The organism is Natronobacterium texcoconense (assembly GCF_900104065.1).
Lineage (GTDB): Archaea > Halobacteriota > Halobacteria > Halobacteriales > Natrialbaceae > Natronobacterium > Natronobacterium texcoconense.
Genome location: NZ_FNLC01000002.1, coordinates 331841 through 387056 on the forward strand (window position 1 = coordinate 331841; position 55216 = coordinate 387056).

Genomic DNA, 55216 nt, shown 5'->3' on the forward strand with positions numbered 1-55216 from the left:
CCGATCGATTCGCTATCGCTGGGGGAGGCCGGGAGTCCCTCGGGCTGGCTGCTCTCGAAGGCGAACGTCCCGGAGCCCTCGAGGTCGGTCACGTCGACCCGCTCGAACTGGACGCCATCGTCGCTTCCGTTCGTCGGCTGGAGGCGAACGACGTCGTCCGCCGAAGCGTCGTCGACGGTAGCGGTGATGCCGTCGCCGGTTCGGTCGTAGGTCACCGAGGGATCGTCGCAGGTGCCGGTCCGGATCGTCACCGGTTCGGAGAGCGAGGTGAGTTCCGAGCGGTCGGGGTTGTTCGCGTCACCCGAGAGGACGTGCCACTCCTCGATCTCGCCGCCGTCGTACCAGTCGGGGTCGTAGAGGTCGTCGTTCTCGTAGTACTCGGCGTCCTCGTTGAACGCCGGGTGGACGGTAACCGCGAACGGATCGTTGAGGCCGCCCTGGATCGCGCCGCCGCCAGTGCGACTCTCGATCCAGATCCAGTCGGCGCTGGCCCAGCCGTCGCCGCGGTCGAACTCGTCCATGTTTGTCGGCCCGTCGTAGTCGTCGTTCTTGACCTCCCAGTCGGCCTCGTGGGGGAGTCCGACGACATCGAAGGTCGCGACGCCGCCGGTCGTGTTCCCGTCGACCCGGTCGTGGACCATCACGAGGCTAACGCCGTCCGTCCCCTCGTGGAGGAAGAGAAGACTCGCGTTGTTCTCCTGGAGGTGGTCGGTTCCGTAAGAGCTGTACATCCGATCGACTCCCTCGGGATGGGTCTCGTGGTTTCGGTAGTCGTAGAACGAGTCGACGGACTCGGACGTCGACAGCGGTTCGATCTGCTGGCAGGCGTCGCCCTGCTCGACCACGTAGGAGTGGACCGACGTATTGTCCTCGTCGGACTGGGCGACCGCGCCGCCGGCAATGCCGCCGACGCTCCCGAGGACGACGAGCACGACGACTGCGACGACCATCAGTCCCCGCTTGCGCCCGGTCATGATTCACCCCTCGCGGCCGACAGATCGCTCCGTAGTGGCCTGGTCGTCGCGGGTTCGGCACTGTCGTCAACGGTTCGTTCTCGAGTCGTCTCTCGGGTTCGCCCGTCCGCGTCTTCGACTTCGGCGGACTGCAGGTCGTCCGACTCGAGCGTCTCGCAGAATCCCTGCGGTGAGCCGATCCAGGCCCCCATCTCCGCTGCTCGCTCGACGAGCCAGCGGTAGAGTCGTCGGTAGCCGGGGAACTCCCGCTCGCTGAAGAAGCGTGGATGCCACAGGGCCGTCATCACGGCGTCGTTCTCGGCGGCCTCAGTCAGCAGTCGCTCGCAGGCTCTTCTGGCGGCCTCGAACTCCTCGTCCGGATCCGGCAGTGCCTGATCCATGATCGTCAGCGGGAAGACCAGGAAGTCGTCTCCGAACGGCCGTCGTGGGCGGTAGCCGTGGTAGAACCCACACGCCGTCGTCGAACCGAGACTCGCGTCGTACTCGAGGCCGATCTCCCGATAATGGCGCCACGTCTCGGGGACCGACAGCCGGAGGTGGTGCTGTCGGCCGCCCGAAATCGAGTCGCCGACGACGCGCTCGAGTACGTCCTTCTCTTCGCGGAGCCGCGTTCGGTCGTCGCGGGTGTGATAGGAGCCGTGCAGACCGATTTCCCAGCCGCCGCCCTCGAGCCGTTCGACGACGTCGACGAGGTCGTCCTCGGTGAGGTCGTACCGCCCGAGGTGTTGAACCCAGTGTGCCGGCGAGAGCCAGTCCCGGACCGGCCGGTCCCTGAACAGGTGCTGTTCGTTCAGGAAGTAAAACGCCGATCGAACGCCCAGGTCGTCCTCGAGGGCCATGATCTCCTCGAACTGCCAGTAGGGGTTGTCGTCGCCGAGGACTGTCCGGAGGTGGTAGGCCGGACGCTCCTGGGTCGCATAGTACAGCCCACGAAGCCCCTTGTACGGACGGTCGACGTCGTGAGTGAGGCAGAGCGCGAACTCGGCGTCTTCTGGGAGGGCGTCTGCCTCGAGCGCGCGATCGAATTCGGTCATGATCGTCCTCCGGGGGTTGCAGGAGTTCGCCGTCGGTGAGTCAGCCGCTCGCGGTCGCGTTTCGAGGTCGGACGCGTCGCTCTCGTCGGGGGCCGATCGGGGGCGGGCGTGCCGACCGACACCGTCACCATCGAGCGAAAACAGTTCTGAATCGGTTCGGTCATCTCGTCCGTACACTCATCCTGATCGACAGGATAGTAAATGAGGCCGTACTCGCTCTCTCACACGTTCCTCCCGTTTTCGGTCGGGTTACGGGCCACCTACCGGCGATTCCACGGGTGACTGGCCGCGCGAGCGCGACGAACGACTAACGTACTCGAGTCCCTACCACACGCCGATGGCCGAAACCCACTCCGTTCCGGTGATCGACGACGAATCGGTCGTCGCCACTCGACACTACGCCCCCTCGAGTAGCCACGATCCCTGGTTCGTCTGCTGTCACGGCTTTCTCAGCGACAGGTCGGGAAGCTACGAACGCCGGTGTCGGCGGGCCACGGCCGAGGGATACGACGCCGTCCGGTTCGACTTCCGCGGCTGTGGCGACGCCGACGGCTCGTTCGCCGACGCGACACTCGGCAGTCGTCTCGCCGACCTCGAGGCCGTCCTCGACTACTTCGATCCACCGTCGGTCGTCCTCTTCGGCTCGAGTTTCGGTGGCAAGGTCGCGTTCCACGCTGCCGTCGACGACGACCGAGTCGAGGCGATCATCGCGAGAGCACCGGTGACGTACAATCGAGCGTTCGACGACTACCGCGCGGTCGTCGACCGTGAGGGCGAGTGCCGGTTCGACGACGGGAGATACGTCGACGACCGCTTCTTCGAAGATTTCGACGCCTACAGCTTCGACGACGTGGTCGACGCCCTGACGGTCCCGACCACGATCGTTCACGGACGCGAGGACGCGTCGGTTCCCGTCGACGACAGTTTCGAGGCCGCTCGACGTCTCGAGACCGACGTCGTCCTCCGGGCGATACCCGACGAGGGCCATCGGTTCTCGTCGACTGCCGAGGAGAAACTGCTCGACTCGACGTTCGACCGGCTCGAGCGACTCGAGGATGGGTAACCCCGCTGGATAGCACGGAACCCCCAGAAGACTTTTGATATCTGCATTATGATTGTATTCCGATGAATTCGCGACTCCTTCTTCTCTTTGCTCTCCTCGTCGCCGTTCTTCTGCCACTGAGTCTCTTCACGGTTCCCGGCCTCTACCTCGAACCGACGAACACACAGCGGTACGCGGTCGCTCACGAATCGACGGTCGCGTTCGATTCGACCGTCGTCCAGACCGACCTCGAGGCCAGCGATACAACGCCGATAACCGAACTCTCGCCGTCGACACAGCAGGCGTTCGCCGACGCAAAAGCGTCGGGAGACGCCCGGTCGGGGTGGGCGGCAGTGGAGATCACCGTCTGTCACGAACTGGCGGTCGTCTGTAACGGCTACGACGAAGCACCCGCGTTCCCGGAAGACGCCACCGGGAACGCCGACGAATGGCCGGCCGACACCTACGGGATCGTCGACGACGACGGCGATCGATACGTGGTCGAAACTCACCGAAGCGGTAGCCTCGGATTCGGCTTCCTGGTCGTCTATCCACTCGTCCTGGTTTCGTTCACGCTGTACGGACTCTACCTCGCGGTCGTTGCGCTCAGGTACCGCAACGCGAACCCGCTGAAAGTCCTGGGAAGTGCCGGCGACGGGCTTATTTTCCTCGTTTGGCCGTCGATCGTCGCAGCCGTCGGCGTCGCTGACCCGCTTCTGTTCGTCGTCCTTCCGTTGACGCTGTTGCCGATCGCCGCGATCGTCGTCTCGATTGGTATCACTATATTGAAAAAGTGGGTGTGAGATTCGAAACTATACGTCTTTGGCTCCAAAAGTGCGAAATACAGCACGAACTGCCGGCCGAACCGAGCGTTTTCTCGGTCAGAAAAACCGGACCGTTTTTGATACTGATGCCGGAACGATCGGGTACCAGTGAGTGAGGAGACGGATCTGTCGACGGTACTTGCCGTCCTCGACGACGAGTACGCCCGGGAGATCCTCACCCATACGAGCGTCGAACCCATGTCTGCCAGTACCCTGAGCGAACGGTGTGACGCGTCCCTGCCGACGATCTATCGCCGTCTCGATCGTCTCGAGGAGTGTCGCCTCGTCACCGAAGAAACGGAACTCGCCCCCGACGGAAACCACTACAGCGTCTACAGCGCGAACCTCGAGCGACTCGAGTTGACGCTCGAGGATGGCACGTTCGACCTCGAACTCTCGTACCGGGAGGAAGACGTCGCGGACAGGTTCACTCGTATGTGGGAGGGGATACGATGAGCGACGTCGTCAGGATCGGCGATGCGTCGCCGTTCGAACTTCTGACGATCGTGAGTCTCTTCCTCGTCGCACTGATCGGGACGGTCATCGCATACCAGGCCTATCGCGGCTACCGGCGCAACGACGCACCGTCGATGTTCTATCTCGCCGTTGGACTGCTCTTTCTCACGCTCTGTCCGTTTCTCGTGAACGTAACGATCAATACGCTCCTCGACACGGAACAGATCGTGATCGTTTTCGTCGAGAACGTCAGCCGTCTCTTCGGACTCGTCGCGATTACGTACTCGCTGTACGGACAGCACTGACGAGCAACGTCAGGCGGTACTGGGTGCAGACGACGCTTGGCAGCACTGACTGCAGGAGTCGAAATGCGTACCGACCGCAACAGGGCCGAAGCAACGCGGACCAGCAGGGGGAAATCGGACAGATGGGGGCGAACGGTCGAGCGACGTGACGCGATGCCACGGGGCAAAGTGGCGGTCTCGCGCCGGTAGTGTCGCTCGACCGGCGGTCGGGAAGCGGGGGGATCACTCAGGCGTGGAAGATCCGGCCTGTGACCGCCCCATCACCGGTTTCGATCGCCCCCATATTAGTGGTCCAAGTGCGTTTTCTGGGTCGGAAAATACCGTCTGACAGTCGTCAACGTGGAACTGACTCGAGCCGGGCGATCATTCCGAACGAGATGCACGATAGCCGGCGACGGACTCCGTGACGAGATACGCGATCGACGTGACGACGATCACGACGAGGCCGATCGTTCGGAGTTCGATCGTCCCAACGCTTCTCTCCCCACCATAGAAGACTGCAGTTCCACCTGCAAGAAGAACGGCGAGTACCGCCAGATAGCGCCATCGGGCCGCAACTGGCACCATACCGTCCTCGCCGCGGAGAGCGAGGTAGAGGTGAGAGCCACCGAGAACGAGTCCGTAGAACAGCAGGAACGTCACGACCGATGCGGGTCCGGTTTCCGGACCCGCATCGAACGGCGTGAGCAAGGCCAGGGCCAGAAATCCCAGGAGGACGGCACGGACGTGAATCACCGTTTCGCGAGAGACCATAGGAGACGTTGAGAGCCTGATAGCAAAACGTTTGTGTAGGGTCCCACCGATCGGATTTTTAGAAGTCAATGGAAGAAACGCTTCCCGACGAACGATCCCCAGAACCGATCACGGTCGATTCGATAACGCGTGACCTCCGCGCGCTCGGCCTCGAGAGCGGTGAGACGGTGCTCGTCCACGGCTCGCTCTCCTCGCTCGGCTGGGTCTGTGGCGGCGCTCCCGCGGTCGTCGACGCTCTCCAGCGCGTCATCGGCGAGGACGGAACGATCGTGATGCCCACGCACTCGCCCGGAAACAGGGATCCCACGAATATGGGCAAGCCGCCCGTTCCCGACTCGTGGTACGACACCATCCGCGAACGGATGCCGCCGTACCGACCAGCCGTGACGCCCACTCATGGAATGGGAGCGATCGCCGAATGCTTTCGCTCCTATCCCGGCGTCCGCCGGAGCCGTCACCCCCAGCACTCGTTTGCCGCGTGGGGTTCCGACGCCGAGTTCGTCACCGAGGACCACTCCTACGACTACTCACTCGGCGAGGAGTCACCGCTGGCCCGGGTCTACGACCTCGCGGGCGACGTACTGTTCCTGGGGACGACCCACGCGACGAACACCTCCCTCCACCTCGCCGAGTATCGCGCCGACCTCGATCTCGAGGTGACCGACCACGCCAGCGCGGTGCTCGTCGACGGCGACCGAGAGTGGCTCGAGTGGGAGGACCTCGCGGTCGACGACGAAGACTTCCCGGATTGTGGGGCTGCGTTCGAGCGAGAACGTCCCGAAGCGGTCGACACCGGCTCCGTCGGCGTCGGCGAGGCGAAACTCCTCGCCCAGCGACCGCTCGTGGACTTCGCAGTCGAGTGGTTCGAATCGAACCGCGACTAAGTATCAATCGTCGCTCGCCACTGCATCGGGTCGGTAACCACGACTGATCGCCTTCCAGCGACCGGTCCAGAACCGGTAGTAGTTGATCACCGCGGGAACGGCTGTCTCGGCGAGGAAGGCCAGGTAGAGTCCGAGCAGGCCGATCGGTGCGATCGAGACGCCGGGAACGGTCACGCCCAGCAGGGGAACGGTCGTCGACGGGATCGTGAAGCCGATAGCACCCAGGTAGGTAAGCGGAATCGCGAGTCCGAACATCCCGAGCAGTTGGCTGTAGAAGGGCCATCGCGTGTCGCCGCTTGCCTTCAACGCGCCGTCGGCACCCGTCGCAACGCCTTTCAGGAGGATGGCGAAACAGGCGACCTGGACGAGCGCCACCGTCGTCCCGACCGCGAGTTCGGCCGGATCGTCGGTAAACAGGAGAACGATCGGCTCCGCGAACGCGAAGACGATCACGGCACCGACGGCGTAGACGGCGGTGGCGAACAGGACGATTTCCATCCCGAACCGCTCGGCACGTCGTTCGTCGCCAGTGCCGAGTTCCTGACCGACGAGACTCGAGGCGGCGAGCCCGAAGCCCCAGCCGGGCGTGTTCATCAGCCCCCAGATCCGGCGGGCGATGACGTAGGCCGAGACGGTGTCCTGCCCGAAGACGTCGACGATGGCGAGCAGCGGGAACTCCGCGACGGTCCAGACCAGTTTCGATCCGAGCACGGGGAGTCCGATCGTCGTCAGATCACGGATCGTCGACGCGTGGAGGTAGCTCCCGACGGGATCGACGCTGACGGGGAACTGGCCGGCACCCGGTAATCGGCCCGCGACCAACCCGATTGCGAACGTCGCAGACACCACGACGTTGGCGAGGACCGTCCCGATCGCTGCGCCGGCGACGCCCATGCCGAGTCCGAAGATCAACAGGGCGTTGATGACGATGTTGGCGACTGCACCGCCGGCCCGGACGACCATCGGCGTCCAGGCGTCGTCCATCCCGACGAACGTCCGACTGCCGATCAGGTTCAGCCCCGCGAACGGAATCCCGAGCCCGACGATCTTGAGGTACTCCGCACCCAGTTCGATCGCTTCGGGGTCGGAGCTGAGCAGCGAGATTAGTTCCGCCGGGAAGTACCAGAACGTGGCGGTGATCGGCAGCGTGACGATCACGACCAGCAGGGCACTCGAGCGGACGGCCTGTCCCAGTTGACCGAACGCGTCGGCACCGTACCGCTGTGAGACAAGCGCGATCGTGCCGCCCGCGACGCCGCCGCCGAACGCGAAGGCCAGCCCCCAGAACGGAGAAGCGAATCCGACGCCGGCGATGGCCGCCGATCCGACGCCGATACCGACCATCGCGACGTCGACCGCGTTCTTCGACATCCGGGCCAGTCCCGTGACGATCCGCGGCCAGGCGAGGTCCGTGGTACGGCGCGCACGCTCGGCTTCGATCAGGCCGAGTTTCGCCAGCGCGAGCCCGATCCAGAGGATAGCGAGCCGGATCGGGTTCGGAAAGCGCCGTCCCACGGGAATCGGATCGGCGTTATCACCTTCAATTAAAAGGCCTTCTCGAGGCGGCAGACGGAACCGGTTTCGAATCGATACACAGTACCACGATCGTCACTCGACGACGAGGACGGGCTTCGACGCTGATTCGGCGACCTGGTTCGAGACGCTCTTGCTCAAGAACCGCTCGAGGCCGCGATTCCGGCCCATGACGATCAGGTCGACGTTCTGCTCGTCGGCGTACTCGAGGATCGCCCGGTGGCGGAGTCCGTGCTGTACCTGCGCTTGCACGTCCGAGACGCCCGCCTCCCTTGCCTGATCAGCGACGTACGCGACCGCTTCCTCACCGATCGGCTCGAGATCGTCGAAGTCGATTCCGGGCGCGATTTCGGCGGAGTTGATGACGTACAGGGCGTGTAAGGTCGCGTCGTGGGCGACCGCGAGCCCGACGGCTTCCTCGATCGCTCGCTCGGTGTTTTCTCGACCGTCGGTCGGAACCAGAATGGCGTCGTACATCGTGTCGAGGTTCGACCACGACCCTAAAGACGGTTTCCCGCGTTGGTAGGATCAGTAGTTGAAAACACGACGGCTCAGTACTTCCCCAGGTTCCCGTTAGCGTTAGTTCGCAACCTGTCGATGAGGGATTTCGAGGCGATACCTATCGTCGTCCTCGGCGCAACCAGTCGCGCCCGGCGCCCGGTAGTCGGTGTCCAGTGATTGTACCTTCGAATAGCCGAGTTTATTGACGAAGATCAGTACTCTCAGTCGTTCGAGGTCGTATATCCTCGATCGTGTTGTCTAGAGCAGTAAGAATGTCGCTGTCAGACGGTTCAGACTCCAAGCGATACTGGGCGGTAAGAGCAGCCGCAGGAGTAGGCCAAGTGATCACTAGCCGTGAGTCGGGGAGACGTTCCCCAACCATATCCGGGTGCTCAAACGTCTCTTCGTACGCATCAGTTTCAACCCACGATAACCACGTACTCCAGGCTTCCCCGCCAAGTAGCGCGATTACCCGCTTCTGTTTGAGCCACTCGATTGCCTGAGGTGCTGCGATGTCGGGAGTATCTGGTATCACGATGAGGTTAGCGTCCTTCGGCGCGTCTACAATCTGCATCGTATCCGGGATTGAGAGCTCAACGTTTGGATCGATGTAGACTGGATGTTCCTGGAGGTTTTCGTACTCTTTACTGCTGAGTTCCGAACACCCAGCTAACGTTCCTGTGAGTGCAGTTCCCAAGGCAGTAAGAACATGGCGACGAGTCAAACTTTCCGAACTATTACGGGCTTGATTAACAGTCTGTAATTGGGGACAGTCGTACGTGGAGGGCATAGTCGATCAGTCCTGTCTAAAAGTCGTCTTCAGCTCGATTCTAGTAATAAGGTGATACATTCATTATGATAGACATTGTGATTTAATGTCTGGTCGGCTGGTCGACAGAGATATCCTGAAGATGGTGGGATTATTGGAGGTTTTGCAGGTGGTCGAGGCGAATGTCCCGACAATTGACCCCGGAATCAAGACCGACCTCGATCACATCTTCTTTCGTGAGATTGATACTGAGCCGATGACGGCGACTCGCGGAGCGCGTGCCGACGACGCTCGAGTGATTATTCCGGGAACGGCTCCGGGAGGTCGTAGCGGTCGCGAACGTCGGCTACGCAGTTCTCGAGGTCGGGATTGGAGACCGACCAGTCACCGTTGCCGGGAATCCTCGGTGTCCCTTCCTCGAACCCTTCGACCTCACTGACGATGGGGCCGTAGGCGAACTCGCCGAACGCCTCGGAGGCGGAGACCACTCGCCGACCGTCGACGCCGCCGATCGGTTCCGAGATCGTGCCGATGGTCCGCGATTCGTCCCACCAGAACGCGGAGAGGATTACGTCCGCGGGCGTGCCTTCGATTCGAATCGTCTCGCAGTCTAAGAAGTCGACGCTGACCGCGTCTGCCATACCGTCCCGTTCGACGATCGGACGGATGAATCATTTTTCGCGGGCTCGTGACTGTCACGGGACTGGACGGTGGTTTCGCAGGTGTTACTCGGGAAGTTCACCCGCGCTCTGGAGTCCTCGAACGATATCGTCCGCCAGTTCTTCGGGACTCTCGTACGGGAAGTGGTTCAGCGGGTTCACGTCCGATGCCTGCTGGATCTCCATCATCGTCATCGAGAACTCACCAGATTCGAAGGTCGTCGCTGGACCGTCCGGGAGCGTCGGCAACAGCGCCATCGCACCGTGTATCGGATAGTCCGCCTCGCTGAACGCGTCGACGAGTTTCTCCCGGATCTCCTCGGGATCGGGTTCGGCCATACCGGACGTTCGAACGACGGCTGGATAATAGTTCGGCCGCCAGTTCCGGATTGACGCCGTGCGGAACGTCTATATCGGTCCGGAAACACGAATCGACCATGAGAGACGCAGTCATCGTCGACGCCGTTCGGACGCCCTTCGGCGACCGAGGCGGCTCGTTTCGCGACATCCACCCGCAGGATCTCGCGGCGAAACCGCTCGAGGCGCTCGAGCAGCGCAATGGCTTCGATCCCGCGATCGTCGAGGACGTGATCTACGGCTGTGTGACGCCGATCGACGAACAGGGACTGAACATCGGCCGGATCGCGCCGATGGTCGCTGGCTGGGGTGACAGCGTGCCGGGCGTTCAACTCAACCGGATGTGCGGCTCCGGCCAGCAGGCGATCAACTTCGCCGCGACGAACGTCATGGCAGGCCAGCACGACGTCCTCGTCGCCGGCGGCGTCGAACACATGACCCGCGTTCCAATGGGGTCGGACGGTGCCGACGGCCTCGACGGAAACGATACTGTCACCGACACCTACTTCGAACACTTCGACGAGCTGACGAGTCAGGGCGAAGGTGCCGAGCGAATCGCCGACGAGTACGACCTCTCCCGGCGGGACGTCGACGAACTCGCCGTCGACTCCCAGCAACGGTGGGCAGAGGCCTGGGAAGAGGGACGGTACGACGACCAGATCGTTCCCGTCGAGACCGAGTTAGATGGCGAGAAAGGCGAGGCGCCACGCGCCTCGGACAGTCGAACGGGGAGTGAAACGACCCGTGAGACGATTACCGTCGAGAAAGACGGCCATCCGCGGCCCGGAACCGACCTCGAGACGCTCTCCGACCTCCCGCTGGTCTTCCGCGAGGAAGGCGACGGCGTCCACCACCCCGGTAACTCCTCGGGAATCGTCGACGGCTCCGCGGCGGCGCTAATCGCAAGCGAAGAAGCCGCCGCCGAACACGGCTGGGAACCGATGGCCCGGATCGTCGACACCGCAGTCGTCGGCGTCGACCCCGTCACCATGCTCACCGGTCCGATTCCGGCAACCGAGAAAGTACTCGAGAAGAGCGATCTCACGGTCAGCGATATCGACCTCTTCGAGGTCAACGAGGCCTTCGCCTCCGTCGTCGCCGCCTGGCTCGAGGAGACCGGCGCGCCCTGGGAGCGAACGAACGTCAACGGCGGTGCGATCGCACACGGTCACCCGCTGGGCGCGACAGGGACAATGCTGGTAGGCAAACTGGCGCACGAACTCGAGCGCACCGGCGGCGAGATCGGTCTCTCGACGATGTGTATCGGGTTCGGGCAGGGAATCGCGACGATTATCGAACGAGTATAAGCCAGGACGAAATCGCTGGCTCGCTCTCCGAGGTGGAGGCGACTGTTCTCGAAACTGCGATCGGGAGGAGTCGAACTCGATTCAGAGCACGCAGTAATCGGACCGAGAGAGCACTCGGGAAAGCTGTTGACGACGAGAAGCTGGAATAATCGCGTGGCTGCTAGCGATTCTTTCGCTGCTCTACTTTGTTCAGGTCTCGGACTGACGTTACAGAGTTCGTCTACTTTTCCGGTTTCCAGTACAGCTACTCAGTCGTCGTCAGCTGTATACGCGCCTCCACGACGTTTGATTCGAGCAACGACCATTCGGTGCTCGTCTCGATGGAATGTGACCGAAAGACGGAATTCGCCGATACGTACCTTCCGGTGTGGACTGTTCTGAAGTGGTTCACGTAGTCTGGAGGGTCACGCCACGGAGAATCCACGATTTCGTCGAGTTTGTCGATGATGCGCTGCTGCTCAATCGAGTTGAGCGCATCGAGATCGTCCTGTGCTTTCGATGCGAGTTCCCACGTCCAGCCGTCCTCACTCATTCGCGTTGTCAGTGCCGAATTGTTCGCGTACCTCTTGAGAACTCATCGTCCGTTGTTCACGAACGTCCTCTTCGGCTTGGAGGAGTGCAACGAGTTCGTCGCGGTCGAACGTGGGATGTTCGACGGCATCACGCAAGGTATACCGAATAAATTCGCTCCGGCTGTTGAATCCTCGCCCCTGCCACGTGTCTTCGATTTCGTCGAGAAACGACCGTTTGACTTTGAAGTTCACCGTGACGATTTCGTCGTCGCCGTTGTTTGTGGCCGCTTCGGACATACGTCTGTATTACCTGCGTGTTACTGTATGTGTTTCGCCGTCCGAACGCTGAAGCTATTGACGAAAAGAAACAGTAGTAGAGACGCGAATTATATGCTGTGTGCTACCGGTTCTCTCGCTGCTCAACCTTGTTCAGGGAGATGAAATCCATGGTACGACTCACAGAAAACATGAGGCGTGGGTAATAGTGGGCAACATTTATCCAGCAGCGGAATATAGTTGAGAACATGACCAAAGTGGATGCGCGAGACCTCCAGACCAATGAGACCGACGACCGAGGACGAATCTATCTCGGAACGGAGTACGCGAACAAGCGCGTAACCGTCGCTGTCGTTGAGGTCGAATCCGACCATCCTGACGAGGACGAATTGGCCGCCGCCTACCGCGAGGCTTCTGGGAGTGCAGAAGAACTTGCGGAAGAGTGGGACGACACGTCGGATGAAGCGTGGGGCGGGCTGGATGAATGAGCGAGAATACAGAGGTTCGTCGCGGTGACGTTATTATCGTTCGACTCGATCCTGCAGAAGGCCACGAGATGAAGAAAACCCGTCCCGCAGTGGTTGTCCAGAACGACGTTGGGAACAAAAATGCCAGTACGACTATCGTTGCACCTGTGACGGGAACGTATCGAGGCTATCCGTTCGAGGTCCACGTCGAAGCGGCGGAGTCACCGCTCGAGAAAGATTCCTCGATCCGCCTCGACCAGATACGTGTCGTCTCCATCGAAAAACGGATTCACTCGGTGCTTGGAAGCCTCGACACAGAGACGATGGAGGTAGTGGACGAAGCGTTGAAATTGAGTCTTGGACTGGACTGACGTATCTGCTGTGATCAGTATATCTGAGGCGTTACCACTGCGGTCGAGCACAAGCGGTGCATCCGCAAGCGACCATCGGGAGCGAGCGGCCTTTTCCATCGAAGTTTTTGCGCGAGTGGTTCGCCGTAGGCGAACCCGACGCGGAAAAAGTTCGCACGTGTAGTGTCCGCTGGCTCCGGTGATCGGTCTACTGCTCAAACCATTCGATACGAATCAACTCAACAGCAACCGAAAAATCTCTGAGCGCTGTTTGGGTGGTACACGCGCTCAGAAACCTACTTAGTGCTATCTACTATCCCTTTGCTCGACCTTGTTCAGTTCGATCAACAGCCGGAAGATCGCCTTCACGAGGTTCGCATCGACGTCGAACCGTTCGGCGTTCTCGCCCGCACGATCCATCACCTGCTGTTCCTGTTCCTCGTCGGTCGTCGGCAGATCCTTCTCGTCTTTGACCTGGGCGATCGTGTCCGCGACGTAGGTTCGCTGGGCGATCAACTCGACAATTTCGCGATCGATCGATTGGATCTCCTCACGAAGTTCGTCGAGGGACATCTCGTCGGGCGTTCGTTGATCCGGTTCCTCGTCGGGAGTAGAATCTCGAGTCATAGTTATTGCGTGTGCGTTCCGTCCGTTCTCGTCTCCAGTAACCGTGTCGTTCCGTCGCGTTCGCCCCATCGGTTCCGTACGTCCTCGAGCGTTCGTTCGTCACCGACGGCGACGTAACTCGGTCCCGTCCCGGACAGCGAGACGCCGTCGACGTCGGGCATGGCGTCGATCATCGGTCCCGTCGAGAACTCGAGTGCGCCGGCGAACGCGAAGCCGTTGACGGTCATCGCTTCGCCGTAGCGACCCTCGAGTGCGAGTTCTTCGACTAGTTCGGCCATCGGCGCGATCCGTTCGCAGGCGGAGACGTCGGCGTCGGCGCTGAACGACTGTTCCGGCGGCGTGTAGACCAGTGCCGACCAGTCGAGTTCGTCGCGGGCGAGCAACTCGTCGTCGGTGTTGTCGGTGACGGTGACGCCACCGAGCATGCTCGCGCTGGCGTCGTCGAACGCGCCGGTGACCGTTACACCCGCGTCGCGGGCCGCCTGTACTCCGAGTCGGCAGGCCTCGATCCGTTCGACCGAGTCGGCGACGCCGAGCGCCTCGAGCGTCGCGAGTACCGTCGCGTTGGCCGCGGCGCTCGAGCTTTTGAGGCCGGAGGCCATCGGGACCTCGCTTTCGGTTCGGACGTGAGCGCCCACGTTCGCGGGTTCGAGACCGGCTTCGTCCGCGTACTCGTCGATCGCCATCGCTGCACAGCGTTCGACGAGCGTCGTATCGGCGTCGGGCTGGTCGGCGACCTCGCCGACGACGTCGCCGTCGTCGGTGAGTTCGACCGTGGCTGTCGTCTCGAGGTCGATCGCGAACGCGGAGCCGACTCCGGTCGCGAGCGCGTTGAGTACCGTCCCGGCTGCAGGAGCAACGGCGCGGCCGTCCATATTCGTACACTGGTGAACGGATACTTACGGCTGACGGTCGACGCAACGGAGGAGAACGCACCGCTTTTCCCCGATCCGGTCGAACGTCGGCGTATGGCTACTCGCAGTAACGTCGCCCCGAGTACGATCGGCGTCGACCTCGTCGACGGCGGCGTCGTCGTCCAGTATCTCGACGGGCGCGAGGTCTTCTACCACGGCCCGCCAGAACCCGTCGAGGGAGCGATCACCACGCCGCCCGGCAAAGACGTCCACGTGCTCGTCACCGAACCAGACGGCGTCGAGGGTGTGATGACCTACGTCAACGACCGCAACACCCACGACGAGATCCTCGAGACGACCGGCGTGGGTCGGGTCATGCTCGAAGAAAACGACGAAGAGGTCCTGTTTCCGGGTGTAACGGTCTCGACGGAGGCCTATTCGATCCGCATCGAGGCCGATCTCGAGACCGTCGACGGCCGGGTGTTCGTCTTTGCGGAGGACGAACTGAGCGAACACGCCTACGAACTGGTCGAGTCGGACGGGGAGTAGGATGCCGCTGCAGAAACCCTGGCGGGATCTCGACCGCGAGACCGTCGCGAGCGCACCCGATCGACCGGGCGTCTACGAACTCGGCGACGCGGACGGGACCGTCCTCTCTATCGATCACGGCGTGTTGCAGGACGAACTCAAGACGGCGCTGGCCTACGGCGATGGCGAACGGGTGCGCTGGACCGAGGCTCACACGCTGGATCAGGCCGAAGAACTCGCGAGCGAGCACCGCGAACGCCTCTGATCATTGAATGTAAGAGGGATCGGTGTCGTCACACCGTTTCTCGTGTTCGGCCGCGTCGGACTGCTCGTCGAAGAGCAACCCACAGTTTTCACACTCGTACCACGTGGCGTCGTCCCGCTCGGTCTGGACGACCATATCCACGGATGGTCGCGCGGACGCAAATGCGTTTCTCCGGCACGATTCGACCTCTTCGAGCGAAGCGACGTGACACTGCAGCCGAACGAGGACAACCCTCAAGACGGGTGGCCCAGAACTACCCGGTATGAGTGGATCGGACGCGGACTCGAGCGACGGCGTGTCGCTGACGGTCCAGGCCGCGGAGAAGCGAGACGCCGGACGTGGCGTCGCACGGATCCCCGAGATAGCACGCCGGCAACTCGGCGTCCTGAGCGGCGATACGGTCGTCATCGAGGGCGAAGAACGGACTGTCGCGAAGATGTGGCCGGCCGACCCGTCGGTCTCGGAAAACGTGGTCCAGATCGACGCCGACACCCGCGCCAACGCGGGCGTCCACGTCGGCGACACCGTCACCGTTCGGACGAAAGACAAGTCCGCGATCGGGGACGCCGACCGGGTGACGCTGCTTGCGCCGCCGTCGCTCTCCGACAGCGAACGCAAGGTCGCGAAACGGAAAGCGACCGAGAAACTCCGGAACCGACCGGTTCGAGCCGGTGAACAGATCCGAATCGAGGGCGTCGGTCAGGCACCGTTCAAGGTCGTCGATACGGATCCCGACGGCGACGTCGGTATCTCGAGCGGAACGACGATCCGGATCGTCAGCAGGGACGGCGGCTCGCTTTCGGCTTCGGGGTCGGGAAGGACCGAGGGCACTGGAGATGGGACGTCGACGTCCGCCAGCGGGCCCGAGGTCGAGGAAAGCGAGGGAGCGGGTTCCGGCGTCACCTACGAGGACATCGGTGGGTTAGACGAGGAACTCGAACTGGTCCGGGAGATGATCGAACTCCCGCTGTCGGAGCCCGAACTCTTCCAGCGGCTGGGCGTCGAACCTCCCTCGGGAGTGCTCCTCTACGGACCGCCCGGCACCGGGAAGACGCTGATCGCCCGCGCGGTTGCCAACGAGGTGGACGCTCACTTCGAGACGATTTCGGGCCCCGAGATCATGTCGAAGTACAAGGGCGAAAGCGAGGAGCGCCTGCGCGAGGTCTTCGAGGCGGCCGAGGCGAACTCCCCGACGATCATCTTCTTCGACGAGATCGACTCGATCGCCGGTCAGCGCGACGACGAGGGTGACGCCGAAAACCGGATCGTCGGCCAGCTACTGACGCTGATGGACGGTCTCGATGCCCGCGAGGAAGTGATCGTCATCGGCGCAACCAACCGTGTCGACACGATCGATCCGGCACTACGGCGAGGCGGACGATTCGACCGCGAGATCCAGATCGGCGTCCCGGACGAGAAAGGGCGCAAGGAAATTCTCGAGGTTCACACCCGCGGTATGCCGCTCGCAGACGACGTTAGCGTCGAGGGGATCGCTCGCCGGACCCACGGGTTCGTGGGCGCGGACCTCGATTCGGTCACGAGCGAGGCGGCGATGGCGGCGATCCGCGACCGGCCGACCGACACCGAGGACCGCGCGGAGTGGAACGGTGACCCGACCGTCGAGAAACGCCACTTCGACGAGGCGCTGGCGTCGGTCGAACCGTCCGCGATGCGGGAGTACGTCGCCGAATCGCCGGAGACCGACTTCACCGACGTCGGCGGCCTCGAGAACGCCAAATCGACCCTGCGGGAGTCCGTCGAGTGGCCGCTGACCTACGATCGGCTCTTCGAGGCAACCAACACTCAGCCGCCGTCGGGTGTCTTGCTGTACGGCCCACCAGGAACCGGGAAGACGTTGCTCGCTCGAGCCCTTGCCGGCGAGACGGACGTCAACTTCGTCCGGGTCGACGGCCCGGAGATAGTCGACCGCTACGTCGGGGAAAGCGAGAAGGCGATCCGAGAGGTATTCGAACGGGCTCGCCAGGCTGCACCGTCGATCGTCTTCTTCGACGAAATCGACGCTATCACGGCCGCTCGCGGCGAGGGACACGAGGTCACCGAACGCGTCGTCTCGCAACTGTTGACGGAACTGGACGGGATGCGCGAGAACCCGAACCTCGTCGTGCTGGCGGCGACGAACCGCAAGGACGCCATCGACCCCGCGCTGTTGCGTCCTGGTCGGCTCGATACCCACGTACTCGTCCCCGAACCGGACCGCGAGGCCCGCGAGAAGATCCTCGAGGTCCACGCTCGCGGCAAGCCGCTGGCCGAGGACGTCGACATCGCCGATCTCGCGGCGGAACTCGAGGGGTACACCGGTGCCGAACTCGAGGCGCTCGTCCGGAACGCCTCGATGAAGGCGATCCGCGAGGTGGCCGAGAAGTACGAACCGGACGAGGCGAACGAGAAAGCCAACGAGGTGGTCGTCGAACGCCGCCACCTCGAGGCGGCCCGCGATTCGGTCGACGTCTAGTTTTCGGCGTCTGTTTCGATCGGTTCGTCCTCGACGACCGGCGACTCGAGAACGACCGTCTCTCCTGCAGTCATCGAGTCGCCCTGTTCGACCGCGAGGTCGTCGATTTCGACAGACGGCGGGAAGAGAAGGTCGACGCGGCTACCGAAGGCGATGTGGCCGAGTCGGTCGCCCCGCTCGAGTTCGTCGCCGAGGTCGACGTAGGGGAAGATGCGGCGGGCGAACGCGCCGGCGATGAACGTGACCGTGGCGTCGCCGGTTGTGCCACCGTTGCCGTCGGCTCTGGTCTCGAGTTCGACGTCCGGCAGGTTCGGCGACTCCGCGTCCGTCTCGAGTTCGACGTGGACGCGTTCGTTCCGGTCGGACTCCTTCGAGAACGCGGGTCGATTAGCGCCGGAGACGTGTTCCAGATCGGTGACGGTGCCGGCGAACGGTGCACGGACGACGTGGACGTGCCAGACGTTCATGAAGACGCCGAGGCGGACGCGGTCGTCTTCCTCCCGGAGGACCGAGACCGTGCCGTCGGCGGGTGAGACGACGCCGGTCGGTGGCGGCGTCCGCTCGGGGTCGCGGAAAAACGCGAGTGTTCCGGCACCGAGCGCGAGCAACAGGAGGCTCGCGCCGACGCTGAACACGAAGGTAAACGGTGCAGCGAGCAGGGGGACGATGGCGTACTTCCAGCCCCCCGGCGCGACGTTCATACTCGAAGGGACGACGGCGAGTCGTATGGTCGTTACGGACGGGAAGAGAAGAGATCGGAGAGACGAGAGAGTCGGTCAGTTTACGGCCTCGATCGAGAGGCGAATGCGATTCGCGAAGACGTTCATGTCACCGGTCGCGTGATCGCTCTTGCTGACGAACGCGGTGACGCCCGCATCCTGGGCTTCTTCGACCAGCGGCTCGAGCGGGTTGCCGGTAAAGAGGACGAACGGGAGTTCGTCGGCGAGGTCCTGGAGGGAGGCTGCGAGTTCGATCCCACTTTCGTCGACGAGTTCGTAGCTCGCGATCACGCAGTCGAACGCGGTCGATTCGAACGCCGACCGAGCTTCCGCCGCTGTTGTCACCGTTTCGACATCGTATCCGTGTTCTGACTCTAACGTCTCACTGACGTGTTGGGTCATAAAATCGCTGTCGTCGACGAAAAGAACGGTATATGGTGACATTAGAAATACAACTCGCCCGGTTTCTTATAAATCGTTTGGCAACATGCATGTCAGCTTACGAACGGCCGTCGAACCGGCTGGTATCGCGGGTATCGGCACGGCCTAACTCGGTCAGTCCCAGAACGATTGCGTGCGCGCGTACTCGCGCTCCTTCGAGAGAATGTCCCGGTAGAACTCCGACTCGTCCTCCCGGAGTTTGTTGATAATCTGGGCCGCGTTGTGCGGACCGACACCGCGGGCTGCCATCGCGATCACAGCCTGCTTGCCGTGGCTCTGGACGAGACTTGCTGCCCGGTACGCCCGTTCGGTCATCTTCTCCTGGTCTTCGTCTTTCTCCTCGGCACGGACTGCCTGGACGACCTCGTCGGCCCACGGGTTCAACGATGCGATCCGGGTCGAGCCACACTCGGGGCACTCGGGCTGGTCACGAACTCGCTTGACTTTCGTCCTGACTTTCCAGTCCTTGCAGTGGGTACACAGCAGGATGACTCGGTCGTCCTTGATCCGTTCCCGGACCGTCTCGATGACGCTCGCATCCGCGTTCTCGGGAGCGAGCAGTTCCTTCCCCGACGAGGACCGACCGCCCTGCCCGACTGGCGTCCGCCCGCGGTGGGTCACGAGTTCGATCTCCCCCGACTGGATCCCCTCGAGAACCGCACTCGCGCGTTCGACGTCTAAGTCCTCGTGAAACACCTCACGGATCGACTCCTCGTACATCGGCGTGTCCTCGAGCGCAGCCAGCAGCCGCTCGTTCGAGATTCGGCCCGAACTCCCGCCCTGCCAGCGTTTGAGCGCGCCGAACTTCGCGGAAACCTGTGCGAGTCGGAACGCGAGGGCGTCGGAGTTTTTGAGTCCGAGTTCGACCATCGGCTCGACGTGGTCGGGGTCGGTCTCCTCTAACACCTCCAGGACGTCGCTGGTCGCGATCGAAGTCGGCACCTCGAGTTCGATCCGGTAGGGATCCGTCTCGAGGCCGACCGACGACCCGGCTCGCTGGCCAAGCAACGAGGAGAGCACCCGTCCCAGCGTCTCGTTCGCCGTATGGCCGTAGCAGGCGTTGACGACGATGGTCCGGCCCTGACGCTCGAGGACGATCCGGTCGGCCGTCGGCATCGGCGACTCGCTGTCGACGTGGCGCTCGAGTTGCTCGCAGGCCTCCGTGAGCGTGTACTCGTCGGCCGGGTAGCGACCTGCGAGTTCGCGGCCGACGGCGGTGGCGTCGGCACCTGTCTCTAACTGCGGCTGTGCCACGGCCCGAATATCGCCGACCTCCTGCGCTACTGCCGCAGGAACCGGAATCTCCTGACCGATCCAGGAGGGGACCTCCCCCGCGGGGTCCTCGATCGGGCTGACCTTCACCCGGGCTTCCTCGTCGTCGATCTCACTGATCCGCCACATCTCACCGCGCTGGACGAAGATCTCGCCGGGTTCGGCGAAGTTGACGACGAACCGTTCGTCCAGGGTCCCGATCTGGCCGCCGGAAGCGATGTCGTGGACCTCGTAGGTCTCCTCGTCGGGGATCATCGAGAGGTTCGAGTAGACGTACTGCCAGGTGCCGCCGCTGGTCTCGAGTCGATCCTCGCCCTCGTCGAGCCAGAGGATCCGATTTCGACTCAGTTCCGAGACGACCTCGCGGAACGTTTCCTCGGGAAGGTCGCGGAACGGATACGCCCGCGAGACAGTCTCGTAGGCCTCGCGAAGAGGGGTATCGCCGCGACTCTGGACGATCCCTGGGATCTGGTTCGCGACGACGTCTAAGCTCCCCTCGTGGATCGCTGCAGGTTCGACTTCGCCCGCGCGAGCGCGACGCGCGATGGCCAGCGCCTCGAAGGTGTCGTCGGGCCTGGTCGTCACGATGGTGCCGCTCGAGACCTCGTCCTGCCGGTGGCCCGCTCGTCCGATCCGCTGGAGGAGTCGCGTGACCTGGCGCGGACTCTGGTACTGGATCATGTGGTCGACGCTGCCGACGTCGATCCCGAGTTCCATAGAGGAGGTACAGAGCAGACCATCCAGCTCTCCCGCTTTGAACCGGTCCTCGACGTCGATCCGTGCCTCCTTCGAGAGCGATCCGTGGTGGACGCCGATCGGCAGGTCGAGTTCCTTGAACCGCGATCCCAGGGCTTCGGCGGTCTGGCGCGTATTGACGAAGATCAGCGTCGATTCGTGTGCCGCGACTATGTCGCGAATCAGCCGGACGTGACTCGCGGTGTCGGATTCGGTCATCAGCTTCCCCGCGAGTTGCTCGTCTTCTTCGGTGATCTCGGGTTCGCGAACCGTCACGTCGACGTTGCTCCCGACATCGATCTCGCGGATCTCGCAGGGGCGACCGCCGGTGAGAAAACCGCCGACCTCCTCGGGATCACCGACGGTCGCCGAGAGGCCGATCCGCTGGAACTCGCCCGCGAGGTCGCGCAGTCGCTCGAGGCCGATCGCGAGTTGCGCACCGCGTTTCGAGGCCGCGAGTTCGTGGACCTCGTCGATCACGACGTGGGAGACGTCCTGCAGGGCTTCGCGCAACCGTTCACCGGTCAACATCGCCTGCAGGGTTTCGGGCGTCGTCACGAGCACGTCCGGCGGGTTCTTCGCCTGCTTGCTGCGCTGGTAGTCGGTCGTGTCGCCGTGACGGACGTCGACCTCGAGGTCGAGATAGTCGCCCCACCACTCGAGGCGTTCGCGCATGTCGCGGTTGAGTGCCCGCAGCGGTGTGATGTAGAGTGCACTGAACCCCTCTGGTGGCCCTCCTTCTGCCACGAGGTCGTCGAAGACGGGCAACATCGCGGTCTCGGTCTTGCCACTCCCGGTGGGTGCTATCACGAGCGTGTTCTGCCCGGCGGCAAGCGGGGGGATCGCCAGTCGCTGTGGTGCAGTCGGCGTCGAGAAGCCGCGTTCGGAGAGCGCCCCACGAACCGTCGAACCGAGGTGCGTAAAGGCCGCGACGTCCCCGTCTGTCATCGATCCGGCCTAGGGGCGAGCGGCGCATAAGAGCCACGTTCCGCAACTCGCCAACGACGTCGTGTCCGAACCGATCACTCTCGTTCGTCTTCGTCTCCTTCGGCCTCAGTCTCGCCGTCGTCGACGAGTTCGTCGGCGACCTCATCGTCGACGGACATCTCGCCCGGTTCGGGAACGTCCTCGTTCGCTCGCTCCGCAATCTCTTCTGCCGACCGTTCTTCGTCCGTCATATCGACCGTCGTCTCCGCGTCATCGACGACGTCGGTGACGTCTTCAGTTTCCTCCTCGGTTTCAGTCTCCTCCCGGTCGCCGATCGGAATCGACTGGAACTCGCCCGAAACGGCGTCGGTCGTCCCCTCGCGCAGTTCCTCGGCCGTCGGTGTGCGGTCCTGAATCTCCTCGAGCGATGGAATAGAACGGTCGGTCACGTACCGCGAGACGAGGTACGCGACCGCGAGGACACCGAGCGCGAGAACGAACAGTTTTCGAGCGATTCCCGTCCGCGAACTCGAGTCGACCGACCCACTCGAGCGGGGCTCTGACGACTCCGCCTCTCGACTGCGAGATCGAATGCGCATCGGGACCCGTACACCCTCGAGGGGGAAGTCGATTGGGGTGGCAAACGTAGCGGAGCGAAAACGACGGGGTATGCCGTCCCTACTCGAGGGTACGCGGCTCATATATAGGGGCTGGTGACAGGTGGTTCGATACATGACAGGTAACGAACGACGACTGTCACACTTTCCGAACGACCGAGACGGTGCGACAACGGTTCGAGGTGATGAGACGTGACGCAATCCCACGGCGGACAGCCGCTTTTTACGGCGTTGTTTCTCGTCGTCCTCGGTACTGCCTTCCTCGTCGGGATGGTCGCAGTCGGAGCGGTCGCGGGGTCGCCTGCGGGCGATTCCATGCCGACCGCAGTCACGGCAGGTGAGGACCGGTCCGAGTTCGCTCCCACGGCGACGTTACAAAGCGGCGTCAGCGAGGAGGAGTTCGTCGAACCGGTGCCCGAGGAAGGCGATCCGTACTTCGAGGCGGAAGCGGACGACGGGAGCTGGATCAGCTACGTCAACCCGCGCGACGCGTACCGCAGTCCGTACCTCGGCGAAGGCTCGGGCAAACTCTGTGTCACGCTGTTAAACGAGAACGGTGATCCCGTCGTCGGCGAGAGCGTTCCCGGCACGACCGTGACGGTCGAGACCGGCGAGGAACTCGAGTGGCACAGCGATGCCGACCCGTTCGTCGTCGAGTACCCGCTACCCGAGAACTACGACCGCCCGCTCGACGCCGACCAGTTCGGCACGACCGACGACCTCCCACAGGGAGACGGCTACCTCGACTCACACTGTCTCGAGTGGCACGGACTCCCCGAGGACGAGACGGTCAACTACGGTGAGGTCGAGGTCGAAGGCGAGAACGCCGACGACGTCGAGGTCGTCGGGTACGTCCAGCAAGCCCACGATAGCTGGGACAGCGACGTCGATCCGATCGAGGCCGCCGAACCGTACGAGGAGGCGGGCGGCTGGACCTACTACGAGGGCGGCTCGCACGGTCAGGCCGTCGTCGTTCTCCAGCTCGACGGTGACGGCGACGCAACCGGCGGTGAAACCGACGATAGCGACGGGTCGGACGACTCGAGTTCCGACGATAACGGTGGAACCGACAGTTCGAACCCCGACGACACTGGCGCTGACGAAACGCCCGGCTTCGGCGCAGTCGCCGTCCTCGTCGCACTGCTCTCGGTGCTTGCTCTCCGCTCCCGGCCGGAGTAACGGTCCCTCCGTGGACGGGACTCACCGCAATGCCGCCGGAACCAATTAGGTTTTGACCGTCGCCTCGAGACATCCCATAAATGCCACCCAGTAATCCAGACGGGGACGAACCGCGCGTTCCGGTCGTCTGCCCCGACTGCGAGACGACCTCGCGGGTTCCGCTCTCCGATCTCGCCGACTCGATCGAGCGACACAACGACCAGCTACACGACGGCGAGGACGTCGCCGAAGTCGACCCAGACGTCGCCGACAGCCTCGCCGACCTTGTCGCAACCGACCTCGGCCTGCTCGAGGAAGAGTAGCCTACGGTTTCAGCAGCGAACGAATTCTCGAGACGAGCGACCGATCCGCGTCGTGATCGTCGGTCCGCCTGTCTCCGCTTCCGTCACGACGGGTGACGACGCCGTCCTCGTCCGGCTTGTCGTCGAGTCGAACGTCAGGTCGTTTGGAGTCCATACCAGTCGTTGCTCGTGGAGTACAGACAAGCACGTGCTTGCGAGTGAGCGGTCGCCGGCGCGAATCGTTTCCGTCGGCGCATTCTTTATCGCTTCTCGGCGAGACGCATCCCCTATGGCACGAGCAACGCACGACTGCGTCTGCGGTGCCGTCCTCCGATTCAAACAGGACATGGAGAAAGAACCGGGTACCGTCTCGCCGACCTGGCGCTGCAAGGACTGCGGGACGCAGATTCCGGGAACGGTCGCCGAGATGATCAGCCACCAGGACCCCTCCTGATCGCTTCCAGCGGTCGCGATCCCGTTCCTTCTTGACCGGGCGTCGATTAGACGAACGTATGACTTCGGACGATTCCGACCCAGAGGAGGAGACGACCCAGCGAGCGTCTCCGATGGGCTTCGAGAGCTTCGAACCCGGCCCCGACTGGTTCGAGGCCGACGACGAGGCGGTACTCGAGGTACTGCGGGAGAACCACAACTTCGCGCCGAGCCACGTCGACGAAGCGGGCGTCTGTCGCGGCCGAGACGCCGCCCACCGCTGTCGCGTCCTCGCGGATCACGGACTTCTGAAGAAAGTCGCGACCGGCATGTACGATATCACCGACCTCGGCGAGCAGTTGCTCGACGGCGAGATCGAACCAATGGATCTGCCGGACGCCGAAGAGGACGACTCCTGAGCCAGCCGTCACTCCCGAACGGCCCGTATCCGTTCCAGGGACTCCTCCGAGAAGTTGCGTTCCATCAGCGGAACGTCGTACTCGTAACACCAGTACGTCACGAGCGACGGATGGACGCCGGTGAGTAGGCCGATCCACCACAGCGTCCGCTCTCGCTCCCAGAACAGTTCCTCGAGTCGGTCGCGGTCCGGACGCCGGTCGACGAGCGAACGGTATTCGCCATCCGCCTCGTCATCACCTGGTGTGATGATCCCTTCTTTCTCCAGTAGATACGCGGTGACGAACGGTTCTCCGAGACTGGGGACGGTCCGGTCGACGTCCTCGGCGTACAGCGCGTCGTGGATCGTTTTCACCGCTTCGTACGGGTCGGCATCGTACACTTCGTCCTGCAGTCGCTCGACGTGCGTCGTGACTTCGTCGGCTGGAGGACCGGTCGCTTCTTCGACGGTTTCCCACTGAACTGGGTCGAATTTACCCATCTCTCCACAAAGTATAGCCTATCACATAAATATTGTCTGCTCAACACTTCTCACCGATCAGGACACCGACGCCGGCGGCCGTCGTTTCTCGGATTCATCCGTTGCAGTCGTCGCCTCCTCCTCGAGCGTCTCCTCACCCAGCAACGCGTCGATCACGTCCGTCGCCGCTGGCCCGTACAGCGGTCGATTGTCGTTTCCACAGCGGTCGTCCATCAGACAGGCGGGACAGCCCTCGTCGCGACCGCAGTCGCAGTCGACGATCAGTTCTCGAGCACGTCGGGCGACCGCCTCGTACTCCTCGTAGATCCGCCGCGAGAAGCCGACGCCGCCCTCGACGCCGTCGTAGATGAACCACCCGCTCGTATCGGGCGTCTCGGGGAGGCGGTTGGTCGCCAGTCCGCCGAGATCGTTCGCGTCGACGGTCAACTCGAGCGGCGTGACGCCGATCATGGCGTGTTCGATGGCGTGGATGCCACCGAGGTAGCCGTGCAGTCGCGGCGGCAGGTCCTCACACTCCTCGTTGTGGTACTCCGAATGGGCCTCCGTTACGGCCCGCTCGACGTCGGTGGGAACCTCCGCCCAGCATAGTTGGGTTCGCATCTCGAGCGGCCCCAGTCCCGTCTCGAGGCCGATAGCGCGAACGTCGCCGGTGTCGATCTCGCGTCTGGTGTACGTGGGATAGCGGACCGTCACCGTGCCATAGCCCCAGTTGAGCCGGAAGCCGCTCTCGAGTTCCCGCGACTCGTGAACCTCGGTGTCGTAGATCGCAACCTGGCGCTGTGACTGGGTGTAGTAGTCGACGTCGACCGGCTCGAGTTTGACGTACGGCTGTGGCCTGTCCTCCCTGAACTCCCGGACCTCGTACTGGTCGCCCTGGTAGAGCACCGTCGCTCCCACGTGGTAGTCCCGATAGGCCCGTGCCTTCCCGATGGGCTCGTGATCGATCGTCTCGTCGCCGGCCACCCTGACCTCGACGGAGTTCCCGCCGGAGGCGTAGATGTCCACCTCGTTCTGCGGACGGTCGCGTCGAGCGTAGGTCACGCCGCCCTCGATCGATCCCTCGAGGTCGCCAGTCCGATGGCCGTACTCGACGGCTCGCTCGAGTCGCTCCAGGCCGCCGAGGAGGTCGGCGTCGTCGCGGGTGACGGGCAACTCCTGGGCGGCACAGCGGAGGTGCTCGAGGAAAACCGGGTTGTTCGCGAGGTCGACGACGGCGTCCTCGGGGTCGCCCTCGAGGAGGTACTCCGGGTGGTTGCAGACGTACTGGTCGAGGGTCGCGTGATCCGGGACGAAGACGGAGAGGGCGTCGCGGCGGCCACGCCCCGAGCGACCGATCCGCTGCCAGAAGGAGCTCCGGGAGCCAGGATACCCCATCAGGACGGTGCCGTCGATACCGCCGACGTCGATTCCGACCTCGAGGGCGCTGGTGGTCGCGACGCCGTCGAGTTGCCCGGATTTGAGTCGGCGTTCGGTCTCGCGGCGTGATTCCTTGCCGTGGCCGGCGTTGTACGGCTCGAGATCGACCCCTCCGTGGTAGGGAAGCGTCGGATTCGCCACGTAGTCGGTCGCCCGGTCGACGGCCAGTTCCGTCTGTTTGCGCGAGTCACAGAACAGCAACGACGGGACGCCGTGATAACAGCAGTGCGCCCACAGCTCCGGTCCCTCGACGGTGGCGGGACGTTTGCTCGGTAGGGCGTCGTCGCCGTCCTCGTTTCCGTCGCCACTACTCCCGTCGTCGGACGGCGGCTCCCAGAATACGAGGTGTCTGCGGCCGTTCGGCGAGCCGTCCTCGTCGACCACCGTCGCCGGTTCGCCCGTCAGCGCCTGCGCGTGGTCGCCCGGATTTCCGATGGTCGCACTCGTCAGCACGTACTGAGGGTCGCCGCCGTACCAGTCGATCACGCGCTGAGCCCTACGGAGAATCCAGGCTGCGTGCATGCCGCTGATCCCCGTCCACGAGTGGGCTTCGTCGACGACGATCAGGTCACAGTTCGCGTGAAAGCGGGCCCAGCGGTGGTGTCCCTCGAGGTACTGGTTCAACCCCGCGACGTTCGTGATGACGACGTTTGCCTCCTCGCGGATTCGAGACTTGTCCTCCGCGCTCGTATCGCCGTCGTAGACCCCGACGGTGACGTCAAGCGCCAGTTCGTCGAACAGGTCCTCGAGTTCCCGTTCCTGGTCGCGGCTGAGTGCCTTCGTCGGGTAGACGATCAGCGCACGCACCTCTGGGTTCTCGAGTGCGCGGCGAGCGATCTCGAGCCCGTAGACGTAGGTCTTCCCGGAGGACGTAGAGGTCGCGACACAGACGTTCTCACCGTCGGCGAGCGCCTCGAGCGCCTCGGCCTGGTGGCTCCAGGGGTCGACTGCGAGCCGGGCCGCCAGCTCCGCCGGGAGGACGGTTTCGGCGGGGACGTGGTTGGCCGACTGCGAAGGAAGCGTGATTCGTTCCTCGAGCTGTCCGCTGTAGCGCTCACGCGGGTAGCTCTCCCGGAGTTCGTCGCCGGTGAGCGCGAGGTCGTCGGTAGCGTCGTGATCGGTATCCATGCTAGAAGTCGGTCAGGCCGGTCTGGGTGGTTCCGTGGTCGTCTGTCGATTCCGTTCGAGCGGGCTCCGGATCGGCTTCCTCGATGGCCTCGTGGACGGCGGCCAGTTCGCGAATGTCGGCCTCACAGTAGCGGCGGGCGCGGTTCCAGTCGACGTCCTCGTCGTCGCTCGAGGACTCGAGCAGCCGCCGAATCCGTTTGCCGAGCGTCCGGCCGTCGATCGGTTCCGCGTCGCGTTCCTCGACGCGGCCGAGTGCCGTGGCGACGTCCTCGAGGCGGTTCGTTCGACCGGGGAGGACGGCGTTGTCCCGCCGGACGGCCCAGTCGTAGAGGTCGTACTCGAACACGTCCTCGCGCCAGAACTCGTGGAAGGCGGGCGCGTACTCGGCGACGAACCGCTCGAGGTGCTCGAAGTCGAACTCGTGGCCGTTCCAGGCGACCAGCGCGGGCCGGTCGTATTCGGCGGCCAGCCAGTCGACGAACTCCCGGGTTGCACGGCCAGGGTCGTCTTTCGACGGGGAGGTGTCGACGAAGTCGACGTACGCATCGCGAGCAGGGTCGTAGACGCCGATCAACCAGACGACAGTGGGATGCAGACCGTCCGTCTCGATGTCGACGAAAATCGGCGTTCGATCGGCGGGCGGGACGGGGTCCTCGGTCCGACGGACGACACGCCCGTCCACGAGCGCCCGCGCACTCTCGCGGATCGTCCGCGCCGTCGTGGTCCCAATCCCGCGTACCGACTCGAGGTCGTCGACCGACGCCTCGGCGACCGCCGCTCGACGGTCGTATCCCTGCTCTCGGAGTCGATCGGCCGTCGAGGGGCCGACGCCCTCGAGCGCCGTCAACCCGAACCGATCCGCAGGAACCGACGAGACGGCAACCGAACCGTCCTCTCCGCAGGTGAGACAGGCGAGTTCGGCCGAACCCGCGCGTCGAATCGGCCCGAGACCGCGAACCGGGAGGCGAACGCGCTCGCCGTCGACGATGGCGGTCCAGACGTGATCGTAGTTCGCCTCGAGCGCGCCGGTGAGAAACGTCGTCTCGGCCGATCGGATTCGAGCCTGATACCGGCCGATCGCGTCCCGTCCCTCGAGACCGACCTCGAGCGAGATACGATCCGTCTCGACCGTCAGGTCATCACAGACGACGTAGTCCGCGCCGGCCGGGGCCCGGTCCTCGAGTGCTGTCGTCGCGGTCGCGAAGACGACGGTCTGTCCCGCGACCGTCTCCGTTCGGAGGTCCTCGGCACCAGCGGCGTGGACGACAGAACCGTCGAACGATCGGCGGAGACGACTCGCGACCCGCGGATCGAAGCCGTCACGGACCACGTAGACGAGGTCAGGTCCGAAGTACGTGAGGAGGTCCTCGAGCGCCCGGTCGCTTCGCTCGGCCAGCGTCTCACACTGGACGGAAAGCAGGGTTACACCGCTACCGGCCGTCATAGCAGGGTGGTTCGACCGGGCGATGGTAAATGTTCGTACCTGGGACGAGTCTCACGCGTCCTCGGCGACGGCCTCGGGTGCGTGATCCTCGATGAAGCTGACGACCGCGTCGCCGCCGAGGAACCCGTCGGCGACCTCCCCGACCGGTTCGCCATCCCGGAACAGGACGAGCATCGGGACGGACCGGACCTCGAACGCCTCGAGCAGTTCGGGGTCGTCGCCGGGATTCGCCAGCCCCACGGGGATATCCGTCGACCGGGCGACGTTCCCGAGTACTGGCTCCATCGACTGGCACTTCGGGCAACCGCTCGTGTAGAGTTCGACGAGCGCCACGTCGTGGTCCGTGACGAACCGCTCGAGGTCCTCGCTGTCCTCGAGTCGGACGGGCTTCGGGCTCATACCCGACGTACGCGTCCAGTTCAGATACGGCTGACGGATGCGAACGGAAAACCGTTATAAAAAGGGCATTTATCGCCTGGGCACCTAGGGGCGTCGATGAACCGATCGAAAGCACACGACGGGCGAACGGACCGTCGCAAGTCGACGCTGTTCTGCTGGGAGTGTGACCACGCCAGCCCGATCGACGGCGACTGGCTCCGGCAGTCGCAGGACGGACGCGTCGCCTGCATCTGTCCCGTCTGCGAGACGACGATCGTCGAGCAGCCCGGAGAAAGCGTTTCTTCCGGGAAAGTTCGGTCGGACGAACGACGAACGGTGTCTTCTCAGTAGGTTCGTTCGATCGTTGGTCAACCCCTTCTGACACCATTGGTGAATAGCTCTGGCGGTCGCGACCCGATACGAGATTTCTCGAATTTCGTCTTCAATTTTCGTGCGACGACAACCCCGCTCGCAGATATTGCGCCAACATTTTATAATCGTCCAGGTTTGAGATCATTCTCAGATATTCGCCCACAACAGTAGAGTTTTAGTGGTGGGAACTGTGGTCTTATCCGAACAAAAGATGGCAAACGGAAAGCTGACTTCGGCAGAACAGGACGTACTGGACGAAATCGAGGAAAACGACGTCGACTTCCTCAGGCTCCAGTTTACGGACATCCTGGGAACGGTCAAGAACGTCGCTGTTCCGGCCCGCCAGGCCGAGAAAGCCTTCACCGAGGGAATCTACTTCGACGGTTCCTCGATCGAGGGGTTCGTCCGCATTCAGGAGTCGGACATGCGTCTGGTTCCCGACCCGGACACGTTCGCGATCCTCCCGTGGAGACAGGACGAGGAGAGCGCCGCAGCCCGGATGATCTGTGACGTCTACGACACCTCGACGGACGAACCGTTCGAAGGTGACCCACGCTACGTCCTCAAACAGGCCATCGAGCGTGCAAAGGACATGGGCTACGAGGTCAACTTCGCACCCGAACCCGAGTTCTTCATGTTCGAGGAGGACGAGGACGGCCGCGCGACGACCGAAACCGCCGACCACGGCGGCTACTTCGACCTTGCGCCGAAAGACCTCGCGAGCGACGTCCGCCGGGACATCATCTACGGCCTCGAGGACATGGGCTTCGAAATCGAGGCCAGTCACCACGAGGTCGCACGCGGCCAGTACGAGATCAACTTCGAGTACGACGACGCACTCTCGACGGCGGACAACGTCGGGACGTTCCGGACCGTCGTCCGCGCAATCGCCGCCCAGCACGACCTGCACGCCACGTTCATGCCCAAGCCGATCCCGAAGATCAACGGCTCGGGGATGCACACACACATGTCGCTGATGACCGAAGACGGCGAGAACGCCTTCCACGACGAGGACGACGAGTTCGATCTCTCGGAGACGGCTCACTCCTACCTCGCCGGTATCCTCGAGCACGCGCCGGCGATCACCGCCGTGGCGAACCCGACCGTCAACAGCTACAAGCGCCTGGTCCCGGGCTACGAGGCACCGGTCTACGTCGCCTGGTCCGACCGCAACCGTTCGGCACTCGTGCGAAAGCCAGCCGCCCGCGTTCCGGCCGCCTCGCGCGTCGAACTGCGCTCGCCCGACCCGTCGTGTAACCCGTACCTCGCTTTCGCCGTCATGATCCACGCCGGTCTCGACGGCATCGAGAAGGACCTCGAGTGTCCGGACCCGATCCGCGAGAACATCTACGAATTCGACGAACAGAAACGCGAAGAGTACGGTATCGACACGCTCCCGTCGAACCTCGGGGAAGCGGTCGACGCCCTGGAAGAGGACGAAGTCATCTACGACGCGCTGGGCGAACACGTCGCACCGAAATTCGTCGAGGCCAAGAGCCAGGAGTTCGAGGAGTACCTCGTCGACGTCTCCGAGTGGGAGATCGATCGCTACCTCGAGACGTTCTGAGGCGACTCCACTCATTCCTGTCAGGCATTTCGGCCGGTGGCCGTACCCCCACTTTCCATTCGACACACCAACCGTTGACGAGTATAGTAACAACTGAAACTGCTTGCACACCGATCGCACCACTGTCGTGCGACTGGGTACGCACTGACTTTCAGTGGCTACTATAGCTACGCCGGGACTGCGTCGACAGGAGTCTTACGCGACGACGTACTCTTCGCCTCGCTTCGCGACGAAATCGCGACTCGAGAGCGAGTTCAGCACGCTCAGAATGTCGATTTTCTTCATTGCCAGTGCCTCTCCGAGGTCGTCGATGGTCGCTCCGTCCGCTGCCTCGAGATAGATGTAGACGAGTTTCGCCTGTGCGGATTCGAGGCTCTCGGGGACCGACGCAACCGCTTTCGCGGAACGGTGTTTCTGTGTTTGCATTGTCATCTGGTCGGACCACGTTCTGGTATATAAACCGTCCTCTGGTTGGAATTATATCTACCTGTAGATCCTAGTATGAGGCGTGTACCCAGCCGTCAGATGTCGTATTGCTGTTTTCTCGAGTCGTCGAAAGACGGCTTTACGGATCTCCCCGCTCGAGGTGAACACGAATGAGTGAGGGAGAGAAACCGACACCGCCAGCGGATCTCGAGGACGACCTCTCCGAGGCGCTCGAGGCGCTCTCGAAGCGCGATCCGGAGACGATCGACGCGGTCGCGACGTACGTCTCCGAGCTGGCGGCGTGGGCCGAGTCGACGTCCGAATCCAAGTATCCCGACGGTGTCCCCGAACGAGCGACCGTCTCGAAAACCGAAATCGCGGGGACGACCTACCGCTACTACCAGTGGCGCGACGGTGACGAGATCAGGTCGGAGACGGTCGCACTCGACTAAGCTTCCCCGTAGACCGGAACCGCCGCGCCGCTGGTCACTGCGGCGGCGTCGCTACAGAGGAATCCCATCACGTCCGCGATTTCGGCCGGTTCGACCCACGAGTCGTGATCCGCGTCGGACATCATCTCCCGGTTCATCGGCGTGTCGATCACGCTCGGCATCACGCAGTTCGCCCGGACCGTTCCACGGTTTTCCTCGGCGAGCGTCTCGGTCAGCAGCCGAATTCCGGCCTTCGAGATGCGGTAGGGGCCGTCTCCTTCGCCGCCCTCGAGCGAGGAGCGAGCACTGACGCTGACGATCGCTCCCTCCCGTTCCTGGAGGTGTGGGAGCGCGTGTTTCGAGGCGAGAAACGCCGTCTTCAGGTTGACGTCTAGCAGGAACTCGAACTCCTCTCCGTCGGTCTCTTCGATCGGATCGCCGCCGCGCCAGGTGCCAGCAATGTTCAGCAGGTAATCGATGCGGTCGTGATCGTTGACGACCCGGTCGACGAGGTCGGCGACATCGCTCTCGTCGGTCAGATCCGCCTCGTAGAAGTGAGTTCGATCGTCGGGCTCGAGCAGGCTGTCCTCGTCGTCCGGTCCGACGACGTCGACGGCACAGACGGTCGCTCCTGCGTCGCGAAAGCGATCGGCGACTGCGCTTCCGAGCGCACCGCTTGCACCAGTGACGACCGCGACGGTCCCATCGAAATCGAACTCGAAGTCGCTCGAGGTCATACGCCGACAACCACGGCCGAACGGATCAATACCGGGGGCTACCCTACGGCGAACTACTCGGTAGCATGGCCTGCCTGAACCAGAACTCCGCGATCGCCTCGACTATCGACGCGTAGTCGCTGGGATCGGTCGGTTTGGTCAGGTAAGCGTTGGCCGCGAGGTCGTAGCTCTCGAGGACGTCTTCCGTAGCCCTCGAGCGGGTTAGCACGAGCACCGGCAGACGTGCGAGAACGCCGTCGTTCCGGATCGTCTCGAGGAACTCGAATCCGTCCATCCCGGGAAGACCCAGGTCCAGAAGAACCAGGTCGGGAACCGTTTTGGCGGCATCGTCACACCGGTCCTCGAGGCGGTCGACGGCATCGGCACCGTCGGAGATCACGGTCAGCATCACGTCGATTGAGAGTTCACCGAACGCTTCCCGAAGGAGTCGAACGTCTTCGGGATCGTCTTCGACGAGTAGTATTTCGAGCGGATCTTCGGTATTCGTCATCGATAGTCCATCACAGTGGCCTCCACGACGGCAGTTGTCCAGCGCACATCGATCGATGTACGTGTCTCGGTATTCCGTCAGGATAAGGACACATCCTATAAGATTTGGAAAATGCGTGTCGGACGTAACATTAGCTACGGACGGGACGGCGCTACGAGTCGCATCGCACTGAAATCGGCGAGCAACGTAAGTCCGACGCTCCGGTACTAGCGACGAATGCGACTGATCGCCCATCGCGGGTTCGCGTCGACGGCACCCGAGAATACGATCCGCGCCGTCCAGTCGGCAGCCGACCGCGCAGACGCCGTCGAGTTCGACGTTCGACGCTGTGGCTCCGGCGAACTCGTCGTCGTCCACGACGAAACGATCGACCGCGTCACCGACGGAACCGGTACCGTCACCGAAACGAGCCTCGAGGACCTCGAGCGCTACACCGTCCTCGAGTCGGACGAACGAATTCCGACGCTGGCGGAGATGCTCGAGGCCGTCCCGTCGACCGTCGAGATCAACCTCGAGATGAAGGCACCCGGTATCGCGGCGGACGTCCTCGCCGCGCTCGAGGATGCTGACCTCGAAAACCGCGTCGTGACGACCTCCTTTCTCGAGTCCGAACTCCGGGCCATCCGCGAAATCGATCCCGAGCAGCCGACCGGATTGCTCGCCAGTCGCCACCAGGAGCGACCGGTGACCACGGCGGTCGAACTCGACTGCGACGTCATCGGCGCGAACTACTGGCGCTGCCTGTCGACGCGACTCGTGCCGCGAGCGAAGCAGGTCGGACTCGAGATCCACGCCTGGTCGCTCGAGCGGTCGCTCACGGCCAAGTTGCTCGGGTTACGTGGCGTCGACTGCGTGTCGGCGGACCGGCCGCTCCGAATCTGATCACCCGTTCCCGCCGACCGTCGTCACCGACACCGTCCGGGTTCGCGGCCCGTCACACTCGACGAGCAGGATCGACTGCCACGTCCCGAGCGCGAGTTGCCCGTCCTCGACCGGCACAGTCACGTCCGGACCAAGCAGCGTCGCCCGGAGGTGCGAGTCGGCGTTACCGTCCAGCTGGTCGTGAGCGTGGCCCTCGTCAGGGACGAGATCCGAAAGAAACGACTCGAGGTCCTCGCGCAGTCGCGGTTCGTTCTCTTGAACGACGAGTCCGGACGTGGTGTGGCGGACGAACGCGGTGCAAGTTCCCGACTCGAGGTCGTCGGGAACGGCCTCAGCGACGCGGTCGGTGACATCGACGGTCGTCAGTCGCGAATCGGTCTCGACTGGAAACTCCATACGGGACATACGCGTCCCATCATCCCGTTGTTTGCGGTCGATGGGATCCGCTGAAGCGTTCAATATATGTTAGGAGACCGTCCGCTGAATACAGAGCATGGAGCAACACAGCGATCTCGTTTGTTTCACGACGAAGTCAGTGAGCCAGCCTAGCTCGCCCTTTCACTTAGCCCATCACCATTTCCGGAGCAAATGCGAGGAGAACCATGAAACTGACGAGGATACTAACTGCAAGTATTCGCAATATTCCTGCTAAACGTCGTCGGTCCGTAGGTAGAGATTCAGCGAACCCAGAGAAGGCGAGTGCAACACCCAAGATGAGCAAATTATGGGGACCATCGAGTAGAACACCAAAATACACCCAACTCATAAGGCAAATGAATGACGTGGACAAGAAAATGAACCCTATCGTTCGCCCATTTGGTTCATTAAACACTACTCTTGGGTGTAGTATCATGATATATCTTCTATTTACGTCAACTAAAGTATTTGTATGACTGAATCTGATCAGTGGTATTTCTTTTGTCTGTACTGAACAGTACTATAACAGGATAGTCAGCTCTCTACTCACGCTACATTCGCTATTCAGAACAATTCGGTGGACCCCAGTGCGCTCCGACAAATGTCCGAACGTTCAGTTATCACCGGTAGTGGTCGCTCTACGAGAATAACCATCGACAGAATAGGACTTCGACAGCGTCAGCCGTTACGCGATCCGCTCGAGTGCCCACTTCGCACGTTCGCGGACTGACGACTCCGGGTCGTCGCTTGCGAGCGTCTCGAGTGGCTCGCGTGCGTCGGTCACGTCGCCGTGGCCGAGCGCCGCACACGCGTTCGCCCGGACGCGAGGGTGATCGTCTTCGAGCGCAGCGAGCAAGCGTTCCTGTGGCAGGTCGAGCGATTCCCCGTCGTCCGCGACGCGGGCGAGCGTGATGGCTGCGTCGGCACGCGCTGCTGGCTCGTCGCGCTCGAGGACAGCCGCGAGTGCGTCGACGTGTTCCGAGAGCGCAGCGGGTCGTTCGGTTGCGACGGCGGCGAGACAGCGGACCAGTTCCGGCGTTGCTTCGTGTGACTCGTGGTCGGCGACGAAGGCAGCGATCACGTCCGTCGACGGTGCCACGTCGGTCGGCGACGCTACCGCGAGTTCGGCGAGACAGTACGCGACCCGGTCGAGAAAGGGGAGATCCGGTTGTTCGAGTAACGCTCGAAGTTTCGGTACCGTCGGCAAGCACCGTTCGGGGCGATCGTCGAGCGTCTCCTGGATCTGCTCGAGGGCGTCTCGCTGTGCGTCCGGACTGTGTTCGTCGAGTCGCGCGAGTACCGCCGGAACGTCGAGTTTCGACCCGGATTTCTGGCTCCGGTACTGTCCGACGGCCTTTCCCCCGTCCCCATCCATATCATCCGCTCAATATTCGATCTGAAATAAAAGCCTTCCGGATTTTAGTCCGAACTTATATCAACGAAATGAATCCTATGCGAGCCAGTCCTCGGGCTTGGTGTCGTAGTCGACGTCGTCGGCCGACAGGTGTTCGACGTCCTCCCAGGGGACGGTCTCGGTCGTCACCTCATCGCCGTCGTACCGGATCAGTTTCCCGCGTTCTTCGGCCTCGGGTTCGCGGTTGCGGCGTTTCGCGACTTCGACGTCGTGTTCGTCGACTTCCTTGACGATCGTCAGCAGGTTCACGGGCCGCCCCCAGAGTTCGAAGATGCGCTTGAGGGTTTCGCGTGCCTGACCCAGATCCAGCATGACGCCGTTGTACTGGTGGCCAAGCAGGAGTTCGTTGGCGTTGTTGTAGTTGCCGTCGTAGACCGCGATCGTCGGCTTCCCGAAGTTCGTGAACTGCAAGAGGAGTTTCTTCTTGACGTCCTCCGCAGCGTCGCTTGCCACGTGGAACTGCCCCGTCGCCTTCGAGTGCTCGTAGGTGAAGTAGTTGTTCTCCGTGATGAACTCCTCCGTGAGGAACTCGTCCAGGAAGGTGACGTCGTTGTGACTCTCCCGCACGTCGAACATCCGGTCCCAGCCGGCCGAAAAGTCCACGTCCTCGAGTGCCTCCTCGACCGACGAGTAACGGGCGTCGTCGAACAGGTAGCGACCGATTCGCTCGAGTTCGTTCTGGTTCACCCGGCTCAGGAACCCGCGGTTCTGCCGTTTGACCAACGAGTAGTGGCGCCGGGCGAGCCCCTCGTAGGTGAGCACCTTCCAGGGATACGTTTCGACGTCTATCTCACCGTCGTGGGCCGCCTCTAGCGCCTCGCCGTCGACCCACTCGTCGGGTAGTTCCTCGAGGTCGTCGAGCGTCTCGGACGTAATTCTGTCGAGCGACTCGGGTGGCTCGAGCGTCTCGAGCACGTCGTCGAAGTCGACGACGTCGGTGAGATTGCGCCAGGAGATCCCTTCGACGCGAAGCAGGCGCTCGAGGACTTCCTGTCGGTTGGTCGTGTTCTCGACGTACTCCCATAGCTCCATGCCGAGGCTGTAGGGATTGAGCCCGCCGGAGGCGAGGACTTTCGCCATGTGGTCGGCGTAGTTGAGGAACTCGTCGTCGCCGGCGAATCGCTCGTCGGTCATCATCGTCGACTCCCAGTAGGCGGCCCACCCCTCGTTCATCACCTTCGTCATCTTCTGGGCGGCGAAGTAGTACGCCTCTGCCCGCATCATGTCGAGTACGTCGCGTTGCCACTCCTCCATCTCGACCGCACGACCGGCTTCGTCGTCGTACTGTTTGCCGTGCTCGCGGACGAACGCGAGCAGGTCCTTCTGGGGTTCCTCGGGGAACGTAATCGAACCGTCCGCCTCCTCGAGTTTCTCGACCCATGCGTCGTCGAAGACCTCTCCTTTGATCTCGTCGGAGAGTTCGAGTTCGTCCAGTTTCTCCGCGAGGTCGGCGTCGAGTTCCTCGCTTGGACCGTCGACGTCCAACCGTCGCTCGAAGACCCGATGCTGGTCGATGTTGTCCTCGAGCGAGAGACAGTGATCGATCCACTTCTCGACCTCCGCACGGTCGATATCGGGATCGGACATGTAGTCGTCGATCGCTCGTGCGTGACGCTCGAGCATCGCGGCGGCGTTGACCTGCTCCTCGTCGGCGCGGCCGCTCGTGAAGAGGCCGAACCACTCGTTCTCCGAGAAGAAGTCGGAGTGGGCCTCGACGTGGGTGATGACGGCCTTCTGGTCGGCCAGCGTGTTCGACTCCTGGAGGAACGCGTGGGCCGGATTGTCGTTGTTGACGATCTCGAAGGCCTTCCCGCCGCCGTACTGCCCCTGTTTGCGCTGCTTGTCGTACTGCATCCCCCACCGCCAGTGTGGGTAGCGGCTCTGGAAGCCGCCGTAGGCGATGAGTTCGTTCATCTCGTCGTAGTCGATGATCCAGTACTTGACCGGGTAGGGCTCGAGACCCAGTTTCTCGGCCAGGTTGCGGGCCTCCTCGACCGGCTCTTTCAGATCGCTCGCGATCGCCTGTTTGCGGAACCTGTCCGCGTTGGAGTTGCGTTTACTCATGAAAACCACCGGCTTGCTCCGTTACTCATCCGTCTCACCCTCCGTGCTGAGGATCTCGTAAATCGCGTCGGTCACGTCCTCTTTGCTGTTGACGTACGCGACCGCGACCTCGTCGTCGTCCATCCCGAAGTGCCGCTCGAGTTCCTCGGCGTGGGTCGCGTTGATCGCGTTGCCGCTTGGCTGGGTCTCCACGTAGGCGTGGAGGTTCGCCGGAATCTGCTCCATCAGCGGGATCACGCGCTCTTCGGTGTCGTTCGAGGAGTTCTCGGAGTCACCTGCGGCGAAGACGTACCGGTTCCAGTCCGCCCAGGGGTACTCTTCGAGCAGTTCGGCGGCCAGTTCGTACGCGCTCGAGATTTTCGTCCCGCCGCCGGAGCGGATGCCGAAGAAGTCGTCGCGTTCGACCCGCCAGGCTTCTGCGTCGTGGGCGATGTAGACGAACTCGGCGTTGTCGTACTTCCCCTGGAGGTACCAGTCCAGCGGTGTGAAGGTGCGCTCGACGAGTTCGCGTTTCTTCTCGCGCATCGAGCCCGAGACGTCACGGATATTGACGACGACGACGTTCTTCTCTTTCTCCTCGATGATCTCGGGGTAGCGGTAGCGTTCGTCCTCGCGGCGGAAGGGGACGTGTTTGATCCCCTCCCGGCGGATCTGCTGCTGGACGGACTCGCGTTCGACGTTCGCCTCGAGTTCGTCGACCGAGTCCCACTCGTTGCGGTCGTCCTCGGGAATTTCGTCGTAGGCCTCTTCGATCCAGGCCATCGAGACGGGAATACTCTCGCCGCGGGCCCACTCGAAGACGTCGCGCGGGCCGAAGCCCTCGACTTTGCAGACCTCCTTGAGGAACTCCTCGTCGAAGTCCATCGCGAGCTTGCGCTTGAGTCCTTCCTTGAACATCCGCTCGAAGTCGAGCGTGCTGTCGGGACCCGTCCGAGTCATGTCGGTGAAGGGACCTTCCTTCTCCTCGATGACCTTCTTGCCCTTCGGGTCGAGGTCGAGGCCGAGTTCCTCGTCGAGTTCCTGGGCGAACTCCTCGGGGTCCATCTCGTAGTACTCGTGCTCGCCGCCCTCTTCGCCGGGTTCGTCGCCGTCGCCGTCGTCGTCACCCGGCTGTGGCTGTGGCTGGCCGACCGGCTGGCCGGTGTCGGGCGTTCCGCCGTCACCCTGCCCGACGCCGCCCTGGTCGCGCTGGTCGTACTCGAACTCCGGCAGGGAGACGATCTTGACCGGGATGTTGATCTGGTCCGGTCTGCTCCCGCCGAGTTCGCCGTACTGGATGAAGTCGGCCAGGTCCTCGCGGCGCTTTTCGCCCACTTCCCGGAATCGCTCGAGGTCGTCTCTCAGTCCCATCTGTAGCTCACCTGTCCCATGACGTGTCTGCTGGTCAGTTCCGCCGACGCCTCGGAGTAGTCGAACTCCTCGATCAGCGTCTCGATCGTGTTCTCCTTGACGGTCTCCGTCTCGGTGTCACTCGGCGGGTCGTCCCACTGCCGGGGGTCGAAGTCCTCGAAGGTCCGCCGGACGTCGTCCCAGTCGTGGCTCTCGAGGACGGACTTGATGACCGGGATCGCCGTGAGGTCGACGTCTTCGACGGAGAAGTCCTCGTTACGGTGCTCCCAGGCGTGGCGGTTCAGCGACGTGATCACCTTCTCGCGTCGGAAGTTTCGGACGCTCTCGCGGGGAAGGTTCCCTTCGTAGTCGGCCTCGGAGAACCGCCCGAGGTGTTCGACCTCGAACAGCTTCATCTTCAGCGGATCCGGCTCGACCCGCTCGCCGCGGTCGTTGTACAGCGGCTCCTCGGTCTCCCAGGCGTAGACGTGTTCGACGTACTCGGCGACGGTCTCCTCGTCGACGCGTTTGTCGTACATGATGGCCTCGATGACGTCGGCCTCCTGTCGGTCGTAGACGTAGTTCTTGACCGGGACGACCCGGTTCTCGAACTCCGAACGCTCGCCGGCCGAGAACACCGGCGCGTTCGCGAGCCCTTCGGCCATCGCGTTCAGAACGTCACGTGGCATGACGACGTTCTCGACCGGTAACTCCGCGTGATGGCGATCGCGGTCAGTCTGGAGCAGTTCCGCGAGCGTGTCTCGAGTGTAAGTAACCGGAATGCCGTGTTCGCCGTCGGCACCGTCGTCGTCGAAGTCGAACTCCTCTTTCTCCCGGCGGGTGTCGCCCTCCTGCAGATAGCCCTGATCGTATATCTTGGCCTTGTCGACGAGATCCAGCCCGTTCGGGAGGTCCTCCTCGTCCAACCGGGTGACGACCGCGTACAGCGCGGCCGCCTCGATTGCGTGTGGCGCGAACTCCTGGGTCCGGACGTCGCCGTCCTGATCCTTGATCGTCACCGTCACCGGCTCCCGGATACGTTCCTCGAGTTCGTCGTAGCCGTTTGCCTCCCAGACCTCGGTCTCGTTGGTCAACTCGCGGCGGATGAGTTCCGACTCGAGGCTGAGGTTGGTCAGGTAACCAAAGCGGTGCTTGTCGAGCCGTCGTTTGAGCGCCTTCAGCGGGTCCATCCCGTTGCGGTCGGCGTGCTGGTTCAGTTGTGCCTCGAGGTCGGGGTTCGAGATGATCAGCATCTGGGTGTCGACGTCCATCCCGATTCCCTTGTCGAGTTTGACGGACTGCTCGTCGGGGACGTTCAGCAGCTTCTGGAGCAGGTCGGCGTGCTGGGCTGCATCCTCGACGATGGTGAGGACGCCGTTCCCTTGCGACAGGACGCCGTCGTAGCTGAACGCCTGTGGGTTCTTGCGCCCGCGGGAGTCGAGTTCCTGGAGCATCCCGTGCATCCACGAGCCGACGAGTCGTTCCTTCGGTCGCCCCTCGTCCTCGCTGTGGAGGACGCCGACGCCCTGTCCGACGTCAACGACGTAGTTTTTCACACGGAGGTGGTTCTCGTCGCTGATCGCCGAGAACAGCTCTTTCTCGCCGTTCCGTCGGTACCGCTCCTCGAGGTAGTCGTAGGCCTCCCGCGAGAACGGGTCGAGTTCGGTGTCGACCCGGACGGGAACGTGGTCGTCGAGTTCGCCGTTCAGGTCCTCGAGGATTCGCTCTCGGACCTCCTCGGGGAAGGCCGACAGGGGATGGGTCTGGACGGGACTCTCGTACCAGTTCTGCTCGTCGCCTGCGGTCGGGTCGCTCCCGTAGCTCAGGCCGCGCTCGCCCGACTGGGCCGTCGCGACGTTCCACTCGAGCGTATAGCGCCGGCCATCCGGCGTCTTCGAGTACTCGCGCAGCCCGTTGACCAGACAGCGCTTGAGCTCCGACTTGCCCGTCGCGGTCGGCCCCTCGAACCAGATGATCTTCTCGTCTTTCGCTCGTCCGGCGGCGATCGACCGGAGGTCGTCGACGAACCCGTTCAGGACCTCGGTGTTGCCGAGGATGGCGTGTTCGCCGCCGTTGTGCGGATCGTCGAAGAAGCGGTATCGCTCCTTCTCCTCGCCCTCTTCGACGACGGTCCGAGTGCCTGCGGCCTCGATCGCCTCGAGCAGGTACTTCGAGGCGTGGGAGGCGATCGTCGGGTTCTCGAAGATCCGGTCGACGTACGCCGCGAGGCTCATCGGCTCCTCGTAGGTCGCCTCGAGTTCGCGGTCGGCCTCGGTGACGTAGTCGTTGCCGGTCATGTTACTCTTCGATCTCCGCTTTAGCGACCTCCGCGCCGGCGAACTCGAGCACTTCCTTCGCGCCGCCCTCGGAGTAGCCCTGCTCCATCAGCGCGTCGATCCACGAGGACCGTTCGTCGTCGTCGAACTCGTTGGCGCTGACCAGCGCGGAGAAGTTGATGTTGTGCTTCTTGTCCTCCCAGAGTTTGCGCTCTAGGGCGCGGCGCAGGCGCTCGTTGTCCTGCGGGTTGAACGCCTCGCCCTCTCGAGCGCGACGGGAGACCCAGTTACTCACTTCCTGCCGGAAGTCGTCCTTGCGGTCCTCCGGGATGTCGAGTTTCTCCTCGACCGACCGCAGGAACGTCTCGTCCGGTTCCTGCTCGCGACCAGTCAACTCGTCCTCGATCGTGTCGTCGTCGATGTAGGCCATGACGTGGTCCATGTACTTCTCGCCCTGGCGCTGGATCTCGTCGACGTCGTAGGCCAGTGCGTGGCGGACGTCCTCGATCGCCCGGTCCTTGTACTCCTCGCGGACCGTCTCCAGGTAGCGGTAGTAGGTCTCGAACTGATCCTCCGGAATCGAGCCGTGGTGCTCTAGGTTCTCCTCGAAGAAGTTGAACACCGTAAGCGGCGAGAGGAATCCGCGACTGCGGTGTTTCGAGTCCATGATCGCCTCGGCGATCTCGTCGCCGATGAACCGCGGCGAGATGCCGACCATGCCCTCGCCGATCTCGGCCTTCTGTTCTGCCTCCTCGCGGAGCTTCTTGACGTCGATGTCGTCGCCCTCGTCGATCTCGCCGTTGTACGCCTTGGCCTTCGAGAGGAGGTCGACCGTCTCGGCGTCGGGTTCCTCGATACGCGTGAGGACGCCGAACAGCCCCGCCATCTCGAGGGTGTGGGGCTCGACGTTGATGTCGGGGACGTCGGCGTTGTTGAGCATCTTCCAGTAGATCTGGGACTCGTCTTCGTAACTGAGGACGTAGGGGAAGTCGATCCGCTTGGTGCGGTCGTTAAAGGCCTCCATCTTCTCGTCGCCCTTCTTGTCCTTGTACTCGGGCATGTTGGTGCGGCCGACGATCACCTGGTCGATGTCGATCCGGGGGTTGTTCTTGGGTTTGATCGTCTGTTCCTGGGTGGCGTGGAGGAAGTCGTAGAGGAACTCTCGCTGGAGTTTGAGGAGTTCCTCGCCGGAGAAGATGCCGCGGTTGGCGTTACAGAAGGCACCGGAGTAGTCGAACGCGCGTGGGTCGGACTCGCCGTAGATGGCGATCTTCGAGTAGTTGACGTCGCCTGTCAACTCGGTCTCGTCCTGGTTCTTCTTGTCCTTGGGTTCGAACGTCTCGAGACCCTGGCGCTTGTTCTCGTCGGCGACAAAGCGGATGATCTCGACGTGGTTCTCGAGCACCTGCTGGAGGTCGTCGTCGTAGTACGCCAGCAGTTTGTCCATGTAGAACTCGCTTTCGGGATCCAGCGCCTGCTCGTTCTGGATGGTGTAGGGTGCGTCGAGTCGTTCGTTCAGGTCGTCGATGACTCGCTGGCGCTGTTCCTGTGGGAGTAACACGAGCGGATCCTGATTCATCGGGGAGCGGACGGTGTCGTCGGCCGGATCCTGGTCCTGGACGACGTCACAGAGGTTGGTCCACTTGAACGTGTACATCCGGCCCTCGTCGCGGAGGGTGTAATCCTCGAAGTACTGTCGAACCTGCTTGTCGAAGTGAGACTTCCCGGAGCCGACTGGACCGAGCAGGAGTTTGATACGCCGCTCCGGGCCGAGCCGTCTCGCGCCCGACTTGACCTTGTTGACGAACTCGTGGATCGACTGGTGGATTACGCGACCGTAGAAGGTATTTTCGCCGTCGTTGAGCGGGTCTTCGCTGGCCAGTTGGTACTCGACGACGCCCTCGGTCTCGTCGTAGGTCGTCCCGTAGTAGTCGAACATATCCGCGACGCGCTGGTGGGCGTTCCGGGCGACCTTCGGGTCCTCGTATATCTCCTCGAGGTACCAGTCGAAGGACTTCGTCTCCCGCAGATCCGCGGGCATCGATTCCTTGTACTCCGTGCTAAGCTCTTCGAGCGTTTCGATATCGCCGTTCATGGTATCATTGCCAGTTGTCTTCCCCGCGTTCGGTTGCTCGTGTGGTCGGCGTCGTTCGTGTCACTGTCCGTCGACGTCCTGCCGTCGTGGGACACACTAAGCGCAGCCATCGGTGACCGACAGTTCCGTCTCGGAACCGAACCGATACCCGCCGCTCCGTTACGAACGTCAGCGTCTGGGCTCCCGAAGCGTGAAATCCGCCGGGCGGCTTCGTTTTCCCGTGCCATGTGTGATCTGTACCCACTCGCCTTGCGCGACGACCGGGTCGTCGGTTGTCGCGGTACCTGCGCCGGGGACGGGCGCAAAGTGGATCGGTCCGGTAATCGGATACCGATAGTATTTAATGAGTGAGTAATCCAGGTACTTAACCTTGGCCCCAAAAGGTATTTGCCACGAGGTAATCGCAGGCAAATACTGCCAAAATAGCTGGCTGTCAATTGGTATCTCACCTCATGTTGGACGACCGGCGCATTGAACGAACGGCTTGCAACTGCCGGGCTCGCTCGTGCGCGCTCGTTCGTCGATGGTTACAGGTTCCAGAATTTATAGCCGGCTGCAGTCTTCACTGCGTGATACAGCGATATCGGCGACGAACGACGACGAACGACGACGGTGATTTAGGCAGGCCGACCATATTCCCGGATATGACCGGCCTGACGGAGCTTCCCGACACATGGAACGTCTGGTCCGACGAGGACGACGGTCGCCTCGTCCTCGCATACCGTCCGGACGTCTTCGACGCCGAGGAGTTTCCCGCTCCCTGTCTCCCGACGCTGTACCTGACCCACGGCAAACGAACCCGCCGCCCCGGAACGAACCCGGCCAATACGACCGACGCCGACGACTGGTTCGTCACCCTCTATCTCGAGCCAGACGTCACCATCGAGGGAAACCACCGGTTCCCGACGCGGGCCGACGCTCTCGAGTACGCCGTCGACCTCGCCGGTGCGTTCGACGCCGGCGAAATCGACTACCGAGACTGCTACCAGGTCCCCAGGGACCGATACCTCGATCGACTCGACGAACTCACGGGTACGTGAGCCTTAACCGCCTGTAGCGAGTATCCAGCGCTATGTCGACTGTCACGCTGATCGGAACCCGGCTGGCCGAGTCGGGTACCGAGTTCGTCTACGAGGGCGAAGCCGACGGCTGTGCCGGCTGTCCCTACCGCAGTCAGTGTCTCAATCTCTCGTCGGGAACGAAGTATCGCGTCACCGCCGTCCGCGAGAACGCGCAAACGCTAGAATGTGCGATGCACGACGGCGGCGTCCGCGCCGTCGAGGTCGAACCCGTCACCGTCACGGCGAACATCGCGTCGAAAGGCGCCTTCGCCGGGAGCAAGACCAGTCTCTCCGGCCCGTGTCCGTACGTCGAGTGCCCGAGCCACGAGTACTGCGAACCCGACGGCCTCGAGTTCGACGAGGAGTACCGCATTCGGGAGATCGTCGGCGACCCGCCACACGAGGTCTGCCATCTCGACCGGTCGCTCGAACTGGTCGAACTCGAGGGCGACGAGTAGTCATACAGTTCTTCTTTAGTGACAACTGGAATGTTTGCACACTGACTGTCAGTGGCTACTATAGCTCGAGCCAGCTATTCGCCCAGCACTCGATCTCGTCGAAGACAGGTTCCAGGGATTCGCCTTTCTCCGTGAGGCTATAGTAGGTCGCGATCGGTGCCTCTTCCTCCATGCGGCGTTCGACGAATCCCATCTCGCCGAGATCGTCTAACACGCGCGAGAGGGTGCGGGCGTTCGCGTTCGTCGACCGCTTGAGTTCGTTGAACCGCTGTTCGCCGTCCTGCAGTTCGTGTAACACTGCCAGTCGCCACTGGGAGCCGATCTGCTCGAGGGATTCGATGACGGGGCAGGCACCGGACGCCTTCTCGCGGGTCTGGGGCTGTGACATTGATACCCGATTGGCGCTCGACGGCTATAGTGGTTCGGAAACGAACCTGGTAACGCGAAGGCATCTGATAGTTCCACCCGAAAAGGTTCGATCGTGACAGGCGAACTATCGGAATTCGCCGTCTCACGGGACTGTCACTGGGCACTAGACTTTACTGGGGTGGGTTCCTCCATCGAGCCAACGAATGGCGATACTCGAAGTGGACGACCTCCGAAAAGAGTACGGTGGCTTCACCGCGGTCGAGGGCAGTAGCTTCTCGATCGACCGCGGCGAGGTGTTCGGCGTCGTCGGCCCCAACGGTGCGGGCAAGACGACGACGCTGAAGATGCTCGCCGGACTCGTCGAACCGACCGACGGCGCGGCCGTCGTCGCCGGCCACACCCCCGGCGAACGAGCGATGCAGCGAAAACTCGGCTTCCTCCCCGAGGAGTCCCCGCTGTACGAGGAGATGACTGCGACCGACTATCTCGAGTTCTTCGCCGACCTCTACGACGTACCGGAAGACGTCGCCAGCGAACGCATCGAGTCCTCGCTTGATCGACTGGACCTGGAGCACCGCGACCGCCAGATCGGGAACATGTCGAAGGGGATGAAACGGAAGGTCGCAATCGCTCGCGCTCTGATCAACGACCCCGAGGTACTGATCTTCGACGAACCCGCATCCGGACTCGATCCGCTGACGACCAACCACGTCATCGAGTTCACCGAGGAGTTGAGCGAGGAAGGAAAAACGATCGTCTTCAGCGCGCACAACCTCTTTCACGTCGAAAGCGTCTGCGACCGGGTCGTTATCATGAACGACGGTCGGATCGTCGCTCGCGGCAGCGTCGAGGAGATTCGCGACGACCACGGCGGCACCGAGTATCACGTCTACGCCACGGTCGACGCGAGCGACGCCCTCGAGGACGTCCCGAGCGAACCCGTCGACGACGAGGTCCGTCACGTCGTCGAGGACATGGACGCGGTCGAGACGATCCGCGAGGCCGTCGAGGAAAGCGGAGGGACACTTACCGACATCCAGACGAAGTCGCCGAGCCTCGAAGAGATCTTCCTCGAGGTGGCAAGCGGCAAGGAGGAAGACGCCGAACGACGGCAGGACAGCCAGGATCCCGACGGCGAGACGCGCGAACAGGTGGTCGATACGTGAGCGACGACGGCGATACCGACGGCTCCGACCGGGAGGCGAGCGGCGAGACCGTCTCGAGAACCATCCGCAGTCTTCTCGACTCTCTCGCGAGAACCGGCCGCGTCGCTCGCTGGGAGATCTCGCGTAGCACCGGTACCGTCGACCGGAAGACCGTCTTCGTGGTGGTCGCGATGCTGATCGCGGTCGGCGTCGTCGGCCTCTCGGTCGCCGACGAGGGACTCGGTCTCGAGGACGAGATTTACGTCGTCGGCGTCGACGAAACCGATCCCTACCACGACGTCGCAGTCGCGAGCGATCGGTTCCGGACAGTTCCGGCCCCCGAGGGCGGACTTGAGGGCGTCTACTACGTCGACGATCCGGGCGTCGACCTCGTGATCGAGCGCGGGGAAATCGGCCACGTCGGGGAGAACGGACCGGCCGCCTACGATGCGTTCCGCAACGCCGTCGAACGCTACAACGAGGGCCTGATGGCCCAGGAGAACGACGAGGCGGCCGCCTATCCGGTACGGGTCTCGATCGACTACGAGGACCGGAGCTACGAAGGGGCGATCGCACCGCCCGGCGAAGGGACGGACGGGCCGACTCGAGACGACGAGACGGAGACCGACCGGGTTACGTCGGTAGACGGTGAGACGTCTCCGGACGACGAAACGGCAGCTCCGGACGACGGCACGTCTGGGGACGGCGAATCAGCCGGAGACGACGAGACCGAATCGGACGATGGCATCGACCTCCGGAGCGATGCCGACGGCACTGACGAACAGACCACTACCGAGATCCCCGAGTTCGACGATCTGGACGACGAGGCGGGCTATGGATCGCCGAGTACGCTCTCGCCGCCGTTTCCCTTCCAGTCGCTCATCCTCGCGTTCCTGTTTATCGTACCGATGAACTTCGTCATCCAGGCCTACGGGAGCACGATCATGGACGAGCGAATCAAGCGGCGGGGCGAACTCCTGCTGGTCTCGCCGGCCTCGAGCCGTGAAATCGTCGCGGGCAAGACCCTGCCGTACCTGATCGGACTCGTCGGTATCGTCGTCGCGATTACGGTCGCGATCCGCGGCGGCGTGCTTTCGGTAGCGGCGACCGTTCCCATCGCGTTGCTGTTTCTCGCGGCTACGTTCGCGGGCGCGATGTTCGCCCGCTCGTTCAAGGAACTGACCTTCGTCACCGTTACGATCAGCGTCGTCCTGACGACCTACGCGTTCATTCCGGCGATCTTTACCGACGTAACGCCGATCGCGCTGATTTCGCCGCTGACGCTCGTCGTGATGGACCTCCAGGGCGAGAGTCCGACGCTCGCCGCGTACCTGGTCTCGACCGGCCCCGCCTATCTCACCGCAGGCGTCTTCTTCCTGCTCGGTCTCGGGACCTACCGCGAAGAGGATATGTTCGCCCAGAAGCCCGTGCCGACGAAGGCGATCGACGCGATCGCGACTCGAGTCAAGGGCAAACGGAGCATTCCCGCCCTCACGGTCGTCTTCGTCCCCTTCGTCTTCGCCGCACAGTTGCTCGCGATCGCATTACTGTTCGCCGCACCAGCGACGATAGCGATTCCGATCATCGTCCTCTTCGCGGCGGCCGTCGAGGAACTGGCCAAGAGCATCCACGTCTACGCCGGGTTCAGTCGGAGCCGACTCGAGTCGACGGTCGGCATGGCCGTCGTCCTCGGGGTGCTTTCGGGAGCCGCGTTCTTCCTCGCGGAGAAAGTGACCCAGATCGTCCAGCTGGTCGGTCTCCACGAGTTCGACAGCGCGATCGCGGCGTTCGGCCCCGAAATCGCGGGCGCAGACGCTGCAGGCGGCCCGCTCGTCTACGCCGGCATCCTGCTCGCGCCGCTCGTTCTCCACGCGGTGACGGCGACCGTCTCCGCTGTCGGCGCGACGCGTGGTCGAACCAGCTACGTGATCGCAGTTACCGCCGCGACAGTCGTCCATGCCGGCTACAACATCGGGGTGATCCTCCTTGTCGCGTGAGCGTGATTCGTCTCGAGAGCTGTCGTTCGACGCCGACGAGCGAGAGCCACGAGGCCCGAACCCGCCGAAACCGACGGAGGAAAGCGGGCGAGCGTCGCGGTTCGGCCCCCGCTGGGCCGTCGCCCGCCGCGAACTCCAGTCGCTTCGGTCGGAGAAGACGATCATCCTCGCGATCGCCATCCAGCTGTTTATCGCGGCCTTCTCCTCGTTTCTGGTCGTCGGCTTCGTCTCCATGTACGACCCCGACGGACTCGGCGGCTACGAGATCGACGTCGCGGTCACCGGCGACGACCGCGAGGCACTCGAGGCCGCGGCGACCCAGCGCGACGGTCTGTCGACGGTCTACTACGACGATCCCGACGCCGCCCACGCTGCCTTCGACGGGGGTGACGTGGCGGCCGTCCTCGAGACGGCCAGAACCGACCACGACCAACTCGTGGTCGACGTGACCGCGCCCGAGGAAGGGATCGAGACCACGCTGCTGGTCGTCCAGCTTCGGGACACCCTCGAGGCGGTCGAACACGCCGAACGCGTCGGCAACGTCGATCGTCTCGACTCGGCGCCGATTTCGGTGCCGGCGGAGGTCGACGCGAGTCCGTACGTCGACTTCACCTACACGATCCTGGTGCCGCTGTTGCTGTTCCTGCCGGCGTTCATCAGCGGCTCGATCGTCGTCGACTCGCTGTCCGAGGAACGCGAGCGCGGAACGCTCGAGTTGCTCCGCGTGACGCCGCTGTCGCTTACCGATATCGTCGACGCGAAACTCGTCGCGACGGCCGCGATCGCGCCCGTCCAGGCGGTCGCCTGGCTCGCCCTGCTCGCGGTCAACGGGACGACCGTCGCCCGGCCGGGCGTGCTAATCGCTCTGGTCGCGGCGCTATCGTTGCTTGTCGTCGGCGTCGGGACGGTCGTCGCGCTCGTCGCCCCCGACAGACGGCAGGCACAGCTGCTGTACTCGGTGGCGATCGTCGGCGCGCTCGTGGTCGCGACGGTGCTTCCCGAACATCCGGCGAATACGGTGGCGAAGTTCGCACTGGGAAGTGCGACGGCGACGAGCTGGCTGCTGGTCGGCCTCTACTGTCTGCTCGGGGTCGTCGCTGTTTTCGCCGTCAGAGCGACCGTGGGGCGGGTCGATCCGGCGGAACTGTAGGACTCCCTTACTCGATCCTAGGGAGTTCCGATGGACATGACAGTTATGTGGATTCGGCGGGACGTACCAATAACCGTGAAACGCGAGACCACACGGCGTGGCCTCCTCGCGGGAGCCCTCGCCGCCGGAATCGGCGGGCTCACCGTGAGCGGTGCCGGGGAACTGCTCGATTCGTTCGCGCCGCTGTCGGGCCGCGCCTGGAACGCCGCGGACAGAGAACTCTCGGAGTCGGTGGAGAACCCGTACGGCGACGCCACCGTCCGGTACGACGACTACGGCGTCCCGACGATCGAGGGCGACGACGAGGAGGCGGCGTACTTCGTCGTCGGCTACGTCCAGGCCTACGACCGGCTCTTCCAGCTCGACCTGCAGCGTCGAGTCATGCGCGGACAGGTCTCCGAACTCGTCGGCGAGGCGACCCTCGAGGACGACGAGTTCCACGTCGCGATGGACTTCGCCGGTGCCGCGGAAGCGACCTGGGAGCACGTCGCCGACACACCTGCGGGGCCGCTGGTCGAGGCCTACGCGGACGGCGTCAACGCGGCGATGGAGCGAGAACAGCTCCCGCTCGAGTTCGAACTGCTCGACTACGAGCCCCGCGAGTGGACGCCGGTCGACTCGATGCTGATGGAAAAACAGATCTCCTGGGACCTGACGGGAAGTTTCAGCGAGCTTCGGCGTGCGGTGATCGCCGACCGACTGGGCGAGGACGTCCTCGAGGAGCTGTATCCCGAGCGGATGGACCACGACGTGCCGATCCTCCGGGAGACAGTCGAAGAGAACGACGAAAACGGGAACGGCAACGACGGAAACGACTCGCCGTTCAGTACTCTCGAGAACGATGCCGTCGGCCGGGAGCTGACGAGTTGGCTCTCGCGGTTCGAGTCCCCGACGGGCGTCGGCTCGAATAGCTGGGTCGTCGCCGGCGAGCACACCGAGAGCGGTTCACCCATCGTCGCCTACGATCCCCACCTCACGCTGATGACGCCGCCGCTGTGGTACGAACAGCACGTCGAGACGCCCGAGACGTCGGTCCGAGGTGCGACGTTTCCGGGCGTCCCGTTCATCATCACCGGCGCGAACGAGACGGGGACGTGGTCGTTCACCAACGTCGGCGCGGACGTGCTGGACTGTTACGAGTACGACCTGCGGGAGTCGAACGAGGGCTCGAGCGACGACGGAGACGAGAACAGTGACGATCACCACCTCTCGAGTACCGACGCCGACGAGTATCGCTACGGCGACGAGTGGCGCGAGTTCGAGACCGAAGAACGGACGATTCCCGTCGCCGACGGCGAGGATCGAACGTTCACGATCAAGAAGACCGTCCACGGCCCCGTCCTCGAGCGCGAGGGACAGACGGTCGGCGTCGCCTGGACCGGCCACACCGCGACGCGGACGACGGAAGCGATCTACGAGTTCGAACGCAGCGGGGGGCTGGAGGAGGTTCTCGAGGCGACGCGGCGGTTCGACCTGCCGACCCAGAACCTCGTCTACGCCGACGCGGACGGCCGGACGATGTACTTCGTCACCGGAAAACTCCCCGTCCGAACGATCGACGGCGAGGTCGTCACGGGCAACCAGATCTTCGACGGCTCCGAAGGCGAAGGCGAGTGGACCGGTTTCACGCCCTTCGGCGAGTCGTCGTGGGACGAAGAGGGTGCAGGGTTCGTCCCGTTCGCGTCGAAACCTCACGCGATCGATCCCGACGTGCTCGCGACCGCAAACCAGCGCGTGACGGACGACCCCACCTACTACGTCGGGGTCGACTACGCGACGCCGTACCGCGGCGGGCGGATCTACGATCGGCTCGACGACCGACTCGAGAACGGCGAGTCGACCGACCTCGAGTTCCACCGCGAACTGCAAAACGACACGTACGACGGCCGAGCGACCCAGCTAGTGCCAGACCTCGTCGAAGCTGTCGAGAACTACGGGACGATTTCGGATGTCCTCGACGACGCCGCCGAGACGCTCGCGGAGTGGGAGTACCACATGGATCGGGACTCGTACCCCGCACTACTGTTCGCCCGCTGGCTCGAGCACTACCGCCGGGAAGTCTTCGAACCCGAGTTCGAGGAGGCCGACCTGGACGACTCCTACTACCCGAACGACTGGGTGCTCGCGACGCTTCCCGAGGATAGCGACTGGTTCGACGACTCGCGGGACGAACGGATGGTCGCCGCGCTCGAGACGGCGCTCGAGGAGATCGACGCAGAGGGCTGGGAAACCTACGGCGACTGGAACACGACGGCTCCGATCGAGCACCCCTTCGGCGTCGAAGCGCCGTTTCTCGACTACGAGAAGCGGCCGGCCGACGGCTCGGAGGCGACGGTCAAGAACTACCGCGTCGACTCCGCGGTCGGCGCGAGCTGGCGGATGGTCGTCGAACCCGGCGGCGAGGCACAGGCGATCCTCCCCGGCGGCAACTCGGGAGACTACTTCTCGGACCACTACGGCGACCAGTTCGAGATGTGGCTCGAGGGAGAACAGAAACCGATGGATCGAACGATCGAAGGAGACGTCGACGTCTCCTTTGAGCAATCGGAGGGGGCCGAATGACGGTAGATAATCGGGTGGAAACGACGGAAGAGGGGGCCGTAGAACAGGTCGTAGAGGTAGAGGACGGAGCCGGTGACGACTCCGAGGCCGACGTCGAACCCAGGGATCGGCTCGAGTACGCTCTCGAGCGAGCACGGACCGAACCGCGAGCACACGCGGTCGCAGTCGCCGGAGCAGTGATTGTCGGTCTCGTCTTCTCGTGGCTCCACTGGATCGGACTCGTCCTCGGCGGGGCACTCGTCGGGCTCGTCTCGCCGACGCTCCCTCGAGCGTTGCTGGGTGGCGTCGGCTTCGGCGTGATCGTTCTCGCCGTCTTCGCGCTGACGCTCGGCGGGTCGGCGGTCGTCGTCGCCGGAACGACGCCGATCGTCTACGTTGCTCTCGCGGCCGCGATCGGGCTACCGCTGTTCGGATCGCTGGCCAGATTGATCTACTAAAGAAACGTGCCGACGGTCGAAGACCGCTTAGTCGCGGCTGAAAACGCTCTTGATTCGGGAAACGATACCATTGTCGTCGCTCTGACTGTCGTCGTTGTCGTCGTGTTCGTCCGTCATAGGCAACTGGAAATAGTAATTCACCCGTCTAAAAAATGACGGCCCTTCTGAATTTTTAAATCAGGCCAATAGTATCCGGTGAGAAAGTCTCTATCGAACAATTTGCTGCTGCCGTTCGACGTCTCCGACGAATACCGACCCCATCGAAAATCGACATCCTGCAGCGTTCTCCGCCCGCTGTCGCGATGGGATTGCCGGGCCACGTACTGTTTTGAGCCCCGTCCTCCTACAGCGGGACATGGAGTATACGACCCTCGGAAACACCGGTATGGAGGTCAGTCGACTCTGCCTCGGTTGCATGAGCTTTGGCTCGAGCGACTGGCGCGAGTGGGTGCTCGAGGACGAGGAGAGCAAGGAGATCATCGAGCGAGCGATCGACCTCGGGATCAACTTCTTCGATACGGCGAACATGTACTCGAAAGGCGAGTCCGAACGCATCCTCGGCGAAGCCCTCGAGGGCCACCGCGAGGAGTCGGTCGTCGCGACGAAAGGCTACTTCCAGATGCGCGAAGACGACCCCAACTCGGGTGGACTCTCCCGAAAGGCCGTAGAGCAGGAACTCGAGGCCAGCCGCAAACGACTGGGGATGGACACGGTCGACCTATACCAGATCCACCGCTGGGATTACGACACACCAATCGAGACGACGCTGAAAACGCTGAATGATGCCGTTCGACGCGGACACGTCCGCTATATCGGCGCGTCGTCGATGTGGGCTCACCAGTTCGCCGAGTCGCTGTACACGAGCGACGAACTGGGCCTCGAGCGGTTCGTCACGATGCAAAACCACTACAACCTGGTCTATCGCGAGGAAGAACGCGAGATGCTGCCTCTCTGCGAGAAGGAAAATATCGGCGTCATGCCGTGGTCGCCGCTCGCCAGAGGCTATCTCACCCGTCCGCACGAGGAGATCGACGCGACGGAACGGGGCGAGGCCGAAGAGAACATGTACGAACACCCCTACCGCGAGGGCGGGGGCCGGGAGATCAACGAGCGCGTCGCCGAACTCGCCGCCGACAACGGTGTGACGATGGCCCAGATCGCGCTGGCCTGGCTGCTGGACAAGGAGTGGGTCGACGCGCCGATCATCGGCACGACGAGCGTCGAACACCTGGAACAGGCCGTCGAAGCGCTCGAGATTTCGCTGTCGGCTTCTGACGTGGCCTATCTCGAGGAGCCGTACGAGCCGGTTCCAGTGTCGGGCCACGACTGAGCGGCGCTACAGCCCGTTCGACAGATTCGTTCGTCCCTCCGTTCTGAACGCCCGATTTTCGGGTCTATTGAAATCCACAATCGGTGATGGGCTCAGGAGGCGTGCTGACTAGAGGGTGTGAACGTTCGACGAGGCGAGTGACGATCTGCGAGGGTCGTGGTTGGTCAGTACAGCAACTGGACTTACCGATTGCCTCGGCCGGAGTCAGTTTCCCTATCGTCGTTATCCAGCGTGAAATTTTTCAAGACGGGGTCGACATAGTCGGGGCCGAAAAACGACCGCAAGGCGAATGTTGTCCCAAGGTACGACGCAAGGAAGAGGACACCAAAGCCGACAACGACGCTAATAATCAGTTCGGCGACCATGCGCGTAGTCAACCAACTGTTGGAATAAATAACATACGGTGTTCAGTAAGCACGTGTCGTGAGTAGATGGTTCACCGACCTCGGGGTGAAACAGATGTAGTCGTCGTGCTGCACTCATCCTCTGTATTCACTATCCGCTTCTGAGTGTTTCAATAGAGCCCGTTCTTTCGCTCGGTACGGGTGAGACGACGGGGACGTTCCCGTTACTCCTCGATTGCCGTCGTC

59 protein-coding genes and 1 pseudogene (2 of these 60 cut by a window edge) are annotated in these 55216 nt (G+C 63.0%); 27 read left to right on the forward strand and 33 right to left on the reverse strand.

What is annotated here, in order from left to right; all coding sequences use genetic code 11:
* On the reverse strand, positions 1-974 hold the 5' portion of the coding sequence (locus tag BLR35_RS09015) for a hypothetical protein (RefSeq protein ID WP_090380679.1). The gene continues 355 nt to the left of window position 1, outside the view; 974 of the gene's 1329 nt are visible here — the first part of the coding sequence; the start codon lies at positions 972-974; the stop codon falls past the left edge of the window.
* Positions 971-2008, reverse strand: a complete 1038-nt coding sequence (locus BLR35_RS09020; protein ID WP_090382884.1) for a polysaccharide deacetylase family protein — start codon at positions 2006-2008, stop codon at positions 971-973. The genes BLR35_RS09015 and BLR35_RS09020 overlap by 4 nt, the downstream gene beginning before the upstream one ends.
* Before the next feature lie 337 nt (positions 2009-2345).
* Here BLR35_RS09020 and BLR35_RS09025 point away from each other — a divergent pair, with 337 nt between their 5' ends.
* The 4 genes from BLR35_RS09025 (at position 2346) to BLR35_RS09040 (ending at position 4635) form a co-directional block, all read left to right on the forward strand.
* On the forward strand, positions 2346-3071 hold the full coding sequence (locus BLR35_RS09025) for an alpha/beta hydrolase family protein (protein WP_090380682.1): 726 nt from the start codon (positions 2346-2348) through the stop codon (positions 3069-3071).
* A gap of 62 nt (positions 3072-3133) precedes the next feature.
* Positions 3134-3853: a hypothetical protein gene (locus BLR35_RS09030; protein WP_090380685.1), complete on the forward strand. Its 720-nt coding sequence runs from the start codon at positions 3134-3136 to the stop codon at positions 3851-3853.
* Positions 3854-3982: 129 nt separating this feature from the next.
* Complete coding sequence (locus BLR35_RS09035; protein ID WP_090380688.1) at positions 3983-4330, forward strand: ArsR/SmtB family transcription factor; 348 nt, start codon at positions 3983-3985, stop codon at positions 4328-4330.
* Positions 4327-4635 carry a DUF7521 family protein gene (locus tag BLR35_RS09040; RefSeq protein ID WP_090380691.1) on the forward strand — a complete coding sequence of 103 codons (309 nt, stop codon included), beginning with the start codon at positions 4327-4329 and terminating at the stop codon, positions 4633-4635. Before BLR35_RS09035 ends, BLR35_RS09040 begins: the two co-directional genes overlap by 4 nt.
* A gap of 363 nt (positions 4636-4998) precedes the next feature.
* Here the strand turns inward: BLR35_RS09040 and BLR35_RS09045 are convergent, their stop codons facing one another.
* The gene (locus tag BLR35_RS09045) at positions 4999-5388 is read right to left on the reverse strand and encodes a hypothetical protein (RefSeq protein ID WP_090380694.1); all 390 of its coding nucleotides are present in this window, start codon (positions 5386-5388) and stop codon (positions 4999-5001) included.
* Positions 5389-5456: 68 nt separating this feature from the next.
* On the opposite strand from BLR35_RS09045, the gene BLR35_RS09050 reads away from it, so the two are divergent.
* Positions 5457-6272, forward strand: a complete 816-nt coding sequence (locus tag BLR35_RS09050) for an AAC(3) family N-acetyltransferase (RefSeq protein WP_090380696.1) — start codon at positions 5457-5459, stop codon at positions 6270-6272.
* 3 nt (positions 6273-6275) lie between these two features.
* On the opposite strand, the gene BLR35_RS09055 is transcribed toward BLR35_RS09050, so the two are convergent.
* The 5 genes from BLR35_RS09055 to BLR35_RS09075 form a co-directional block, all read right to left on the reverse strand.
* Positions 6276-7787, reverse strand: a complete 1512-nt coding sequence (locus BLR35_RS09055; protein ID WP_090380699.1) for an MATE family efflux transporter — start codon at positions 7785-7787, stop codon at positions 6276-6278.
* A 93-nt stretch (positions 7788-7880) separates the two neighbouring features.
* Positions 7881-8282 (reverse strand): universal stress protein, encoded by a 402-nt coding sequence (locus BLR35_RS09060; protein ID WP_090380701.1) that lies wholly within the window; start codon positions 8280-8282, stop codon positions 7881-7883.
* A gap of 223 nt (positions 8283-8505) precedes the next feature.
* Positions 8506-9003, reverse strand: a complete 498-nt coding sequence (locus tag BLR35_RS09065) for a hypothetical protein (RefSeq protein WP_244510213.1) — start codon at positions 9001-9003, stop codon at positions 8506-8508.
* A gap of 371 nt (positions 9004-9374) precedes the next feature.
* Positions 9375-9716 carry a hypothetical protein gene (locus BLR35_RS09070; protein WP_090380707.1) on the reverse strand — a complete coding sequence of 114 codons (342 nt, stop codon included), beginning with the start codon at positions 9714-9716 and terminating at the stop codon, positions 9375-9377.
* 84 nt (positions 9717-9800) lie between these two features.
* Positions 9801-10073 (reverse strand): MTH865 family protein, encoded by a 273-nt coding sequence (locus BLR35_RS09075; RefSeq protein ID WP_090380710.1) that lies wholly within the window; start codon positions 10071-10073, stop codon positions 9801-9803.
* A 98-nt stretch (positions 10074-10171) separates the two neighbouring features.
* Here BLR35_RS09075 and BLR35_RS09080 point away from each other — a divergent pair, with 98 nt between their 5' ends.
* Positions 10172-11398: a thiolase family protein gene (locus tag BLR35_RS09080; RefSeq protein ID WP_090380714.1), complete on the forward strand. Its 1227-nt coding sequence runs from the start codon at positions 10172-10174 to the stop codon at positions 11396-11398.
* 248 nt (positions 11399-11646) lie between these two features.
* On the opposite strand, the pseudogene BLR35_RS09085 reads toward BLR35_RS09080, so the two are convergent.
* Positions 11647-11930: pseudogene (locus tag BLR35_RS09085) on the reverse strand (type II toxin-antitoxin system RelE family toxin).
* Positions 11923-12207, reverse strand: coding sequence for a ribbon-helix-helix domain-containing protein (locus tag BLR35_RS09090; RefSeq protein ID WP_090380717.1), 285 nt, complete (start codon positions 12205-12207; stop codon positions 11923-11925). The pseudogene BLR35_RS09085 and the gene BLR35_RS09090 overlap by 8 nt, the downstream one beginning before the upstream one ends.
* Positions 12208-12434: 227 nt before the next feature.
* Here BLR35_RS09090 and BLR35_RS09095 point away from each other — a divergent pair, with 227 nt between their 5' ends.
* Both BLR35_RS09095 and BLR35_RS09100 read left to right on the forward strand, forming a co-directional pair.
* Positions 12435-12674 (forward strand): hypothetical protein, encoded by a 240-nt coding sequence (locus BLR35_RS09095; RefSeq protein WP_090380721.1) that lies wholly within the window; start codon positions 12435-12437, stop codon positions 12672-12674.
* Complete coding sequence (locus tag BLR35_RS09100; protein ID WP_090380724.1) at positions 12671-13024, forward strand: type II toxin-antitoxin system PemK/MazF family toxin; 354 nt, start codon at positions 12671-12673, stop codon at positions 13022-13024. The genes BLR35_RS09095 and BLR35_RS09100 overlap by 4 nt, the downstream gene beginning before the upstream one ends.
* A gap of 285 nt (positions 13025-13309) precedes the next feature.
* On the opposite strand, the gene BLR35_RS09105 is transcribed toward BLR35_RS09100, so the two are convergent.
* Together BLR35_RS09105 and BLR35_RS09110 are read right to left on the reverse strand one after the other, a co-directional pair.
* Positions 13310-13630 carry a chorismate mutase gene (locus BLR35_RS09105; protein ID WP_090380727.1) on the reverse strand — a complete coding sequence of 107 codons (321 nt, stop codon included), beginning with the start codon at positions 13628-13630 and terminating at the stop codon, positions 13310-13312.
* A gap of 2 nt (positions 13631-13632) precedes the next feature.
* Positions 13633-14505, reverse strand: a complete 873-nt coding sequence (locus BLR35_RS09110; RefSeq protein WP_090380731.1) for a shikimate kinase — start codon at positions 14503-14505, stop codon at positions 13633-13635.
* Between the two features lie 93 nt (positions 14506-14598).
* Here BLR35_RS09110 and BLR35_RS09115 point away from each other — a divergent pair, with 93 nt between their 5' ends.
* Together BLR35_RS09115 and BLR35_RS09120 are read left to right on the forward strand one after the other, a co-directional pair.
* Positions 14599-15033: a DUF5796 family protein gene (locus BLR35_RS09115; protein ID WP_090382886.1), complete on the forward strand. Its 435-nt coding sequence runs from the start codon at positions 14599-14601 to the stop codon at positions 15031-15033.
* A 1-nt stretch (position 15034) separates the two neighbouring features.
* Positions 15035-15277: a DUF7508 domain-containing protein gene (locus BLR35_RS09120; RefSeq protein ID WP_090380734.1), complete on the forward strand. Its 243-nt coding sequence runs from the start codon at positions 15035-15037 to the stop codon at positions 15275-15277.
* On the opposite strand, the gene BLR35_RS21110 is transcribed toward BLR35_RS09120, so the two are convergent.
* Positions 15278-15412, reverse strand: a complete 135-nt coding sequence (locus tag BLR35_RS21110; RefSeq protein ID WP_280139361.1) for a DUF7128 family protein — start codon at positions 15410-15412, stop codon at positions 15278-15280.
* Positions 15413-15539: 127 nt separating this feature from the next.
* On the opposite strand from BLR35_RS21110, the gene BLR35_RS09125 reads away from it, so the two are divergent.
* Entirely contained in the window at positions 15540-17750 is a 2211-nt protein-coding gene (locus BLR35_RS09125) for an AAA family ATPase (protein ID WP_090380737.1), read from the forward strand.
* Here the strand turns inward: BLR35_RS09125 and BLR35_RS09130 are convergent.
* The 4 genes from BLR35_RS09130 to BLR35_RS09145 all read right to left on the reverse strand — a co-directional run bounded on the left by BLR35_RS09130 (position 17747) and on the right by BLR35_RS09145 (position 22443).
* Positions 17747-18451: a protein sorting system archaetidylserine decarboxylase gene (locus tag BLR35_RS09130; RefSeq protein ID WP_090380740.1), complete on the reverse strand. Its 705-nt coding sequence runs from the start codon at positions 18449-18451 to the stop codon at positions 17747-17749. The genes BLR35_RS09125 and BLR35_RS09130 overlap by 4 nt on opposite strands.
* Positions 18452-18526: 75 nt before the next feature.
* Entirely contained in the window at positions 18527-18913 is a 387-nt protein-coding gene (locus BLR35_RS09135; protein WP_090380743.1) for a response regulator, read from the reverse strand.
* A gap of 111 nt (positions 18914-19024) precedes the next feature.
* Positions 19025-21865 (reverse strand): DEAD/DEAH box helicase, encoded by a 2841-nt coding sequence (locus BLR35_RS09140; protein WP_090380746.1) that lies wholly within the window; start codon positions 21863-21865, stop codon positions 19025-19027.
* Between the two features lie 74 nt (positions 21866-21939).
* Positions 21940-22443, reverse strand: a complete 504-nt coding sequence (locus BLR35_RS09145; RefSeq protein WP_090380748.1) for a hypothetical protein — start codon at positions 22441-22443, stop codon at positions 21940-21942.
* A 288-nt stretch (positions 22444-22731) separates the two neighbouring features.
* Between BLR35_RS09145 and BLR35_RS09150 the strand changes: the two genes are divergently transcribed.
* Together BLR35_RS09150 and BLR35_RS09155 are read left to right on the forward strand one after the other, a co-directional pair.
* Positions 22732-23640, forward strand: a complete 909-nt coding sequence (locus BLR35_RS09150) for a PGF-CTERM sorting domain-containing protein (protein ID WP_090382889.1) — start codon at positions 22732-22734, stop codon at positions 23638-23640.
* An 80-nt stretch (positions 23641-23720) separates the two neighbouring features.
* Positions 23721-23942 carry a DUF8149 family protein gene (locus BLR35_RS09155; RefSeq protein WP_090380750.1) on the forward strand — a complete coding sequence of 74 codons (222 nt, stop codon included), beginning with the start codon at positions 23721-23723 and terminating at the stop codon, positions 23940-23942.
* A 1-nt stretch (position 23943) separates the two neighbouring features.
* Here the strand turns inward: BLR35_RS09155 and BLR35_RS20660 are convergent, their stop codons facing one another.
* A complete protein-coding gene (locus BLR35_RS20660) occupies positions 23944-24096 on the reverse strand; it encodes a hypothetical protein (RefSeq protein WP_170831001.1) in 153 nt (50 codons plus the stop codon).
* Between the two features lie 114 nt (positions 24097-24210).
* Here BLR35_RS20660 and BLR35_RS20665 point away from each other — a divergent pair, with 114 nt between their 5' ends.
* A complete protein-coding gene (locus tag BLR35_RS20665) occupies positions 24211-24375 on the forward strand; it encodes a hypothetical protein (protein WP_170831002.1) in 165 nt (54 codons plus the stop codon).
* A 58-nt stretch (positions 24376-24433) separates the two neighbouring features.
* Positions 24434-24772 carry a hypothetical protein gene (locus BLR35_RS09160; RefSeq protein WP_090380753.1) on the forward strand — a complete coding sequence of 113 codons (339 nt, stop codon included), beginning with the start codon at positions 24434-24436 and terminating at the stop codon, positions 24770-24772.
* An 8-nt stretch (positions 24773-24780) separates the two neighbouring features.
* Here the strand turns inward: BLR35_RS09160 and BLR35_RS09165 are convergent, their stop codons facing one another.
* Genes BLR35_RS09165 through BLR35_RS09180 form a run of 4 tightly spaced genes read right to left on the reverse strand, consistent with a single transcriptional unit; the run spans position 24781 to position 29638 of the window.
* The gene (locus BLR35_RS09165; protein WP_090380756.1) at positions 24781-25251 is read right to left on the reverse strand and encodes a hypothetical protein; all 471 of its coding nucleotides are present in this window, start codon (positions 25249-25251) and stop codon (positions 24781-24783) included.
* Between the two features lie 57 nt (positions 25252-25308).
* Positions 25309-27795: a DEAD/DEAH box helicase gene (locus BLR35_RS09170; RefSeq protein WP_090380760.1), complete on the reverse strand. Its 2487-nt coding sequence runs from the start codon at positions 27793-27795 to the stop codon at positions 25309-25311.
* Position 27796: 1 nt separating this feature from the next.
* Positions 27797-29239, reverse strand: a complete 1443-nt coding sequence (locus BLR35_RS09175) for a ribonuclease H-like domain-containing protein (protein WP_090380763.1) — start codon at positions 29237-29239, stop codon at positions 27797-27799.
* A 51-nt stretch (positions 29240-29290) separates the two neighbouring features.
* The gene (locus BLR35_RS09180) at positions 29291-29638 is read right to left on the reverse strand and encodes a thioredoxin family protein (protein ID WP_090380766.1); all 348 of its coding nucleotides are present in this window, start codon (positions 29636-29638) and stop codon (positions 29291-29293) included.
* A gap of 96 nt (positions 29639-29734) precedes the next feature.
* On the opposite strand from BLR35_RS09180, the gene BLR35_RS09185 reads away from it, so the two are divergent.
* The gene (locus BLR35_RS09185; RefSeq protein ID WP_090380769.1) at positions 29735-29968 is read left to right on the forward strand and encodes a DUF8106 domain-containing protein; all 234 of its coding nucleotides are present in this window, start codon (positions 29735-29737) and stop codon (positions 29966-29968) included.
* A 232-nt stretch (positions 29969-30200) separates the two neighbouring features.
* Positions 30201-31556 (forward strand): type I glutamate--ammonia ligase, encoded by a 1356-nt coding sequence (glnA, locus tag BLR35_RS09190; RefSeq protein ID WP_090380772.1) that lies wholly within the window; start codon positions 30201-30203, stop codon positions 31554-31556.
* A gap of 195 nt (positions 31557-31751) precedes the next feature.
* On the opposite strand, the gene BLR35_RS09195 is transcribed toward glnA, so the two are convergent.
* Positions 31752-31982, reverse strand: coding sequence for a MarR family transcriptional regulator (locus BLR35_RS09195; RefSeq protein WP_090380775.1), 231 nt, complete (start codon positions 31980-31982; stop codon positions 31752-31754).
* Between the two features lie 170 nt (positions 31983-32152).
* Here BLR35_RS09195 and BLR35_RS09200 point away from each other — a divergent pair, with 170 nt between their 5' ends.
* A complete protein-coding gene (locus tag BLR35_RS09200; RefSeq protein ID WP_090380778.1) occupies positions 32153-32434 on the forward strand; it encodes a hypothetical protein in 282 nt (93 codons plus the stop codon).
* Here the strand turns inward: BLR35_RS09200 and BLR35_RS09205 are convergent.
* Positions 32431-33150, reverse strand: a complete 720-nt coding sequence (locus BLR35_RS09205) for an SDR family oxidoreductase (RefSeq protein ID WP_090380781.1) — start codon at positions 33148-33150, stop codon at positions 32431-32433. The two genes, BLR35_RS09200 and BLR35_RS09205, sit on opposite strands and share 4 nt — an antisense overlap.
* 43 nt (positions 33151-33193) lie before the next feature.
* Complete coding sequence (locus tag BLR35_RS09210) at positions 33194-33640, reverse strand: response regulator (protein ID WP_090380783.1); 447 nt, start codon at positions 33638-33640, stop codon at positions 33194-33196.
* Positions 33641-33856: 216 nt separating this feature from the next.
* On the opposite strand from BLR35_RS09210, the gene BLR35_RS09215 reads away from it, so the two are divergent.
* Positions 33857-34522, forward strand: coding sequence for a glycerophosphodiester phosphodiesterase (locus tag BLR35_RS09215; RefSeq protein ID WP_090380786.1), 666 nt, complete (start codon positions 33857-33859; stop codon positions 34520-34522).
* On the opposite strand, the gene BLR35_RS09220 is transcribed toward BLR35_RS09215, so the two are convergent.
* The 6 genes from BLR35_RS09220 to BLR35_RS09250 form a co-directional block, all read right to left on the reverse strand.
* Positions 34523-34927 carry a secondary thiamine-phosphate synthase enzyme YjbQ gene (locus tag BLR35_RS09220; RefSeq protein ID WP_170831003.1) on the reverse strand — a complete coding sequence of 135 codons (405 nt, stop codon included), beginning with the start codon at positions 34925-34927 and terminating at the stop codon, positions 34523-34525.
* A gap of 697 nt (positions 34928-35624) precedes the next feature.
* The gene (locus BLR35_RS09230) at positions 35625-36314 is read right to left on the reverse strand and encodes a HEAT repeat domain-containing protein (RefSeq protein WP_090380791.1); all 690 of its coding nucleotides are present in this window, start codon (positions 36312-36314) and stop codon (positions 35625-35627) included.
* Between the two features lie 75 nt (positions 36315-36389).
* Positions 36390-38417, reverse strand: coding sequence for a SpoVR family protein (locus BLR35_RS09235; RefSeq protein WP_090380794.1), 2028 nt, complete (start codon positions 38415-38417; stop codon positions 36390-36392).
* Positions 38418-38438: 21 nt separating this feature from the next.
* Positions 38439-39767, reverse strand: coding sequence for a YeaH/YhbH family protein (locus BLR35_RS09240; RefSeq protein ID WP_090380797.1), 1329 nt, complete (start codon positions 39765-39767; stop codon positions 38439-38441).
* Positions 39758-42043: a PrkA family serine protein kinase gene (locus tag BLR35_RS09245; protein ID WP_090380800.1), complete on the reverse strand. Its 2286-nt coding sequence runs from the start codon at positions 42041-42043 to the stop codon at positions 39758-39760. The genes BLR35_RS09240 and BLR35_RS09245 overlap by 10 nt, the downstream gene beginning before the upstream one ends.
* Position 42044: 1 nt before the next feature.
* Positions 42045-44117, reverse strand: a complete 2073-nt coding sequence (locus BLR35_RS09250; RefSeq protein WP_090380803.1) for a PrkA family serine protein kinase — start codon at positions 44115-44117, stop codon at positions 42045-42047.
* 644 nt (positions 44118-44761) lie between these two features.
* Between BLR35_RS09250 and BLR35_RS09255 the strand changes: the two genes are divergently transcribed.
* Together BLR35_RS09255 and BLR35_RS09260 are read left to right on the forward strand one after the other, a co-directional pair.
* Positions 44762-45157 (forward strand): DUF5820 family protein, encoded by a 396-nt coding sequence (locus BLR35_RS09255; RefSeq protein WP_090380805.1) that lies wholly within the window; start codon positions 44762-44764, stop codon positions 45155-45157.
* A 32-nt stretch (positions 45158-45189) separates the two neighbouring features.
* Positions 45190-45636, forward strand: coding sequence for a UPF0179 family protein (locus BLR35_RS09260; RefSeq protein WP_090380807.1), 447 nt, complete (start codon positions 45190-45192; stop codon positions 45634-45636).
* A 58-nt stretch (positions 45637-45694) separates the two neighbouring features.
* On the opposite strand, the gene BLR35_RS09265 is transcribed toward BLR35_RS09260, so the two are convergent.
* Positions 45695-46024, reverse strand: a complete 330-nt coding sequence (locus BLR35_RS09265; RefSeq protein WP_090380810.1) for a winged helix-turn-helix transcriptional regulator — start codon at positions 46022-46024, stop codon at positions 45695-45697.
* Between the two features lie 184 nt (positions 46025-46208).
* Here BLR35_RS09265 and BLR35_RS09270 point away from each other — a divergent pair, with 184 nt between their 5' ends.
* The 6 genes from BLR35_RS09270 (at position 46209) to BLR35_RS09295 (ending at position 54626) form a co-directional block, all read left to right on the forward strand.
* Complete coding sequence (locus BLR35_RS09270) at positions 46209-47171, forward strand: ABC transporter ATP-binding protein (RefSeq protein WP_090380814.1); 963 nt, start codon at positions 46209-46211, stop codon at positions 47169-47171.
* Positions 47168-49147: a PrsW family intramembrane metalloprotease gene (locus tag BLR35_RS09275; protein ID WP_394328361.1), complete on the forward strand. Its 1980-nt coding sequence runs from the start codon at positions 47168-47170 to the stop codon at positions 49145-49147. The genes BLR35_RS09270 and BLR35_RS09275 overlap by 4 nt, the downstream gene beginning before the upstream one ends.
* On the forward strand, positions 49137-50297 hold the full coding sequence (locus BLR35_RS09280; RefSeq protein WP_090380817.1) for an ABC transporter permease: 1161 nt from the start codon (positions 49137-49139) through the stop codon (positions 50295-50297). Before BLR35_RS09275 ends, BLR35_RS09280 begins: the two co-directional genes overlap by 11 nt.
* A 45-nt stretch (positions 50298-50342) precedes the next feature.
* On the forward strand, positions 50343-52859 hold the full coding sequence (locus tag BLR35_RS09285; protein WP_394328366.1) for a penicillin acylase family protein: 2517 nt from the start codon (positions 50343-50345) through the stop codon (positions 52857-52859).
* Entirely contained in the window at positions 52856-53296 is a 441-nt protein-coding gene (locus BLR35_RS09290; protein WP_090380821.1) for a hypothetical protein, read from the forward strand. The genes BLR35_RS09285 and BLR35_RS09290 overlap by 4 nt, the downstream gene beginning before the upstream one ends.
* 355 nt (positions 53297-53651) lie before the next feature.
* Positions 53652-54626, forward strand: coding sequence for an aldo/keto reductase (locus BLR35_RS09295; RefSeq protein WP_090380824.1), 975 nt, complete (start codon positions 53652-53654; stop codon positions 54624-54626).
* A 568-nt stretch (positions 54627-55194) separates the two neighbouring features.
* Here BLR35_RS09295 and tenA read toward each other — a convergent pair.
* Positions 55195-55216, reverse strand: partial view of a thiaminase II gene (gene tenA / locus BLR35_RS09305; protein WP_090380830.1) — the end only. It continues 656 nt past the right edge of the window; 22 of the gene's 678 nt are visible here — the last part of the coding sequence; its start codon lies off the right edge, out of view; the stop codon is at positions 55195-55197.

Excerpts from the sequence above, each read along its gene's own strand:
- BLR35_RS09030 (WP_090380685.1), top strand. The coding sequence starts at position 3,134 with ATGAATTCGCGACTCCTTCTTCTCTTTGCTCTCCTCGTCGCCGTTCTT.
- BLR35_RS09260 (WP_090380807.1), top strand. The coding sequence starts at position 45,190 with ATGTCGACTGTCACGCTGATCGGAACCCGGCTGGCCGAGTCGGGTACC.
- BLR35_RS09050 (WP_090380696.1), top strand. The coding sequence starts at position 5,457 with ATGGAAGAAACGCTTCCCGACGAACGATCCCCAGAACCGATCACGGTC.
- BLR35_RS09235 (WP_090380794.1), bottom strand. The coding sequence starts at position 38,417 with ATGAGTAAACGCAACTCCAACGCGGACAGGTTCCGCAAACAGGCGATC.
- BLR35_RS09255 (WP_090380805.1), top strand. The coding sequence starts at position 44,762 with ATGACCGGCCTGACGGAGCTTCCCGACACATGGAACGTCTGGTCCGAC.
- BLR35_RS09135 (WP_090380743.1), bottom strand. The coding sequence starts at position 18,913 with ATGTCACCATATACCGTTCTTTTCGTCGACGACAGCGATTTTATGACC.
- BLR35_RS09020 (WP_090382884.1), bottom strand. The coding sequence starts at position 2,008 with ATGACCGAATTCGATCGCGCGCTCGAGGCAGACGCCCTCCCAGAAGAC.
- BLR35_RS09250 (WP_090380803.1), bottom strand. The coding sequence starts at position 44,117 with ATGAACGGCGATATCGAAACGCTCGAAGAGCTTAGCACGGAGTACAAG.
- BLR35_RS20660 (WP_170831001.1), bottom strand. The coding sequence starts at position 24,096 with ATGGACTCCAAACGACCTGACGTTCGACTCGACGACAAGCCGGACGAG.
- BLR35_RS09270 (WP_090380814.1), top strand. The coding sequence starts at position 46,209 with ATGGCGATACTCGAAGTGGACGACCTCCGAAAAGAGTACGGTGGCTTC.
- BLR35_RS09145 (WP_090380748.1), bottom strand. The coding sequence starts at position 22,443 with ATGCGCATTCGATCTCGCAGTCGAGAGGCGGAGTCGTCAGAGCCCCGC.
- BLR35_RS09180 (WP_090380766.1), bottom strand. The coding sequence starts at position 29,638 with ATGAGCCCGAAGCCCGTCCGACTCGAGGACAGCGAGGACCTCGAGCGG.
- BLR35_RS09125 (WP_090380737.1), top strand. The coding sequence starts at position 15,540 with ATGAGTGGATCGGACGCGGACTCGAGCGACGGCGTGTCGCTGACGGTC.
- BLR35_RS09210 (WP_090380783.1), bottom strand. The coding sequence starts at position 33,640 with ATGACGAATACCGAAGATCCGCTCGAAATACTACTCGTCGAAGACGAT.
- BLR35_RS09075 (WP_090380710.1), bottom strand. The coding sequence starts at position 10,073 with ATGGCCGAACCCGATCCCGAGGAGATCCGGGAGAAACTCGTCGACGCG.
- glnA (WP_090380772.1), top strand. The coding sequence starts at position 30,201 with ATGGCAAACGGAAAGCTGACTTCGGCAGAACAGGACGTACTGGACGAA.
- BLR35_RS09240 (WP_090380797.1), bottom strand. The coding sequence starts at position 39,767 with ATGGGACTGAGAGACGACCTCGAGCGATTCCGGGAAGTGGGCGAAAAG.
- BLR35_RS09090 (WP_090380717.1), bottom strand. The coding sequence starts at position 12,207 with ATGTCCGAAGCGGCCACAAACAACGGCGACGACGAAATCGTCACGGTG.
- BLR35_RS09185 (WP_090380769.1), top strand. The coding sequence starts at position 29,735 with ATGAACCGATCGAAAGCACACGACGGGCGAACGGACCGTCGCAAGTCG.
- BLR35_RS09150 (WP_090382889.1), top strand. The coding sequence starts at position 22,732 with ATGGTCGCAGTCGGAGCGGTCGCGGGGTCGCCTGCGGGCGATTCCATG.
- BLR35_RS09160 (WP_090380753.1), top strand. The coding sequence starts at position 24,434 with ATGACTTCGGACGATTCCGACCCAGAGGAGGAGACGACCCAGCGAGCG.
- BLR35_RS09170 (WP_090380760.1), bottom strand. The coding sequence starts at position 27,795 with ATGGATACCGATCACGACGCTACCGACGACCTCGCGCTCACCGGCGAC.
- BLR35_RS09285 (WP_394328366.1), top strand. The coding sequence starts at position 50,343 with ATGTGGATTCGGCGGGACGTACCAATAACCGTGAAACGCGAGACCACA.
- BLR35_RS09095 (WP_090380721.1), top strand. The coding sequence starts at position 12,435 with ATGACCAAAGTGGATGCGCGAGACCTCCAGACCAATGAGACCGACGAC.
- BLR35_RS09290 (WP_090380821.1), top strand. The coding sequence starts at position 52,856 with ATGACGGTAGATAATCGGGTGGAAACGACGGAAGAGGGGGCCGTAGAA.
- BLR35_RS09220 (WP_170831003.1), bottom strand. The coding sequence starts at position 34,927 with ATGTCCCGTATGGAGTTTCCAGTCGAGACCGATTCGCGACTGACGACC.
- BLR35_RS21110 (WP_280139361.1), bottom strand. The coding sequence starts at position 15,412 with ATGGTCGTCCAGACCGAGCGGGACGACGCCACGTGGTACGAGTGTGAA.
- BLR35_RS09230 (WP_090380791.1), bottom strand. The coding sequence starts at position 36,314 with ATGGATGGGGACGGGGGAAAGGCCGTCGGACAGTACCGGAGCCAGAAA.
- BLR35_RS09105 (WP_090380727.1), bottom strand. The coding sequence starts at position 13,630 with ATGACTCGAGATTCTACTCCCGACGAGGAACCGGATCAACGAACGCCC.
- BLR35_RS09060 (WP_090380701.1), bottom strand. The coding sequence starts at position 8,282 with ATGTACGACGCCATTCTGGTTCCGACCGACGGTCGAGAAAACACCGAG.
- BLR35_RS09045 (WP_090380694.1), bottom strand. The coding sequence starts at position 5,388 with ATGGTCTCTCGCGAAACGGTGATTCACGTCCGTGCCGTCCTCCTGGGA.
- BLR35_RS09040 (WP_090380691.1), top strand. The coding sequence starts at position 4,327 with ATGAGCGACGTCGTCAGGATCGGCGATGCGTCGCCGTTCGAACTTCTG.
- BLR35_RS09115 (WP_090382886.1), top strand. The coding sequence starts at position 14,599 with ATGGCTACTCGCAGTAACGTCGCCCCGAGTACGATCGGCGTCGACCTC.
- BLR35_RS09165 (WP_090380756.1), bottom strand. The coding sequence starts at position 25,251 with ATGGGTAAATTCGACCCAGTTCAGTGGGAAACCGTCGAAGAAGCGACC.
- BLR35_RS09195 (WP_090380775.1), bottom strand. The coding sequence starts at position 31,982 with ATGCAAACACAGAAACACCGTTCCGCGAAAGCGGTTGCGTCGGTCCCC.
- BLR35_RS20665 (WP_170831002.1), top strand. The coding sequence starts at position 24,211 with ATGGCACGAGCAACGCACGACTGCGTCTGCGGTGCCGTCCTCCGATTC.
- BLR35_RS09205 (WP_090380781.1), bottom strand. The coding sequence starts at position 33,150 with ATGACCTCGAGCGACTTCGAGTTCGATTTCGATGGGACCGTCGCGGTC.
- BLR35_RS09070 (WP_090380707.1), bottom strand. The coding sequence starts at position 9,716 with ATGGCAGACGCGGTCAGCGTCGACTTCTTAGACTGCGAGACGATTCGA.
- BLR35_RS09100 (WP_090380724.1), top strand. The coding sequence starts at position 12,671 with ATGAGCGAGAATACAGAGGTTCGTCGCGGTGACGTTATTATCGTTCGA.
- BLR35_RS09025 (WP_090380682.1), top strand. The coding sequence starts at position 2,346 with ATGGCCGAAACCCACTCCGTTCCGGTGATCGACGACGAATCGGTCGTC.
- BLR35_RS09200 (WP_090380778.1), top strand. The coding sequence starts at position 32,153 with ATGAGTGAGGGAGAGAAACCGACACCGCCAGCGGATCTCGAGGACGAC.
- BLR35_RS09175 (WP_090380763.1), bottom strand. The coding sequence starts at position 29,239 with ATGACGGCCGGTAGCGGTGTAACCCTGCTTTCCGTCCAGTGTGAGACG.
- BLR35_RS09080 (WP_090380714.1), top strand. The coding sequence starts at position 10,172 with ATGAGAGACGCAGTCATCGTCGACGCCGTTCGGACGCCCTTCGGCGAC.
- BLR35_RS09110 (WP_090380731.1), bottom strand. The coding sequence starts at position 14,505 with ATGGACGGCCGCGCCGTTGCTCCTGCAGCCGGGACGGTACTCAACGCG.
- BLR35_RS09130 (WP_090380740.1), bottom strand. The coding sequence starts at position 18,451 with ATGAACGTCGCGCCGGGGGGCTGGAAGTACGCCATCGTCCCCCTGCTC.
- BLR35_RS09155 (WP_090380750.1), top strand. The coding sequence starts at position 23,721 with ATGCCACCCAGTAATCCAGACGGGGACGAACCGCGCGTTCCGGTCGTC.
- BLR35_RS09265 (WP_090380810.1), bottom strand. The coding sequence starts at position 46,024 with ATGTCACAGCCCCAGACCCGCGAGAAGGCGTCCGGTGCCTGCCCCGTC.
- BLR35_RS09245 (WP_090380800.1), bottom strand. The coding sequence starts at position 42,043 with ATGACCGGCAACGACTACGTCACCGAGGCCGACCGCGAACTCGAGGCG.
- BLR35_RS09215 (WP_090380786.1), top strand. The coding sequence starts at position 33,857 with ATGCGACTGATCGCCCATCGCGGGTTCGCGTCGACGGCACCCGAGAAT.
- BLR35_RS09120 (WP_090380734.1), top strand. The coding sequence starts at position 15,035 with ATGCCGCTGCAGAAACCCTGGCGGGATCTCGACCGCGAGACCGTCGCG.
- BLR35_RS09295 (WP_090380824.1), top strand. The coding sequence starts at position 53,652 with ATGGAGTATACGACCCTCGGAAACACCGGTATGGAGGTCAGTCGACTC.
- BLR35_RS09140 (WP_090380746.1), bottom strand. The coding sequence starts at position 21,865 with ATGACAGACGGGGACGTCGCGGCCTTTACGCACCTCGGTTCGACGGTT.